This window comes from Gilliamella sp. ESL0250, assembly GCF_013345045.1.
In the GTDB taxonomy this organism is placed as follows: domain Bacteria; phylum Pseudomonadota; class Gammaproteobacteria; order Enterobacterales; family Orbaceae; genus Gilliamella; species Gilliamella apicola_H.
In genome coordinates, this window is record NZ_JAAEDV010000015.1 from 1 (window position 1) to 57671 (window position 57671).

General features: G+C 36.0%; 51 protein-coding genes (1 of these 51 running past the window's edge). 36 read left to right on the top strand and 15 right to left on the bottom strand.

What is annotated here, in order from left to right; translation table 11 throughout:
• Positions 1–214 precede the first annotated feature (214 nt).
• Positions 215–508 (bottom strand): hypothetical protein, encoded by a 294-nt coding sequence (locus tag GYY69_RS10940; protein WP_174797706.1) that lies wholly within the window; start codon positions 506–508, stop codon positions 215–217.
• 1054 nt (positions 509–1562) lie between these two features.
• Between GYY69_RS10940 and GYY69_RS10945 the strand changes: the two genes are divergently transcribed.
• The 20 genes from GYY69_RS10945 to GYY69_RS11040 all read left to right on the top strand — a co-directional run bounded on the left by GYY69_RS10945 (position 1563) and on the right by GYY69_RS11040 (position 18054).
• Positions 1563–2012, top strand: a complete 450-nt coding sequence (locus tag GYY69_RS10945; RefSeq protein ID WP_174797707.1) for an SMI1/KNR4 family protein — start codon at positions 1563–1565, stop codon at positions 2010–2012.
• 90 nt (positions 2013–2102) lie between these two features.
• The gene (locus GYY69_RS10950) at positions 2103–2408 is read left to right on the top strand and encodes a hypothetical protein (RefSeq protein ID WP_174797708.1); all 306 of its coding nucleotides are present in this window, start codon (positions 2103–2105) and stop codon (positions 2406–2408) included.
• Positions 2409–2867: 459 nt separating this feature from the next.
• Positions 2868–3248, top strand: coding sequence for a hypothetical protein (locus GYY69_RS10955; RefSeq protein ID WP_174797709.1), 381 nt, complete (start codon positions 2868–2870; stop codon positions 3246–3248).
• A 17-nt stretch (positions 3249–3265) separates the two neighbouring features.
• Positions 3266–3760 (top strand): hypothetical protein, encoded by a 495-nt coding sequence (locus tag GYY69_RS10960; protein ID WP_174797710.1) that lies wholly within the window; start codon positions 3266–3268, stop codon positions 3758–3760.
• Between the two features lie 184 nt (positions 3761–3944).
• Positions 3945–4274 carry a hypothetical protein gene (locus tag GYY69_RS10965; protein ID WP_174797711.1) on the top strand — a complete coding sequence of 110 codons (330 nt, stop codon included), beginning with the start codon at positions 3945–3947 and terminating at the stop codon, positions 4272–4274.
• A 33-nt stretch (positions 4275–4307) separates the two neighbouring features.
• A complete protein-coding gene (locus tag GYY69_RS10970; protein WP_174797712.1) occupies positions 4308–4535 on the top strand; it encodes a hypothetical protein in 228 nt (75 codons plus the stop codon).
• 147 nt (positions 4536–4682) lie between these two features.
• The gene (locus GYY69_RS10975; RefSeq protein WP_174797713.1) at positions 4683–5009 is read left to right on the top strand and encodes a DUF7716 domain-containing protein; all 327 of its coding nucleotides are present in this window, start codon (positions 4683–4685) and stop codon (positions 5007–5009) included.
• Positions 5010–5084: 75 nt separating this feature from the next.
• The gene (locus GYY69_RS10980) at positions 5085–5477 is read left to right on the top strand and encodes a hypothetical protein (RefSeq protein ID WP_174797714.1); all 393 of its coding nucleotides are present in this window, start codon (positions 5085–5087) and stop codon (positions 5475–5477) included.
• 42 nt (positions 5478–5519) lie between these two features.
• Entirely contained in the window at positions 5520–5789 is a 270-nt protein-coding gene (locus tag GYY69_RS10985) for a DUF7710 domain-containing protein (RefSeq protein ID WP_174797715.1), read from the top strand.
• Between the two features lie 203 nt (positions 5790–5992).
• A complete protein-coding gene (locus tag GYY69_RS10990) occupies positions 5993–6292 on the top strand; it encodes a hypothetical protein (RefSeq protein WP_174797716.1) in 300 nt (99 codons plus the stop codon).
• A gap of 86 nt (positions 6293–6378) precedes the next feature.
• Positions 6379–6699 carry a hypothetical protein gene (locus GYY69_RS10995; RefSeq protein WP_174797717.1) on the top strand — a complete coding sequence of 107 codons (321 nt, stop codon included), beginning with the start codon at positions 6379–6381 and terminating at the stop codon, positions 6697–6699.
• 3 nt (positions 6700–6702) lie between these two features.
• Complete coding sequence (locus GYY69_RS11000; RefSeq protein WP_174797718.1) at positions 6703–7251, top strand: hypothetical protein; 549 nt, start codon at positions 6703–6705, stop codon at positions 7249–7251.
• An 813-nt stretch (positions 7252–8064) separates the two neighbouring features.
• Positions 8065–11133, top strand: coding sequence for a formate dehydrogenase-N subunit alpha (gene fdnG / locus GYY69_RS11005; RefSeq protein WP_174797719.1), 3069 nt, complete (start codon positions 8065–8067; stop codon positions 11131–11133).
• 15 nt (positions 11134–11148) lie between these two features.
• Complete coding sequence (fdxH, locus tag GYY69_RS11010) at positions 11149–12123, top strand: formate dehydrogenase subunit beta (RefSeq protein ID WP_174797720.1); 975 nt, start codon at positions 11149–11151, stop codon at positions 12121–12123.
• Positions 12116–12808: a formate dehydrogenase subunit gamma gene (locus tag GYY69_RS11015; RefSeq protein WP_174797721.1), complete on the top strand. Its 693-nt coding sequence runs from the start codon at positions 12116–12118 to the stop codon at positions 12806–12808. Before fdxH ends, GYY69_RS11015 begins: the two co-directional genes overlap by 8 nt.
• Positions 12809–12918: 110 nt before the next feature.
• Complete coding sequence (gene fdhE, locus GYY69_RS11020; protein ID WP_174797722.1) at positions 12919–13827, top strand: formate dehydrogenase accessory protein FdhE; 909 nt, start codon at positions 12919–12921, stop codon at positions 13825–13827.
• 198 nt (positions 13828–14025) lie between these two features.
• The gene (locus GYY69_RS11025; RefSeq protein WP_174797723.1) at positions 14026–14985 is read left to right on the top strand and encodes an ABC transporter substrate-binding protein; all 960 of its coding nucleotides are present in this window, start codon (positions 14026–14028) and stop codon (positions 14983–14985) included.
• Between the two features lie 291 nt (positions 14986–15276).
• A complete protein-coding gene (locus GYY69_RS11030) occupies positions 15277–16254 on the top strand; it encodes an ABC transporter substrate-binding protein (protein ID WP_202985005.1) in 978 nt (325 codons plus the stop codon).
• Positions 16255–16312: 58 nt separating this feature from the next.
• The gene (locus GYY69_RS11035; RefSeq protein ID WP_174797724.1) at positions 16313–17257 is read left to right on the top strand and encodes an ABC transporter permease; all 945 of its coding nucleotides are present in this window, start codon (positions 16313–16315) and stop codon (positions 17255–17257) included.
• A gap of 2 nt (positions 17258–17259) precedes the next feature.
• Complete coding sequence (locus GYY69_RS11040) at positions 17260–18054, top strand: ABC transporter ATP-binding protein (RefSeq protein ID WP_174797725.1); 795 nt, start codon at positions 17260–17262, stop codon at positions 18052–18054.
• 251 nt (positions 18055–18305) lie between these two features.
• Here the strand turns inward: GYY69_RS11040 and GYY69_RS11045 are convergent, their stop codons facing one another.
• The 6 genes from GYY69_RS11045 to orn all read right to left on the bottom strand — a co-directional run bounded on the left by GYY69_RS11045 (position 18306) and on the right by orn (position 25293).
• The gene (locus GYY69_RS11045; RefSeq protein WP_174797726.1) at positions 18306–18854 is read right to left on the bottom strand and encodes an NADAR domain-containing protein; all 549 of its coding nucleotides are present in this window, start codon (positions 18852–18854) and stop codon (positions 18306–18308) included.
• A gap of 551 nt (positions 18855–19405) precedes the next feature.
• Positions 19406–20827, bottom strand: coding sequence for a cation:dicarboxylate symporter family transporter (locus GYY69_RS11050; RefSeq protein WP_174797727.1), 1422 nt, complete (start codon positions 20825–20827; stop codon positions 19406–19408).
• Positions 20828–20920: 93 nt separating this feature from the next.
• Positions 20921–22252 carry a CoA-disulfide reductase gene (locus tag GYY69_RS11055; protein WP_174797728.1) on the bottom strand — a complete coding sequence of 444 codons (1332 nt, stop codon included), beginning with the start codon at positions 22250–22252 and terminating at the stop codon, positions 20921–20923.
• A 195-nt stretch (positions 22253–22447) separates the two neighbouring features.
• Positions 22448–23443 carry a ferrochelatase gene (gene hemH / locus GYY69_RS11060; RefSeq protein WP_174797729.1) on the bottom strand — a complete coding sequence of 332 codons (996 nt, stop codon included), beginning with the start codon at positions 23441–23443 and terminating at the stop codon, positions 22448–22450.
• A gap of 9 nt (positions 23444–23452) precedes the next feature.
• The gene (gene waaA, locus GYY69_RS11065; RefSeq protein WP_174797730.1) at positions 23453–24724 is read right to left on the bottom strand and encodes a lipid IV(A) 3-deoxy-D-manno-octulosonic acid transferase; all 1272 of its coding nucleotides are present in this window, start codon (positions 24722–24724) and stop codon (positions 23453–23455) included.
• 5 nt (positions 24725–24729) lie between these two features.
• Positions 24730–25293 (bottom strand): oligoribonuclease, encoded by a 564-nt coding sequence (gene orn, locus GYY69_RS11070; protein ID WP_174797731.1) that lies wholly within the window; start codon positions 25291–25293, stop codon positions 24730–24732.
• A gap of 79 nt (positions 25294–25372) precedes the next feature.
• Between orn and rsgA the strand changes: the two genes are divergently transcribed.
• The gene (gene rsgA, locus GYY69_RS11075; protein WP_174797732.1) at positions 25373–26401 is read left to right on the top strand and encodes a small ribosomal subunit biogenesis GTPase RsgA; all 1029 of its coding nucleotides are present in this window, start codon (positions 25373–25375) and stop codon (positions 26399–26401) included.
• Positions 26402–26538: 137 nt separating this feature from the next.
• Here the strand turns inward: rsgA and GYY69_RS11080 are convergent, their stop codons facing one another.
• On the bottom strand, positions 26539–27084 hold the full coding sequence (locus GYY69_RS11080) for an HdeD family acid-resistance protein (protein ID WP_174797733.1): 546 nt from the start codon (positions 27082–27084) through the stop codon (positions 26539–26541).
• 192 nt (positions 27085–27276) lie between these two features.
• On the bottom strand, positions 27277–28950 hold the full coding sequence (dauA, locus tag GYY69_RS11085) for a C4-dicarboxylic acid transporter DauA (protein WP_174797734.1): 1674 nt from the start codon (positions 28948–28950) through the stop codon (positions 27277–27279).
• A gap of 435 nt (positions 28951–29385) precedes the next feature.
• Between dauA and plsB the strand changes: the two genes are divergently transcribed.
• The 4 genes from plsB (at position 29386) to GYY69_RS11105 (ending at position 33517) form a co-directional block, all read left to right on the top strand.
• The gene (gene plsB / locus GYY69_RS11090) at positions 29386–31803 is read left to right on the top strand and encodes a glycerol-3-phosphate 1-O-acyltransferase PlsB (RefSeq protein WP_174797735.1); all 2418 of its coding nucleotides are present in this window, start codon (positions 29386–29388) and stop codon (positions 31801–31803) included.
• Between the two features lie 95 nt (positions 31804–31898).
• Positions 31899–32423 (top strand): SMI1/KNR4 family protein, encoded by a 525-nt coding sequence (locus GYY69_RS11095; RefSeq protein ID WP_174797736.1) that lies wholly within the window; start codon positions 31899–31901, stop codon positions 32421–32423.
• An 89-nt stretch (positions 32424–32512) separates the two neighbouring features.
• Complete coding sequence (locus GYY69_RS11100) at positions 32513–32998, top strand: CPCC family cysteine-rich protein (RefSeq protein WP_174797737.1); 486 nt, start codon at positions 32513–32515, stop codon at positions 32996–32998.
• Positions 32999–33208: 210 nt separating this feature from the next.
• Positions 33209–33517 carry a hypothetical protein gene (locus GYY69_RS11105; protein ID WP_194240641.1) on the top strand — a complete coding sequence of 103 codons (309 nt, stop codon included), beginning with the start codon at positions 33209–33211 and terminating at the stop codon, positions 33515–33517.
• A 95-nt stretch (positions 33518–33612) separates the two neighbouring features.
• Here the strand turns inward: GYY69_RS11105 and ubiA are convergent, their stop codons facing one another.
• The 6 genes from ubiA to GYY69_RS11135 form a co-directional block, all read right to left on the bottom strand.
• Entirely contained in the window at positions 33613–34440 is an 828-nt protein-coding gene (ubiA, locus tag GYY69_RS11110; RefSeq protein WP_174797738.1) for a 4-hydroxybenzoate octaprenyltransferase, read from the bottom strand.
• A 155-nt stretch (positions 34441–34595) separates the two neighbouring features.
• A complete protein-coding gene (locus tag GYY69_RS11115) occupies positions 34596–35153 on the bottom strand; it encodes a TorD/DmsD family molecular chaperone (protein ID WP_174797739.1) in 558 nt (185 codons plus the stop codon).
• Positions 35154–35235: 82 nt separating this feature from the next.
• Positions 35236–35850, bottom strand: coding sequence for a DMSO/selenate family reductase complex B subunit (locus GYY69_RS11120; RefSeq protein ID WP_174797740.1), 615 nt, complete (start codon positions 35848–35850; stop codon positions 35236–35238).
• A gap of 16 nt (positions 35851–35866) precedes the next feature.
• Positions 35867–38308, bottom strand: a complete 2442-nt coding sequence (locus GYY69_RS11125; protein WP_174797741.1) for a DMSO/selenate family reductase complex A subunit — start codon at positions 38306–38308, stop codon at positions 35867–35869.
• Between the two features lie 360 nt (positions 38309–38668).
• On the bottom strand, positions 38669–40018 hold the full coding sequence (locus tag GYY69_RS11130; protein ID WP_174797742.1) for a hypothetical protein: 1350 nt from the start codon (positions 40016–40018) through the stop codon (positions 38669–38671).
• Positions 40019–40550: 532 nt separating this feature from the next.
• The gene (locus tag GYY69_RS11135; protein WP_174797743.1) at positions 40551–42053 is read right to left on the bottom strand and encodes a hypothetical protein; all 1503 of its coding nucleotides are present in this window, start codon (positions 42051–42053) and stop codon (positions 40551–40553) included.
• A 296-nt stretch (positions 42054–42349) separates the two neighbouring features.
• On the opposite strand from GYY69_RS11135, the gene parE reads away from it, so the two are divergent.
• From parE to GYY69_RS11190, 11 genes are all read left to right on the top strand, one after another.
• A complete protein-coding gene (gene parE / locus GYY69_RS11140; RefSeq protein WP_174797744.1) occupies positions 42350–44239 on the top strand; it encodes a DNA topoisomerase IV subunit B in 1890 nt (629 codons plus the stop codon).
• 27 nt (positions 44240–44266) lie between these two features.
• On the top strand, positions 44267–46495 hold the full coding sequence (gene parC / locus GYY69_RS11145) for a DNA topoisomerase IV subunit A (protein WP_174797745.1): 2229 nt from the start codon (positions 44267–44269) through the stop codon (positions 46493–46495).
• Position 46496: 1 nt separating this feature from the next.
• Positions 46497–47342, top strand: a complete 846-nt coding sequence (gene djlA / locus GYY69_RS11150) for a co-chaperone DjlA (RefSeq protein WP_174797746.1) — start codon at positions 46497–46499, stop codon at positions 47340–47342.
• Between the two features lie 11 nt (positions 47343–47353).
• On the top strand, positions 47354–48799 hold the full coding sequence (locus tag GYY69_RS11155; RefSeq protein WP_174797747.1) for a TrkH family potassium uptake protein: 1446 nt from the start codon (positions 47354–47356) through the stop codon (positions 48797–48799).
• A gap of 142 nt (positions 48800–48941) precedes the next feature.
• Positions 48942–50516: a TerC family protein gene (locus tag GYY69_RS11160; protein WP_174797748.1), complete on the top strand. Its 1575-nt coding sequence runs from the start codon at positions 48942–48944 to the stop codon at positions 50514–50516.
• 195 nt (positions 50517–50711) lie between these two features.
• A complete protein-coding gene (locus GYY69_RS11165) occupies positions 50712–52022 on the top strand; it encodes an NCS2 family permease (protein WP_174797749.1) in 1311 nt (436 codons plus the stop codon).
• A 308-nt stretch (positions 52023–52330) separates the two neighbouring features.
• Positions 52331–52705: a 30S ribosomal protein S12 gene (gene rpsL / locus GYY69_RS11170; RefSeq protein WP_034883792.1), complete on the top strand. Its 375-nt coding sequence runs from the start codon at positions 52331–52333 to the stop codon at positions 52703–52705.
• A 100-nt stretch (positions 52706–52805) separates the two neighbouring features.
• Positions 52806–53276, top strand: coding sequence for a 30S ribosomal protein S7 (gene rpsG, locus GYY69_RS11175; RefSeq protein WP_034915550.1), 471 nt, complete (start codon positions 52806–52808; stop codon positions 53274–53276).
• 114 nt (positions 53277–53390) lie between these two features.
• A complete protein-coding gene (fusA, locus tag GYY69_RS11180) occupies positions 53391–55493 on the top strand; it encodes an elongation factor G (protein WP_065638791.1) in 2103 nt (700 codons plus the stop codon).
• 68 nt (positions 55494–55561) lie between these two features.
• Positions 55562–56746 carry an elongation factor Tu gene (gene tuf, locus GYY69_RS11185; protein WP_065582082.1) on the top strand — a complete coding sequence of 395 codons (1185 nt, stop codon included), beginning with the start codon at positions 55562–55564 and terminating at the stop codon, positions 56744–56746.
• A 437-nt stretch (positions 56747–57183) separates the two neighbouring features.
• Positions 57184–57671: the 5' portion of an aldo/keto reductase gene (locus tag GYY69_RS11190; RefSeq protein ID WP_174797750.1), read on the top strand. Its footprint extends 475 nt past the window's final position; 488 of the gene's 963 nt are visible here — the first part of the coding sequence; it begins with the start codon at positions 57184–57186; its stop codon lies off the right edge, out of view.

Here is a 57671-nt window from a genome sequence, read left to right on the forward strand (position 1 = left end):
GAACTCAGAAGTGAAACGCCGTAGTGCCGATGGTAGTGTGGGTATTACCCATGTGAGAGTAGGGGGCCGCCAGACTTTTAAATTTGAGAGAGAGCCCAGCAGTGATGCTGGGCTTTTTTGCTTTTAACGGTTTATTTTTTATATCATTATTTTATTATATGTAAAAAAATATACCGAGTTGCTTTATCTGTAGTAGCTTGAACTTAACCTTAATCTATCTTATATTTTTATCTGTTACTGATGTGTATTTAGGTTTTTTTCTTAAATTATTGAGTAAGTTTTTATCATCATCTTTCCACCAATATTCTTTATATATAGTGGGTTGTTTAAACTCATAAATGCTAATTAAACCTAACAAACCTGATGGTGAATCTGCCATAAAATCCCAACCATTCTTTTCAGCACAGTACATTTTTAACCTTTCGTCATACCAAATTTGGTACCCTTTTTTATCTAATATATTGAGTGCAGTGTTTGATATGTTTGAATATTCAGATAATGCCGGCATAAAATCAATCCTATTTCATAATTTCAATCGTTTATTTGCGTGTTTTTTCTTTGTAAGGACTTTCAATTTCTCTTTTTATATTTTTCTATCATCAAAAAAATCTTTATAGTTTATAGCGAGCTGAATATTTTGATTTGCAATATATGGCTCGATTTTGAGTCACTTTTGTCATCCCTATTTTTACTATTATTTAAACTAAATATTACTGTCAGGTAATATGTCGATTTCTGAATGTGTTAAATCTAACTATGACTAATAGCAAAATTTTATTGACGAGTTTAAATTTTTGTCTGAATTAGATTTTCATTAACTGTGATTTATTTATTTTTAACACAGTACTTCATTTATTTATTCCCAACATTTTTCCCTAATATATTCTATTATTGTAGGAATTAATGGTGTTATTTACAATAATTTGAGAAATTACTGTAATGAGTATAGATAAAGAAAAATATTTGTCACCAATTTGGCTAAACGTTTAACCATTTATAACGAGCTAAAAGCCAGATTGAAGATGGTGTGTTAACCCAATGCTTTTAGCCACGGAATATATTTATTTGGATAAGGATGAGAATATTAAGGGTTAGGCGCCTATTAGTTAAAAAATGTAATAATCATTTTACAAATCAAAAAGTTATTTAATATACTTTTCTTCAATCGAATGGAAAAGTAGAAATCGTGACACGCACTTTAATGGTGATGTGTATAATCAGCAAATAGTTGTTATAAAATATAGAAAATGAAAAGGTTAAGTAGTTTATTAACGTTTATAATACGGTTAAACTACATAAAAGGATTTCGAGGAAAACGCCTTATGTTTTTTGGAAGATTATTTTAATCATGAAGTGTAAACAATCCAGTGTTTTTCTACATAGCGGCAACTGCGCTTAGTTATTTACTCAATAAGATGGCGATATTGGGCATTTTATTTATGTCGAAAAAATAAATCATAATGATAGTATTTGTAGTTTAGCTATAGGCGCTTTCGGTTGTTTTAAAATGCAACTGCAAGTTAAAGATATCTACCAGCTAGGGAAATAAAACTAAAATTAAAATGAATAAACCAGACTTTAATCATCAACTCAATGAATTAATTGCTATTTTGACATCCAAAGGGTTTGTGATAAAAGGCTGTAATGACCAACAATTGGCTCAACTTGAACGCCAATATGGTCAGCTTCCTGAATATTATAAAATTTTTCTGTCAAAACTGGGGGTTAATGCGGGTGATTTTATGCTCGGTACAGCTGTGTTATTTCATGAAATTGAAGATATAAATCAAGGCACTTTAGCCTTAATGGCTGAAAATAATATTTCTATTCCCAATAATCTCTACGCTTTTTTATTACATCAAGGTTATTCAAGTCTATTCTTTATTGATAGGCATGATGATCCTATGGTCTATTGTTATACAGAAGGTGACGTAATAAAAAATTTAAATTACAGGTTTAGCCAATGTATATTGGCTGAAATAGCATTGTATAAAACGCATCAGACTGAGTAAATGATGTTATTTTTATGCCTTAGCACCTATTAAAATGATGACAAACCTGTTAGGCTCTAAAATCATATTGAATAAAAAGATTATGATTATATGAAATATACTAAAGATGAATATATTCGATTAGGGCGAACATTACAAACAACAATTATCGATGATCTGCCCAATAATGCTTTGCAATTTACCACTATTGCAATAAATTTTAAAAATCAAAAGTATAGGGTTCTTTACAAAGTTATAAAATTAGTCGATGGTGTGGATTTTTTCGACGAACATGAAACGATTATTGATGAAATTCATGAATTTAATTTGTATCAACAAATGATAGACTATTTAGGCTCTATTGGTATTGATATAGATCAATTGAGGCCAGCAAAAGGATCAAAAATAATATTTTGATTTAGGAAAAGTGATAAAGATATTAAATTCATTTTTTATATAACATTATTTATTTTACGCAATTAGTAAATCAATATCATGCTATTACAAAGCAAAATAAATATAGAATAATACAACTGAATTTTAGTGATCTCATGGGTCTGAATGTTCTATCATTATCGCCTAATTATGCGATCACCTACTAGTTAAAATCAAACAAAATGGCATTAGTTTTGGTCATGAAGATAAGATTATTTATTGCCTAGTTATCTTACCATCACTGCTAATATGCAATAAGCTAAAATTTATTCTATTTAAAATAATACTATATAAATTATTATTTTGGCAGAATATATTTGCTTTGCAAACTAACGTGATAATATGGATATTTTTAGTATCAAATCCATATGAAGATGAGAAATAAATACGTAACTATTTTTACTATTCAACCAGTTCCTATACTAGAATCATGGAAAAACAATGAAATATTATGCAAAGCTAATTGCTATAGATCCATATATTGAGGAGCAGGCTACTTTTGATTTTGGTCAATATCAACTTTGCTGTTTTATCAATTCTTCCGCTTGTGTACTCAATCAGGACAATATTTATCTATTAGAACTTAATTTGTATTTTATTGACGAGATAAAGCCTGAACTATCTAGAGATAAGCATTTTTCTATTATGCAACAAGCTGATACTTTTGTTCATCATATTAATGGTTATCTATTTGAAAATAGAGTAGTACTATCGAATCTTGTGTTTCAAGATGATTTATTTTATGATTTTGCTTACTTAAGTGATGATTTTATTAAGTTTAGTGTAGATAGGCTTTCTATTGATATTTTAAATAACAAATAAGCTTTTTAGGATTAAGTATGATACAAATGATATCCAATGTTGTAGTAAAACCTTTACCTCTCAAGAAACCTGGCGAAATCTATTCACTTGTTGAAGTTGATGGTGTTTGCTGTAATGAAAAACTGAAAGGGGGCTATTTAGAAGCGGCTTTTAGTTATAATGATGATTATATCTTACTTTTTGTGTCGCAAAATGGTGACGCTTGGGAAGAGATTTTATCTATTTATTTACTTGATTTAAAAAGGAATAAAATTGTCGATCGAGCTAGAATTGGCGGTGGCTACTCTTCTTGGTTTGCTGGGAATGCTATTGATGATATTAAAATTTTATCCGATAATACGATAAGTTTTGAATTTATGTCGCTTAAGGATTCTGATGGTTGGTTGCTCGAACTTTTTAACAAACCTATAAAAACCTTTCCGTTTGCACTTAGATATCTACCTTACATCTCCCGTCCAATTTCTTCCCAACGCTATTTTTTGATTAAAAAGAATAAAATACCACTTAAATAGATAAAATACTAAAATCTTTGTATTGAAATACTAGATAGTTGTTAAGATGAAAAATTTTTTATAATGAATTATCTATATATTTTTTGAATATTGGTAATCAATATAGCGATGATCGTTGTTGCGAGTTAGGATTTATCTTTAAATAACAATTCTATTTACCTTACAATATTATTAAAGAGGCGAAATGGTAGCTAAAATCATTCTGCAAGATACGTTCAATGAGCAAGATTTTCTATGGTTTGCCGAAAAGTGGCAGCAAAATGCATCGATCATCATTGAATCAATATTACAACACAACGACGCAAAAAATCGTATTTTTAACTTTGCCTTAAATTATATTCCAGATTCATTTGCCGAAGCAGTGATTGATATTTTTCTGGAAGATAGTGATTTTATTATTAGTGATGAGGATCTGCTAAAATGTGTAAGGCAAGGCTCCATCGGTTTAAAACAGAGCATACGTTATCGAAAAAAGACACCTCAATATATTCTTAATTTATGTAACCAAGAATAATCAACGCATTACTAATATCAAGGAATATAAAAGATGCTAGATTTTTCCTACTTATCAGATCAAAAAGACAGTAAGCCATCTGTTGTTTTAAGTGATAAAAAAGAGCAATTACTTGAGCAAGCTTTTATCGATTTAAAGCGGAAAACTGGCATCATGATTGATGTCTATGGTCGAAACAGAATCTATCCCGATCATCAAAAAATATTAATTAACTTGTTACAAAAACATCACGACAACGAAATCCAAAAGCTAGTCATGTGACTTAAGCAAGCCGTGCATGAAGAAGAAGTTATTATTGCTGATGGTGATTAAATGAATACATTACTTATTGAGATATACTGACAATCATTTAATATGCCATTACACTGATATCTGCATACTGAAAACATCTTAATTTGGGGGGGAATGATGAATTTTATTACTATACGAGATATGCTTTCTAACATAGAAAACATGCCATACAGTTTTTTTTATCTTCCCGCTGATCACTCATCTTGGACACTTGATACCCAAGGAATTTTTAGTCTTGAGGATGAAGATATTTTAGATGATTGTGATTCAAACCTGCCTAAACAAGCTATACAAGAAGGTTGGATACCAACCCTAGAAAAAGCCGAGATTGAAGATATTATTAGTGTGGCTAACAATGAATTAGATAATCCAACATTAGAGGATTTATTTAGCTCTTTTGTCTTTTATTTTGAAAACGATGCTTTCTTACAATACGCTAATTAAGTTAGCTAAAAAATTATGTACTTTGTTTTTGGTCACCGATAGCGTAAATATGTTAATCTTTTATAGTATTCAAGTATGATGATTTTTAACAATAAAAAAACAGTTGATTTGCTATCACACTTATCGAATAGACTTAATCAAATAGGGATTTTTTTACAATCGAATATTGCTAGGCAGTTTAAATTAACGGATATGGCTAGTTATGTGCATGTTAATATCTTAAAACAGCGAATTTATCTGCGTTTCAAATTATCAATTAACAGTATGGAACTATTTGATAATGATATTGTTAATATTCGACTAACAAATGATAAGATACATGTAACTTGCTTTGTTTACTCAAATTATGGCATGGATAAAGTGATGGAATATCAAGATAATATTGATAATTTTGAGTCGACTATTGTCGACAACATTTCTCTTAAATTGTTGTCATGTATTAAATCACATATTAATTTTATTACATAATACTATGTTGCAATGAGAATCGAGCAGATAGGATAGCAAAAAATGAACGAAATATGGGTATTTAATGGTGCAGGTGCAAGCTTTCCTGCTGGTGTATTCACCTCGTTAACTGAAGCTAAAACTTGGATTGAAAAACATCAATTAACTGGTGTGTTAACCCGTTATCCAGTGAATACTGGGGTGTATGATTGGGCGATTGCTAATGATTTGTTTACTGCCAAACAAACGTGGCATACCAAGCCTGCTTTTATTGAATCTTTTACTTGTGCCTCAATGGAACACTACCATTTTGAAGCAGGACAGCAGCAATAGCGTTAAAACAAAAACAGTATCAATTACAAAATGGTGTCTCAGGGATGTGTAAAAAATTAGCTAAAAAACTGAATAAACCTTTTCATCTAACAGCCGATTAGCTGTTTGATAATTATGGTAAAACCCAAAATATTACCCAAACTATTTTGTAAATATATAAGATAATATCTTACTATTCACTGTCTAATAAGGTATTTAAATTTATGGCGCTAGATTTTATTATCGACTTTGACAATCAGCAATCGGCAAGATTTACCATGAGCGAAGATCTCCATGGAAAAATATTTAGTACATCAACCTGCTGGAAGAGTCTTAAACAATTAAAAAAAATTCGTGACTATTACACCGTTAATGTTGTGTTTAATGCTAGCAATTTGGCAATATTGATAACTGATTTAACGCAAATTATGCCACAAATTGAAAATTTTACTCCTGAACTGCAACGGATCATCATCACGCTCAAACAAAAAAATATTAAACAATTACGTGTTACTGGTGATTAACTATTTAGTTATTGAATAATGGATATCAAATACTTAGCCATACGTTTTAGTAATAAAACTTATTATGATGGGGATAACACCACTCAATGTCAGCCGAGTTTAGATTAGTGTTTATAAATCACACATGGTATCAGCAAAACGCCTGTGATATTGCCAATAAAATTTTATCATTACCCACTTATATTGCTAAAAATAGCGCATACTGTTTATCAGGCTCACCATATTGGGATAATGATAAGAGTAGATTGTTCGATGTCAGACTATTTTTGGAAGATACTCAAATTTTTATTGAAATAAGTGCTCATTCGCCTAGGATCGAAAAAGATTTAGCTCAGTTATTTACATGGATAAGAAGTCAGACTGAGATTAAAATATTAGATGACGATGGACAAATGTCAGGGTGGTAAGTCATGATTGCATTGAATGCTAACATTATTAGCTATAAATCAATAGGAAATATTCAAATAGGTGATAACATTCTCAGCTATATGGATGAAATGTATCAACGTTTTGACATTAAGTGTCAAGAATGTGAATTGTATTCTCCACCTAGTGAGCAAAATAGATGGTGCTTCTATTCGTTAAACGATGGCACATTGACAATCACTACCACATTTGACGGCAACATTATTGGAATAGGATGCAACCAAAATTATCAAGGCAAATATTTGAATAAATATCAAAATGAGTTATATGCTGGCATTACCATGGAAGAACTATGCTATCTTACTAAGTTTCGACACCTCTTACTTGGTATGTTGATTGTTGATGATGATTATGGTCTATCTTTTACACTACCTTCACCTTATGATGAAATCGCTGACAATTTAGAAGATATCCCCTATGATTTAAAACTTAATGAAATTTACGTCACGGATTATTCTCAATGGCAGCTCAAGCCACAGAAAAAGAAAACCCCGAAAAAACGCCGTATACCCAAACCTTATTCTTATTTTTAGTGTTAGTTTAAAAATGAGTTAATCAAACTAATATAATTATTCAATTGATAACATGCTAAAAAAGCCCTATTGAAGCTGTTCGTCGCCGTAACCCATAAAAAGGAATATTAAACCATCAATGATGGCATTAAACGTCTAGTTAAAGTTGAAAAATCCATTGCGTATAAAACATTCAGCATGATTTTATCCGCCAGTTTTGTACTCTTTATGGGGCACTTACACAACTGTTCACTAGTTAAATTATATTTTTTGTAAAAAATATTCAGGATTCTATACCGTTTCATGATTAATTAAGAAGTCACAGTCTCTATTTGGTAAAACGTATGATCATCATTGTATCAATAAACAATACCAGAAATTCGCCTGACCGCAAATGACTGGGAAATCTGAAAGCGATTGGGACTTTAATAAAGACGTAGTATTTACTTGTTAAATTATATTTTTGTAAAAAATATTCAGGATTCTATACCGTTTCATGATTAATTGAGAAGTCACAGTTTCTATTTGGTAAAACATATGATAATCAGCCTATCTTAGTTAATGTTTTAAATTGGCGATAATAAAATTGCGTTTTTATACTAAAATGCCGTGTTACCTGAAATTTTTTATATCAATATCATTTTTGAGTATATTCAACATAAATCAGGCTGTCATAAATTTATTTTTTTGATATATGTCAAACTTTATGAATTCATATCTGTTTTTCCCTTTATTTCCATGTCATTAAAGATTATCATTACAAATTATAGGGATGTTAATAGATTCCAATATAACAAATCAAATAATGTAATGTCAGCTTTTTAAGGAGTCCATATGCTATTTAACCGTAGACAGTTCTTTAAGATCTGCGCTGGTGGTATGGCAGGAACAACGGTTGCCACACTAGGACTAGCTCCTAATATGGCGCTCGCACAAACTCGCCAATTTAAATTACTCAAATCAAAAGAAACCCGTAATAACTGTACTTACTGTTCAGTTGGCTGTGGAATGCTACTTTATAGCCGTGGAGATGGTGCAAAAAATGCTGAATCATCCATATTCCACGTTGAAGGTGATCCAGATCATCCTGTTAGTCGAGGTTCGCTTTGTCCTAAAGGCGCTGGTGTACTTGACTATATCAAAAGTGAACAACGCGTCAAATACCCTGAATACCGCGCTCCAGGCTCTGATAAATGGCAAAAAATTAGTTGGGATGAAGCTGTTGACCGCATTGCTCGCTTAATGAAAGCTGACCGAGATAAAAACTTTATTGAAAAAAACGAACAAGGAACGACAGTTAATCGCTGGACAACAACAGGCTGGCTTGTTACCTCTGCTGCGAGTAATGAAACAGGTTGGCTGGCATTTAAAGTTGCACGTGCATTAGGCATGCTAAGCCTTGAAACCCAAGCAAGGGTTTGTCATAGTCCTTCTGTATCAAGTTTAGCCGCCACTTTTGGTCGCGGTGCTATGACTAACAATTGGAATGATATTAAAAATGCCAATGTTGTTATTGTAATGGGGGGGAATGCGGCCGAAGCTCATCCTGTTGGTTTTAAATGGGCCATAGAAGCAAAAATTAATAATGGTGCAGAACTGATTGCCATTGACCCACGTTTTCATCGAACGGCTTCGGTTGCCGATCACTATGTACCGATTCGCTCAGGATCTGATATTGCATTTTTGCTCGGTATTATTAATTATCTTATTACCAATAACGAAGTTAACTTTGACTATTTAGTGACCCATAGTAATGCAAGTTTAATTGTTCGTGATGATTTTAATTTTGATGCCAATAGTGGGTTATTTAGCGGTTATGATTCAGCTAATCGCCAATATGATCCAACCAGTTGGGCATATCAAAAAGATGAAAATGGTTATGCGCTTCGAGATAAAACACTCAGCCATCCTCGCTGCGTGTGGAATCTACTTAAAAACCATGTCAGTCGTTATACGCCTGAAATGGTAAATAAAGTGACAGGAAGCCCAATTGAAGGTTTTTTACATGTTTGTCGCTCACTTGCAAGTACCAAAACCCATGATAGAGCAGCCACCTTTTTATATGCATTAGGATGGACTCAGCATACTTATGGTTCACAAATTATTCGTACGGCTGCGATGATTCAGCTTATCTTAGGTAATATTGGCGTAATGGGTGGTGGAATTAATGCATTACGAGGCCATTCCAATATTCAAGGTTTAACTGATGTTGGTTTATTATCAAATCGCCTGCCCGCTTATCTTGATTTACCTAAAGATTCTCAAGTTTCACTCGAACAGTATTTAGAGGAAAAAACGCCCAAACCTCTAGGACCAGACGAAGTTAATTTTTGGGCTAATTACCCAAAATTCTTTGTCAGTTTTATGAAATCAATGTATGGTGATAAATCAACTCAAGATAACAATTGGGGATTTGACTGGTTACCAAAATGGGATAAAACCTATGATGTATTAAGATTCAGTAAAATGATGCGTGATGGTCAAGCCAATGGTCTTATTTGCCAAGGTTTCAATCCCCTTGCAGCGCTACCAGATAAAAATAGTATCCGTAACGGATTATCGAACTTGAAGTTTTTAGTGAGCATTGACCCTATGCCAACTGAAACGGCAGAGTTTTGGAAAAATCATGGTGAATCGAATGATGTCGATCCAAGCCAAATCCAGACAGAAGTTTTTAGGCTTCCTGTAAACTGTTTTGCTGAAGAAAATGGAACTATCGTTAACTCTTCGCGTTTACTGCAGTGGCACTGGGCTGCAGCAAGACCGCCTTATGAGTCATTATATGATCCAGAAATCATCGCTCGTATCTTTCTTAGAATGAAAGAGTTATATGCCGAAGAAGGGGGGGCATATCATGAGCCAATCAATAACTTAGTTTGGAATTATCAAAATCCAGAAGGCCCTGCTGCAGAAGAGCTAGCGCAAGATTATAATGGGCGAGCCCTTGCTGATCTCACCGATGCCAATGGCAATGTTATCCTTAAAAAAGGTCAGCTATTAAGTGGTTTTTCTCAATTAAAAGCAGATGGAACAACTTCATCAGGAATATGGATATTTTGCGGTTCATGGACAGAGCAAGGTAACCAAATGGCAAGGCGCGATCCTAGCGACCCGTCAGGTAAAGGTATTCATGCCGGATGGGCTTGGGCATGGCCGATGAATCGGCGTGTACTTTATAATCGTGCTTCAGCGGATGAAAACGGCCAGCCATGGGATCCCAAACGCGTACTGGTAAAATGGAATGGTTCAAGCTGGGACGGTAATGATGTTCCTGATTTTACCGCAACGTTATCACCAAGTGCTGGAGCGGGAGCTTTTATTATGAATAACGATGGTTTAGGCGGATTGTTTTGTTTAAATCGATTAGTCGATGGTCCGTTCCCTGAGCATTATGAACCGTTTGAAACACCAATTACCAATAATCCATTACATCCAAATCAAGTGAGCAGCCCTGTGGCGCGCGCATTTAAAGAGGATTTGGCTCGTTTAGGAAATGCCAGTGAATTTCCTTATGTTGGTACCACTTACAGTATCACTGAACATTTCCATTTTTGGACTCAACATGCCAGACTGGCTTCTATTACTCAGCCAGAACAGTTTATTGAGCTTAGCGAAAACTTAGCCAATAAAAAAGGCATAAAACTAGGCGATACCGTAAAAGTGACTTCATATCGCGGTTATATCAAAGCTAAAGCTGTTGTGACAAAGCGCCTTCCGACATTAACTGTTGATGGTAAAGAAATCGAGACTATTGGAATTCCTATTGTTTGGGGATTCACAGGTCAGACGAAGAAAGGATTTTTGGTGAATGAATTAACGCCACATTTAGGTGATGCCAATTCACAAACGCCAGAATATAAATCATTCTTAGTCAATATTGAAAAAGTGACCAGTGCGGCATAGGGAGGAAGATAAATTATGTCATTACAAACACAAGATATTATTCGCCGCTCGGGAACCAATTCGTTAACGCCAGCGCCACGAGCACGCGACTACCAACAAGAAGTGGCTAAATTAATTGATGTAACCACATGTATTGGCTGTAAGGCTTGTCAAGTTGCGTGTAGCGAATGGAATGATCTTCGTGCCGAAGTGGGTAATACTGTCGGCGTTTATGATAATCCGGCTGATTTAGAGCCGAAAGCATGGACAGTGATGCGGTATTCAGAAGTTGAGGTTAACGGCAAATTTGAATGGCTGATTCGTAAAGATGGCTGTATGCACTGTTCTGATCCTGGTTGTTTGAAAGCCTGCCCATCAGAAGGCGCTATTATTCAATACGCCAATGGTATTGTTGATTTTCAATCGGAACACTGTATTGGTTGTGGTTATTGTGTCGCAGGTTGCCCGTTCAATATTCCTCGAATTAGTAAAGAAGATAATCATTCTTACAAATGTACTTTATGTGTGGATCGCGTTGCGGTTGGGCAAGAGCCTGCTTGCGTTAAAACCTGTCCAACTGGTGCTATTCACTTTGGTACTAAACAAGATATGATTCGTCATGCTGAAAATCGAATTGTAGACTTGAAAAAACGCGGTTTTGAACATGCTGGTCTTTATGATCCACAAGGTGTTGGTGGTACTCACGTTATGTATGTTTTACACCATGCTGATCAACCAGAGCTGTATCACGGCCTACCAAAAGACCCTCACATTAGTGAAATCGTCAAATTTTGGAAAGGTATTTGGAAACCGTTATCCGCAGCTGCATTTGTTGCAACATTTGGAGGGTTGCTTTTTCATTACATGGGGGTTGGTGCAATTGAAGTGGATGAAGATGACATAGAACAAGAAGAACAAGCTGATAGGCAAGCGCGAAAACGTTTAGGATTACCCGTTTTTGGTCGCAAAAATAGTGCTAATTCATCACAACAGGAGAATCAACATGAATAAAAAAGGCATGATTTTAAGAACACCACTTATTGTTCGTTTTTGTCACTGGTGTATGGTGTGTCTATTTATTCTTACTGCACTATCGGGCTTATCCCTGTTTTTTCCATCAATTAAACTGTTTGGTTTATTCCTTGGTACACCACAATTAGTGAGGGCATTACACCCAATTATTGGTTGTGTTGTTTTTGTCTTACTGATGTTTATGTTTTTAAAGCTTGCTCGTCATAATATACCTAACAAACAAGATATTGTATGGTTAAAAAACTTTAAAAGCGTCATTATGGGCAAAGAAGAAGGTATTCCAATTGGCAAGTATAATGTCGGTCAGAAGTTTTTATTCTGGTGCATTATGAGCTTAATTTTTGTATTGTGTATTACTGGGCTAATCATGTGGCGCCGATATATTTCTGATTATTTTCCAGTACAGGTTGTACGTATTGCGATATTCTTCCACTCGTTTGCCGCTATTGCTTTAATTTTACTTGCTATTGGCCATGCTTATATGGCAATTTGGGTTAAAGGCTCTATTAAAGGGATGATAACAGGTTACGTATCACGTGCTTGGGCACGAAAAAATCATTCTACTTGGTATGAGGAAGAAATGGAAAAAGTTTATCAAAATGAACTAAATGCAAAGGCCAAATCTGAAGCTGAATCTACAGACGTTGAGCACAAACCAGCATAATCGTTCACCTCTATCTGTAATTGTATTTTCCGCTGATAGTCACTATCAGCGGAGTTATCTTAAAAGTAAAAATCAGTGATAAGTGAAATCACAATCAATGAGCATTTATAATGAGTATCAAAATCATCCCTCAAGATCAACTTGAACTACAAGCGACAAACTCAGTTATTAAACAAATTCCATTACTCTTTTATCCATCGCCTAAAACGCTGTATATTCGTCGAGCAGAGCGTTTAACGAGCCTTGCAAACAATAGTCCTATTAGTGATTATTTGAAATTTTGTGCAATAATCGCTGAAAAACAAGCGAATTTAATTAAAAATAAGCCTATAGATATTGATGTATCGTGTTTATTAAACAGCGATCACCCGCCACTTAGTTTAGCTAATTTACCACTTCAAAACACTTGGCAAGATTACTTAACTGCATTATTGAACTCATTTTCTGATACAACGCAGCAAATCACTTTAGTCATAGATCAGCTTAAAAAAAATAGTTCTCTAGAATTACAAGATAAAGCATTGCATTTACTTAAAGGAGAATTTGATCGAGTCGATGGCAATGAAACAATATTTATTTGGTCATCATTATCGGTTTATTATTGCCAACTTGCCAGCCAGATTAAAGGTAAAGCTATCGCAGAAAATACCGATAAACTTTGGTTGTGTCCTGTTTGTAATAGCATGCCAACAGCTAGCGTGATTCAATTAGGTAGCCACAATGGTTTGCGCTATTTGCACTGTAGTTTATGTGAAAGTGAATGGTATGTACCTAGAGTTAAATGTACTTGTTGCGATAACATGAAAGACATACAATATCTCTCACTAGAAAAGGAACTCTCAGCAACAAAAACTGAGTGTTGTGACGTTTGCCATAGTTATCTAAAAATACTTGATCAAGACAAAGACCCCCATATTGAAGTCATCGCTGATGATATTGCTTCATTGATATTAGATATCAAAACAGAAGAAGAAGGTTTTGCAAAAAGTGGTATAAACCCTTTTATATTTGCTAAATAAAAAACTTATATACTGATACCTATAAAAAATAAGTTTTATGGGGATCAGTATATAAGATTTATTCAAAATAATTAATCAGTTAAATTATATTGTGATGATGGTATTAGTTTATATAATAATTAATTAACAAATACAACTTAACTTTTTTGATTAATAAAGCTAGAATAGAACCATTGTACTAGTTTACGAGTTCGACTTATGAAACGCTTTATTTTATTAATCATAATTTTGTTTACACCTTTTTTGAGTTTCGCAAATACAATAAAAAATGTCGCTATTACGGCGATTGTTGAACATCCTTCATTAGATCAAATTCGTGATGGTGTTAAAGATGAATTGGCAGAAAACGGCTATAAGTTAAACGACAATTTAACGGTACAATATAAAAGTGCACAAGGAAGCAGTGCTACAGCAGCCCAAATAGCTAGACAATTTGTCGCCACTAAACCAGACGTCATTGTGGCAATTGCAACACCAAGCGCTCAAGCAACTGCCGCTGCAACCAAACAAATCCCAGTCGTATTTTCCGGCATTACCGACCCTATCGCGGCTAAATTAGTTAAAAACTGGCAACCAACAGGCACAAACATCACCGGTGTCTCTGATTATCAAGAGATGGGTCCACAAATCGACTTTATGAAGAAAATCGTCCCTAATGTCAAATCGGTAGGCTATATTTATAGCCCAAGCGAAATTAATTCAACTGTCGTGTTAAAAAATCTACAAAAGCTTTTATCTCAACAAAATATTGCTTTGTTTGCAGTGCCTGCCCAACGAACTGCGGATATTTCAACAGCTGTTAATACATTAAAAGGTAAAGTTGATTTAATCTATACAACAACCGATAACAATGTTGTTTCAGCTTATGAGTCTTTAGTCAAATTTGCGAATGAAAATAAAATCCCACTTTTAGCTTCGTTCCCTGATGCAATCGAACGCGGAGCTGTTGCAGCATATGGTATGAGTTACTATGATGTAGGACGTCAATCAGGTAAACTAGTTGTTCGAATATTAAAAGGTGAAAAGCCAGGAAGTATTACCCCAGAAATAGGGCAAGCCCTACGCCTTGTCATCAATATTGAAGCTGCTAAAAAACAAGGAATAACCTTGCCTTCTGACGTTATTCAATCCGCTTACAAAGTCATAGGCAATAATTAAGCCCAACTCCACTAGAATAAATCAAGAACTTTGCTCATTTAGTGAAGTGGGCAAAGGGAAAATGGTACAAATCCCCCCCTTTTAACCAATTAATATAACCTATAATTCTTGCCATCCAATAACTAGATTAGTATCACTTAACATAGTATGCCGATATGACAGCAAATTACTGATAAGTGTAATAAAATATTTACAGTTATAACGGTTTTTACGCTAGAAAATTATCTATTTTTGCTTTATAGTAGCTCAACATTTAGCTTGGTTGTAAAAAAAATATTACAGGAGTGCCTTATGCGTAATTCTATTATTAAACTTTTTATGCTACTTAGTTTATCGTTTGCAGCAGTCTACTCTTCAGCTGATCCTAAAACTGAACAAAAATTTGTTGCTATTACAGCAATCGTTGAACACCCAGCATTAGATAATGTACGCAAAGGTGTTGAAGATGAGTTAAAGGACAATGGTTACATTGCGGGAGAAAATTTAAAATTACAATTTTCAAGCGCACAAGGTAGTAGTGCCAATGCGGCCCAAATTGCGAAACAATTTGTAGCAAGTAAACCAGATGTTATCGTCGGAATAGCCACGCCAAGTTCACAAGCATTAGTTGCGACAACAAAACGCATTCCGATAGTTTTCACTGCCGTTACCGATCCAGTGGTAGCCAAATTAACACCAAGTTGGGATGCATCAAAAACAAATGTGACAGGTGTATCTGATGCCTTATCACTTGATGCTCAAATTGACCTGATGCTAAAAATTAAACCTGATGCTAAAAATGTTGGTTATGTTTATAGTCCAAGCGAAACTAATTCAACCCTCATACTAAAACAATTGCAGGTTGAACTAGAAAAACGAGGTATGAAAATTATTGCCGCTCCAGCCCAGCGCACTTCTGATATATCAACAGCAGCGAGAAGTTTAAAAGGTAAGGTAGATATGATTTATACTACTACTGATAATAACGTAGTTTCTGCTTATGAAGCTTTAGCTAAAGTGGCTAATGAAAGTAAAATCCCACTTATTGCTTCTAATCCTGAATCGGCAGAACGTGGCGCAATTGCCGCTTTAGGTATGAGTTATTATGATCTTGGTCGCCAAGCTGGTAAAATTGTTATCCGCATACTTAATGGTGAAAATCCAGGCGATATTGCACCACAAGTAGGCAATATCACTCAATTAACAATAAATAAAAAAGCGGCTGAACGGCAAGGTGTTATATTATCTGAAAATGTATTAAAATCAGCGACCAAAATTGTCGAAAAATAAATTTACTATTTTCTAACTCAATCGCCAACTTTGGCGATTAACTTTAATGGATTTTTTCATGTCTTTTGAATTTTTATTAGGCTCAATTGGAATAGGACTTATTTATGCACTAGTAAGTTTAGGTGTATTTATCTCCTTCCGTTTACTTGATTTTCCCGATCTTACCGCAGATGCTAGCTTCCCTCTTGGTGGCGCAGTATGTGGATTGTGCATTTATGTAGGCATCGATCCTTGGATCGCAACATTATTTGGTATGCTTGCTGGCTGTTTTGCTGGTGCCATGACAGGAATACTGTATGTGAAGCTCAATATTCTTCAATTATTATCAAGTATTATTGTTATGATAGGGCTCTATTCTATTAATTTAAGGATATTAGGTATAGGGCCTTATGTGATGGATGAAACAACTCGACTAGCTGGTTCACCTAATCTTTCTTTACTTGATGCCAAAACAATATTTTCACCATTTATTGCTGAAGACTACAGTAATCAATATTTTGTACAACCCCTTATGATATTAGGATTTGTGCTTGTATTTTGGATGTTACTAAATCTATTTTTAAGTACCCAAAAAGGACTAGCCTTAAGAGCAACAGGGACTAATCCTCGAATGGCAAAATCTCAAGGCATACCGACAGATAGCATAACCATTTTGGGTATGGCCATCTCAAATGGTTTAATTGCGTTAGGTGGATCCCTTTTTGTGCAAACGCAAGGTAGTGCTGATATTACCATTGGTGTTGGTACAATTGTAATTGGTCTTGCCTCGATTATTATTGGTGAAAGCCTATTCCCAGCTAAACGTATTTGGGCTGTGATGCTAGCCGTTATTTTCGGTTCTATTTTATATCGTTTATTCATTGCTTTTGCACTTAGTAATGAGTTTTTACAAGAAATCGGTGTCGGAACAGAAGATCTCAATCTAATCACAGCAATACTTGTTGTGCTAGCTCTAGTTGTGCCTAAGCAATTAAAAAAACACGCTAAGATAAGAGGGAAGTAAGCATGATTAAAGTAGAACAATTGCAATTAACCTTTAATCGAGGTACTCCTATTGAAAATCATGTCTTACGAGGGTTAAATCTCAATATTAGTCAGGGCGAATTTGTCACTATTATAGGCAGTAATGGAGCGGGGAAAAGTTCGTTGCTTAATGTGATTAGTGGCGATTTACTTGTTGACTCAGGCCATATTGTCATTAATGGTCAAAATGTAACTCGCTGGCCAGCATGGAAAAGAGCTGGTATGGTGGCTCGTGTATTCCAAGATCCTATGGTTGGAACTTGTGAAAATTTAACTATCGAAGAAAATCTTGCTATCGCTTATAATCGTGGACATCGTTTTAGGCTATCTTCAGCTCTTAATTACGAAATCAGATCAATATTTAAAGAAAAATTGGACACATTAAATTTAGGTCTTGAAAATCGGTTATCAGATATGATGGGATTACTTTCTGGTGGTCAAAGGCAAGCTATTAGTTTGTTAATGTCAACTTTACAGCCATCTAAAATATTATTGCTTGATGAACATACAGCAGCACTTGATCCCAAAACTGCACAGTTTGTTTTAGAACTCACCAATGAAATTGTTTCAAAAAATCAATTAACGGCCATGATGGTGACTCATTCAATGAAACAAGCATTAGAGTATGGCACTAGAACAGTGATGCTTCATCAAGGGCAAGTAGTGCTTGATGTATCTGGAGAACAACGAGCTAAATTAACTGTAACTGATTTATTAGATATGTTTGAAAAAACGCGCGGTGAAAAAGTTACTGATGATGTGTTACTTTTAGGTTAACGAAAAATCAAAAAGCAATATTTCTATCAAAAATATTGCTTTTTTATACTTATTGCTACAAATTTTATTCTGGTCACATCGTGTTATGCATCGAGCCATTATATTTACTTCTTATTACAAATTGTAATAAAACAACCGATGTTTGAGTATAAAACGTTTCATAATATCAAAGAAATAATATTAAATTATCAATCATTGAGTCTCAAAATCAATAAATCCAAAAATTCTAATTAGCTATTTTTAATAACCAATTAATATGATTTCAATTGTTGGCGAACCGCCATCAAGGCAAAGCCTAATAAATTTTTACCTTGCCATGTCAAAGGGTTATCTATATTAGGGGCATCTTGCGCTAAACCGATTCCCCAAATTTTATCTACGGGACTGGCTTCAACTAAAACTCTTTGTTGAGTTGATAATAAAAAATCAGCTAATTGTCGATTCTGAGAAAATTTAGCGAAGTTACCCTCTATAACAATAGATAAACATTGTTCATCCCATGTTTTATCAACAAATCCCCTGACTTGGCGTCCCAATGACTTAGCAAGGCCTGGGCTGTTAGCTTTAAGAATTTCTTGTAATATCTTTTTATCATCAAATAATCTTGCTTTCGCTGCCATCATATAATGTTCTGCTGTAGCATAATAAATATCATCAACAATAAATCCGCTAGGGTACCATTGGCTAAAGCAAGCTTTGGTAATTATAGAGGAAGGCTCTCTTTGGTTATGCCCCCAAAAATATACATATTTAAACCTTTCTCCTGCTCTATAACGTTGGCATAACTCATCAATATCCACAATCTCTCCTTATGTATAATAAATGATGTATTATCATTGTTATATTTATTAAAAAGTAATAAAAAACGCCCTCAATTGCATAAAAAAGGCTATATAAATAATATTATCATAATGAGTATAAATTTTTGTTTATAAAAATGGCAAGATTAGTTATTTGCTTCAAGCTGCGATGTTTTTCTCTTTTTCTATTGAATATGTTCGCTCAAAAGTTATTGCTATAGCTCGACATTAATCGCCCTTTGTCAGTATTAAACTAATCAATAAGATAAAAATGTAGGTATACGATTAAATGGTTTATTAAAGGTTCTTAATGAACTCATTTCGTTGCGTAAGGATAGGAATTATTCGTGTTATTTATTGTAATTTTTCAACTAATATTTTATCGCATCCAAAGGTTGATATTGCGATTAATCTAGCATCACAATATGCCGATAAATGAGTGAGGTTAATGAGGTAAACAGAGATGCAAGGCTATGCTTTGTTATAAACAAATCATAGCCGATGCGTTAAAACAGAGTGAATATTCCCTTTTTTTGAAATAGTTATTGCCGTCAAACTTCTGACGGCTCATTTTCAAGGGTGATATTGGGATCGTTATACACAGCCATATCCATAAGGCCAATTTCACGATCAGTTGCCACAGCCGCTGTCATGGCGCCAGATACATTGGCTAAAGTTCTTGCCATATCAATAATTGGATCCACGGCTAAAACCATCCCAATTAATGGGAAGTATTCAGCCATCCCCATACCAGATAAAACAACGGTTGCGGCAACGGTTGCTGTGCCGGGAATGCCAGCGATACCGATTGAACCAATAACTACCACAATGACAAGCATAATATAAAATTGGATATTCGTTTCAATGCCAACCATATGGGCTACCATCACGGCAAGTAAAGCAGGGAAAAAACCAGCACAACCGTTCATTCCCATAGTGCTGCCAAGTGAGCCGACTAAATTTGCCGTGCCGGTATTCACTCCCATTCGAACGGTTAACGTTGAGATAGTCATAGGTAGTGAGCCAACTGATGAGCGACTAGTAAAGGCTAATAACCATGTTCCTAATGCTTTTTTGATAAACATGATTGGTGAAATACCATGAATCGAGACAATGGCGACATGCACAATTAGCATAATCAATGTGGCAATATAGATAGCGGCAACAAAGCTTGAAACCTGAATAATAGCAGGTATTCCATTAGAAATAATAGTGCGAGCCAGTAACGCAATGACTGCGTAAGGCATATATTTAATGATTGTCATCGCAATGGACATTACGATTTTGTAAAGTGCTTCGATAAATGTTTTAAAAAGTGCAATAGGTTGTGGATTCTTCTTTTCCATTCTATTGGCGGCCAGCCCCATTAAAGCCGAGAAAATGACTAATCCAACAATGTTTTCATTTACCATTGATGCAATAATATTACTTGGAATTAGATTCACAAAGGTATCAATAATATTGGTGTATTGTTTTGCTTGGGCTTGATGTACAGGGCTTGAGCTTATTTCACCTAAAGCAAATAGATTCGCTAGCAAAATACCGATGATACAGGCAATGGCTGTTGTAAACAGTAACCAAAAAATCCCTCTAAATGCAATTTGAGGTAGATTTTTTTTGCCCGAAAAATCGATAATTACTTTAACAATCGATACAAAAATAAGTGGTATCACTAGCATTCGGATAAAGGCAATAAATGCTCGACCAAATAGCCCATACCATGTTGCGGTTTCCTGCATCCAAATGGTTGATGTATCAGGAAAGCCCGCTACAGCTTGAATGCCTAAGCCAAGCACAGCACCAAGGATTAAGCCAACTAACATACGAATTGAAAAATTGACTTTTTTATCTTGTAACGGTTTCATCACCGCAAAAAAACAGATGAGAAGTAGCCCAATACCAATGAGGGTTTGATAATGAGTTATTGATAGGAACTTTTCAAAAAAAGTTCCTTGAAAAATGGCATCTGACATAATTAGCCTCTCTTTTGATAATTCAATTATCTGGTTAACAATCTATATTTAATCACATGACTTGCTGTTTAACTATAAATACATTAATGCTGCTTATTTGGCTATAGAGCCGGCAATATTTAAAATATCCCAAGGTCTGGAAAAAGGTGGCGCATACAGAAAATCCATCATGGCCAATTCATCAATTTTCACATTCGCCCATATAGCCGTTGCTAATGTGTTCACTCTTAATACCGCGCCCTGCCCACCGGCTATTTGTCCACCTAAAATCACGCGCGTATCGGCATGATAAATAAGTTTTGCTGTTACACTTGTTTGTCCAGCAACATAATTACTGTGATTTTTATCTTTAACCATGACAGTTTTATAGGGGATTGCGGCTTTTTTGGCTTCGTTTTCGGTTAAACCAGTGCGTCCGGCTTCGATATCAAAAACTTTTAACGCTGAAGTGCCAATTGTGCCGGGATATTCGCAATGTCCGCCACCTAAATTTTCGCCTACAATTTTGCCAAGCTTGTTTGCTCCTGTGGCGAGCGGGATATATATCATTGAATGGCTAACTTTATGGTAAAGCGCGACGCAATCGCCAGCGGCATAAATATCGGCAATATTGGTTTGCCCTAAGCTGTTAGTGATTATGGCACCATTTTCAAGTGTGTTGATGCCAAGATCTTTATAGATATCACTATTTGGTTTTACTCCTGTTGCAATAATAACCATATCAGCGGGATATCGTCCTTTATCGGTAATCACATGCGTGACACTGTGTGAGCCTTCAAAGCCAAGTACTCGTTCTTGCAAGTGTAGGTCGCAATGTTGTTTAATATTTTCTTCAATAAGGTCGGTAATTTGTTCATCAAACGCATCGACAAGGATTCTGCCATCCAATTGGATCAATTTAACCTTTTTTTGTAAGGCGACCAACGATTCAGCGATTTCAAGACCAATATAGCCAGCACCGACAACAATAACATTTTGGGTGTTTTGGTCTGATAATATGTGTTTGATTGCTAATCCATCGCGCAGATCGCGTAATGTAAAAATGTTTTTTAGTTGACCATTTTTAAAAGCAGGCATAATAGGACTTGCGCCAACCGCCAGTAATAATTTATCGTAGTTGTCATCAAAGCAATCACCAGTATTGTGATCTTTAATGGTTAATTTTTTTTGATTAACATCAATCGCCATTACTTCATGTAACGTTTTAATTTCAATACCATCTTTTTGAAATTGTTCTGGTGTTCGAGATATCATTTCATTGGCATCAGTAAAGTGGTTACCAATGAAATAGGGTAAACCACAAGCGCCAAACGAGACAATATTCGATTTTTCATAAATACGGATGGTTGCCTCTGGGTTCATTCTTTTGGCTTTTGCGGCAGCACTTGCACCTGCGGCTTGAGCGCCAATGATGATGATTTTCACTTAATTTTCTCCTCAGTGCTCAGATATTTAATTATTAATAATATCCTATCATACGTCATAAATTATTGGGGAGATAGATAGCTATTTAGCATTAATATTTATTAATTCAAAATTTGAATCATTTGAACGTTAACAATTACCAACTTTGTATCATCTTTTTAAGTCAAATGGCTTTTGTCAAAAAATTTCAGGAAACTATGTGTTTGAGTATAAATTTTTAAATATAATTGGTTGAGTATGATTGATTAACGCTATGATTAAATTAATCTGTAAGTCGCTCTCATTTAATGCGGGAATATAATAAAACGTTTTTCCGTCTGCATTAAAAAACAGTTCTCGATTTTCTTCATCAATTTCATAAAGGGTTTCAATACAGTCTACCGAGAAACCTGGGCAGATGACGTGCACGTTTTTAACGCCACTTTGTGCCAATGCTTGTAGTGTGTCGCTGGTACTTGGCGTAACCCATTTACCTTTACCAAATTTTGATTGATACGCCATTTGGATTGGTCGATTTATACCATTTGCTCGACATTTTTCGATTAATAACTGCGTGGTCATTTCACAACGTTTAATGTAATCCTCTTTTCGTTTGTGAATATAACGCTCTGGGATACCATGGTAAGAAAGCACGAGCACTTCAGGCTCTCCTTGATCTTGAAAAGCTTGTTTAATTTGTAAATAAAGTGCATTGATATAGCTTGGATGATCAGCATAATCACGAATATAACAGATATTATCAATGATTTGATCAGAGGCAATAATGTGTTTGAGTTTATCAAGTACTGCAAGAGTTGTGGTTGTGGAATACTGCGGAAAGAGTGGTAATACGGTAATTTTTGAACATGATCGAAGGTTATTTAATGCCGATTGCATATCCGGTTCACCATAAGTCATGGCTAATTCACATTGTATATTCGGTAAATGACGTTGTAATTTATCACATAATAATCGGCTATAATGCAATAAAGGTGATGCGCCATTTATCCAAATTTTTTGGTAATGGTGAATAATATAAGGTACTCGTTTTGGTATCACAAAGTACTTTAAAATGGGATACCAAAACAGCTTTGGCAAATCAACGACATGCCGATCGAGCAAAAACTCGGTTAAATACTGCTTTATTGCATCTGGCGTTGCCGCACTTGGCGTGCCTAAATTAACCAATAATAGACCTTGTTTTTTTTCCACAAGCAATCCCTATTTTGCGCAAAGATAATGGTTGATAATGTTAAGCAGTCGATCTAGTGCCCCTTGATTTTGTTTTAATACTTGATATGCCTGTTCGCCAATTTGCTGACTATTACTTTTATTTTCCAAAAGCGTATTAACTGCGGAATAAAGAGCGTCTGCTGAGCTAGCACAAATGATCATCCCGTTAGCTGAAATGAGCTGTTCACAAATAACTTTAAAATTGAAAAAGTGCTCGCCACTAATGATTGGGATGTGGTGAAGTGCTGGCTCTAATGGGTTATGCCCACCATGCTTCACTAAACTACCTCCAACAAAGGCAATATTGGCAATGCCATAAAGTTCTATTAACTCTCCCATTGTATCGCCCAAAATGACTCGTGTTTGTTTAGTCGGAACTTGGTTGCTACTGCGGTTAATATAATTTAACCCGCGGTCATTAATTAATTTTTCGACGGTTTTAAAGCGTTCAGGGTGGCGGGGAACAACGATTAATAACAAATCAGGGCATGTTTTTAATAATCGTTCAAAGGCAGACAAGATGATTTCATCTTCGCCACTATGTGTACTTGCAGCAATAAAGACAGGGCGATTTAATTGCCATTGTTGTTTTAGCATTGCAATTTTTTGCTGCTGTTGAGCCGTTAAATCAATATCAAATTTAATACTGCCGGTTATGGCTAAATGATCACTCGGCAAACCCAGTGATACAAAACGCTCTCCGTCTTGCTTATTTTGTGCGGCAATGGCGCTGATTTTTGATAGTAAATGGCTAATCGCTCGTCCTAGTTTGCGATATCGGTTAGCTGATCGTTCTGATAATCTAGCGTTGGCAAGAACCAGCGGAATATTTCGTTTGTAACACTGACAAATAAAATTAGGCCAAAGCTCAGTTTCCATAATAATCACTAATTTTGGCTGAACTGTTTTTAAAAAACGATTTATTGCGCAAGGCAAATCATAAGGTAAATAAACATGATGAACATTATCACCGAGTAACGATTTCACTCGCTCTGAGCCTGTTGGCGTCATAGTTGTCACTGTGATAGGTAAATTAGGATATTGTTGTTGCAATGCTTTGATTAGTGGGATAGCGGCAATCGTTTCCCCCACTGATACGGCATGCAGCAAGATACCGTTAGATTCAACTTTATTTTGGCAAAAACCATAGCGTTCAAGCCAACGCTTACGGTAAGCAGGTGCTTTACAGCTACGCCAAAGTAGCCTTAGCCAAACAAAGGGTTGAATCAAATATAATAAAACAGTATATAAAATTTGCATGCTAATTATTTGGTTAGATCAAAAAAGTGCTCGCGGTAATAAACCAGTTCGGCAATCGAATCACGAATATCATCAAGCGCTTGGTGCGAGCTCTGTTTGCTAATCCCTTTTAACATTTCAGGCCTCCAGCGTTTAGCTAATTCTTTAATTGTACTAACATCTAAATAACGATAATGAAAATAACGTTCTAAATTAGGCATATAGTTAAATAAAAAACGACGATCTTGCCCAATAGTATTACCACAAATTGGTGAGCTGTTTTCAGGTACCCATTGTTTTAAAAATTCGATGGTTTGTTGTTCGGCTTGTTGTTCGCTAATAGTACTTGTACGAACGCGCTCAATAAGTCCTGATTTGCCGTGGGTATTTTGATTCCACTCATCCATTAATGCTAATTGCTCATCAGATTGATGAACGGCAATTACAGGTCCTTCAGCAAGGATATTTAAATTAGAATCGGTAACAATGGTTGCAATTTCAATAATGCGATCAGTGGTTGGATTAAGTCCTGTCATTTCAAGATCAATCCAAATAAGATTGCTACTGTTAATTTGTGGTTGTTTGCTCATAATTTGCGATAGACATTTTCTTTTTGATACTGAGTAGTGTAGCATAACTGACAATCTGTTTTAGTAAAAAATGAGTGCTATGGCAAAAAATCAACTCTCCCAAAATCAAAAAAGGCGCGTAGCGGCAAAACACCAGCAACGATTAGCTATAAAACAAGATGAAAGTCTATCAAATTTTTCATCCCCTCGTGATGGTGTTGTGATAAGTCGTTTTGGTAAATCGGCTGATGTCGAAGATGATGCAGGCCTGATTTATCGTTGTAGTATTCGGCGCACGTTACCGTCGTTAGTCACTGGCGATAAAGTTTTGTGGCGCGAAAGTTTAGAGCCGAACACCAATGGTATTATTGAAGCGGTTCATCCTCGGCATTCTGAACTTGTTCGGCCTGATTTTTATGATGGTGTTAAACCCGTTGCCGCAAATGTTGATCAAATCGTGATTATTTCGGCTGTCTTGCCAGAACTATCACTAAATATTATCGATCGCTATTTAGTGGCTTGTGAAAGTACTGATATACAACCCATTATTGTTTTAAACAAAATTGATTTACTCAATGATCAGCAACGCGCTAATGTTGAAAAACAATTGGCGATTTATACTCATATTGGTTATCAATTATTATATGTTTCATGCCAAAATCAACAAGGTATTGCGGTATTGCAAGATGCCTTGCAAGGTAAGGTTTCTATTTTAGTTGGGCAGTCAGGCGTAGGTAAATCAAGTATTATTAATTTACTGTTACCTCATCAATCACAATCAGCGATGACTGGAGGTATTTCAGAAATATCAGGTCTTGGTCAACATACAACCACATCCTCTCGGCTTTACCACTTACCAAATGGTGGCGATATTATTGACTCACCAGGGATCCGCGAATTTGGCTTATGGCATTTAGAGCCAGAACAGGTAATTAGGGGGTTTAAAGAATTTGACAATTATTTAGGTGGTTGCCACTTTCGTGATTGTAATCACCTTGATACGCCAGGTTGTTTGCTACAAAAAGCAATGCAAGACGGTCAAATTGCCCCATCAAGGCTTGATAACTATCATCGAATTTTACAGACAATGCAAGAAGTAAAGGCAAAAACGAATAAAAGCTATAAATAATATAAATAATGAGCTTTAAACAAAATTAAAAAATTTAATTTTAGTTGGTTTAGTAATGATAGGCTCGAATATTATTTGTTGCTACTCACAATTTGTGAAATTTAAATTGGGAGTAGCAAAATAAAAAATATTAGGTATTAACGATTTTTTAGTGCAAAGCCGATAACGACATATGCCCAACCTTGGAAAATAAGATCAATACCTAAAAACATACCTAATATCCAAAGACTGTCATACGGCCAACCTGCAATAATCATAAATCCTAAAATTAATGTAATAATCCCAGAGGTTAAAACCCATCCCCACCGAGGTAAATTGCGGTTATTTAGAGCCGCAAATATTTGGGTAAAGCCGCCCATAATTAACAAGAACGACATCACTAATGTTAAGGCAGATGAAACAGCAACGGGTTGGAAAAATGACATTAATCCAATAAAAATATATAAAATTCCCATTACTGCCCATAAGGCTGATTGACCAAAACTTTTGATGCTAAAAGAATGTAGTGCTTGGGCAATACCTGCAATGAGAATTAATGTACCAATAAAATAGATAGAAAAAACGGTTGCAATGAACTGATAACCTAATGCTAAGCACCCTAATACAATTAAAATAACACCGACTAAAATAAACCAGCTTGATTTTTCTTTAAGAGCGTGGAACTTGTGTTCGTTAGATATCATGTTATTTACCTATTTTTATGAGTTAATTTTGGATTTCAAATGCAAACCACTGCAAAGACCTTAGTCTGTTAACAGCGATGAGTAAATGAAAAGAAAGGTCATGAAGGTACAATTTATTGCACAGTAATGCGTTTTTATGCAAACTTTCACTGTGCATATAAATTAGTCAATATAATAAAACTAAATTGAGAATTAACTTTTATCTTTCAGTGCTTCGTCTAGCGTCGAATAGAACATGAGTTTATTAGAAATTGGAACAATTTTGGCGCGAGCTAATGTTTTTAATGGTTGAAATTGTAATTCACAAATTGATAAATCAACATGTTCAGGTAGTTCATCGATAAAATGTATTAAAGCATTAAGTCCACCAGCATCAAGAATAGGTACTGCATCCCATTGTAGCACTATGTGCTTATATCCATTAATCTTTTGATAGATCTCTAAAAATGTGCGTTCAGCAGCAGCAAAAAACAGTGGCCCATTAATACGTAACACTAAAGTTTTATCGTCACTGCGATTTAGCTCAACTAAGCGAGTCATTCGAGCAATACGGCGCATAAATAGAATTGATGCAAGCACAATCCCGAGTGTAATTGCAATCACCATATCAAATAGAACTGTGAGCGACATGCAAATAAGCATAATCAATATATCATCTTTTGGCGCACATTTAATAATATAAATGACGCGTTGAACCGCGCTCATATTCCATGCGACGATAAGTAACAATGCAGCCATTGCAGAAAGTGGGATAAACGATAATGCAGGTGCAAAGCAAATTAGTGCAAGTAACACAACGAGTGAATGCAAAACGGCAGCAATCGGCGATGTTGCACCGGCTTTGACATTTGCCGCCGACCGCGCGATAGCTGCTGTTGCTGAAATGCCACCAAAAAAGGGCGCAATAATATTTCCTAAACCTTGACCAATAAGTTCGCTATTTGAGTGATGTTTGGTATGCGTCATTTCATCTAATACGACAGCACACAATAGCGATTCAATTGCGCATAACATTGCCATGGTTAACGAAATCGGTAATAAGGCGGTCAGTGTTGACCAATCCCAATTAAATTCAGCATGCTGCCAAGGTAAAATAAATTCTGGTAATACAGAGGGTATGCCATGACCTATTGTATTATCGGCTAGCGTATAGGTAAATCGTGAACCAATGGTTTCAATTTGATAACCAAATTGATTAAAAATAAACATGACAGCAATGCCAGCAACCAGTGCCGGTAAGTGCCCCGATATTTTGACTTTAAGTTTTGGCCATACAATTAACACTATCAGTGTTACTGTTCCGACTATAGTGTCAGCAATATTTATGGTGGGTAGTGTTTTCGTTAACTCAATAACTTTTTCAATATAGCGCTCTGGCATATGCTCAAGCGTTAAGCCAAAGAAATCTTTAATTTGCATGGTTGCTATAGTTATGGCAATACCTGATGTGAAACCTAATACCACGGGTAATGGAATGTATTCGATTAATCGCCCTAGTCGAATCAATCCCATTAATACAAGAAATATGCCAGACAGTAATGTTGCAACGAGTAATCCAGATAATCCATATTGTAACGATACCGGGTATAAAATAACCACAAATGCTGCAGTAGGACCTGAAACGCTAAAACGTGATCCGCCCGTTAATGCGATCACAAAGCCCGCTATAATTGCGGTGTATAGACCATACTGTGGTGGTACGCCACTAGCAATTGCTAGCGCCATTGCTAGCGGTATAGCAATAATACCGACAGTTATTCCCGCTATTAAATCCTTGATAAAACGAGTTGTGTTATAAGGGGTGTTTATACATGCTGATATAAATGCACAGCTAATTTTGGTGCTAGAAAGGCCATATAATTTCATTGTTTTTAATCAATTAGAGGGAAGTTATCTTGGGTGTCTAATAAGATAATCTTTTTTACAAAAAATAAAAGAGTGTTATAAAAATAAACACCTTTTTGTAAAGATGTTTATGTAGGCAAGGATTAATCAACTCATTATCTAATCAATATTACAGGATTAATATTGAAGATAAAAGCCAAGTAGATTCGTGGCGTTGATAGCAATAAAACGTTATAATCTGTTTTTTATTTACCTAAAATTACATGGACTAAAGATTGTGCAAATTTGTTAACGGTCAAACGGTAACAAGTATATACTTAATTCATTGCTCTTTTTAATACATAAAAACACTATCTAGCTTTACAAGCAAAACTTTTATTTTTGTTTGGTTGATGGGTTAAATAATTAAAATTAGTTAGGTATATCAATAACGCAAAAGTATGAGGTTTATTTTTTATGTTTTCTTGGTGGACTAAAGTTTATTTTTTTCTTATCCAAATCTTGGTCAAACTTTTTGTTAAAAGTAAACCGATTCCTACCGATCCAATAACAGAATTAGACCTTGATACCGACAGACCAATTTTATATGTGTTACCTTATAACTCTCAAATTGATTTGATGGTCATTCGTTCTCTTTGTTTACAATATAATTTACCTGATCCATTAGTTGGCATTGATATCAATGGTAAAAACATTCCTGCTTATCTCTATATTGATAAAGGGCCAGGTATTTTTGCCTCTAATCAACAAAAAAACAAAGCGATTGAAATTTTAAGAGATTATATTTCGGCACATCAACAAAATCATGATCTTGATATCCAAATGTTACCTGTTTCGGTAATGTTTGGGCGTCGTCCCGATATTGAAGGGAAAAAAAAGTTATCACTACAAGTGCTTGGTGCAACCAGTAAGTTTTTTAAAATAATTACGCTAGGCAGAGACTGTTATACGCGATTTTCTCGCACGGTTTCATTTAAAGATATTCATGTGGATAAACAGCAAGATCTTCCTGTTTTAGCACATAAATTAGCACGTGTTGCACGGATTCATTTTGCAAAACAGCGCATGGCCTCAATTGGCCCTAAACTTCCTGTTCGTCAAGCAATGTTAAATAATTTACTCAAAAAACAAGTACTTTCTGAAGCTATACAAGAAGAAGCCAAAAGTAAAAATGTGAGTCTTGATAAAGCCCAAAAAAATGCATTAGTCATTTTAAATGAAATTGCGGCTAATTTTTCTTATCGTATGCTAAGAGTTACAGATTTTGTCCTCACTTGGGCGTGGAATAGGCTTTATCAAGGGTTAAAAGTGACAAATGCTGATCCTGTTCGTGAGTTAGCGCAAAATGGTCATGAAATTGTCTATGCCCCTTGTCACCGTAGCCATATGGACTACTTATTATTATCTTATGTACTTTATCGACAAGGGCTAGTCCCGCCCCATATTGCAGCTGGCATTAACTTGAACTTTTGGCCCGCAGGTCCTATTTTTAGGCGATTAGGTGCATTTTTTATTCGCCGCTCATTCAGAGGTAATAAACTCTATACTTCGGTTTTTAGAGAATATTTAGCTGAACTTTTTATCCGCGGTTATGCTGTTGAATATTTTGTTGAAGGTGGGCGATCACGTACCGGTCGGTTACTCGATCCTAAAACAGGCATGTTAATGATGACAATTCAAACATTATTACGTGGTGATGCAAGACCAATTACTGTTGTGCCCGTTTATATTGGTTATGAGCATGTACTAGAAGTTGCTACCTATGCTAATGAATTACGAGGAGCAAAAAAAGAAAAAGAGAGTTTATGGCGTACTATAAAAGCATTTTTAAAACTAAAAAAATTGGGGTTTGGTTATGTCAATTTTGGTCAACCGATACCGTTAAACCAATTTTTGAACCAACATATACCAGAATGGCGAGATGCTATCGAACCAACCGGCACCCAACGCCCACAATGGTTGACACCAACAACTAACTTACTTGCTAAGCAAATTATGGAGCATATTAATTCATCAGCGGCAATCAACGCGATGAATTTATGTTGTTCAATATTATTAGCGGCAGATCAACGAGCGCTAACTAAAGTTAGGTTAATTGAACAGATAGATCATTTGTTAAAATTATTAAAAAGTATTCCTTATTCAGATTTGATCACTATTCCAGATCAAACACCAGAAGAATTGTATGAACATGCCAAAGAAATGGGGAAATTTGTTATCACAACAGATGAAGCTGGCGAAATCGTCGGTCTTACTTCCGAACAAGCGGTTTTAATGACTTATTATCGAAATAATATTCAGCATTTGCTGATTATTCCTGCTATCGTGGCGAGAATTTTACTCAAACATAATCGAATTTCATCTACTGAAGTGCTAGAACAGGTAAAACTAATTTTTCCTTTAATCAAATCAGAACTATTTGTTTATCATAATGCAGAACAACTTACTGAATATGTGAATAAAATTATTAAAACGTATGCCGAATTAAACCTCATCAGCTATTCACCAGATAAATTAACATTGAATTATTTAAAAATGTCGGATTTACAGTTAATTGCGTCATCATCTAAAGATACATTGCAACGTTATGCCATTGCGTTTTCTTTATTGCAAAAAGATCCAACGATTAGCCGTGCGACACTAGAAAAAGAGGCGAGACTCATTGCTGAGAGGTTATCTGTTTTGCATGGTATTAATGCTCCGGAATTCTTCGACAAAGGTGTCTTTTCAACATTAGTTGCATCACTACGAGAGCAAGGTTATTTAGATGACCAGAATGATACCAACTTAGCAAAAATTGAAACCATGAATACAATACTTAAGCCTTTAATTACAGCACGAGTAATGCAAACTATCGATGAAATCAATTTATAACTCAAATAATAAAAAGTGCATGATGAAGCTATTAAATAAAAAAATAATAAGTCATGCTTTTTAGTTGATACGGTTTTGGTGAAAAGAAAAAACAGATGGTATTGAAACTAGAAGAAACACAACAGCAATTAACTGATGAAGAACTCAACGAATTTAGTCAATTAGTTGGGAATAAAATTCCCGATGATTTTATCAGCTTTTACCGCCAATTTAACGGAGGAACTTTTATACAAGTTGATAGTAAAATGAGTAATTATGTTGATGACAAGTTTTTGATTAATTTTTTTAGCATAAAATATGGCCTTACAATAGAAAATATTTATGCGCAGTTTAGGCGAGATTTTCCGCAGCTACAAGATATGCTACCTTTTGCTTCTGATCTAAACTTGAATTGTTACCTGCTTTCATTAAGGCCTCAAGATAATGGTTGTGTTTACTACTGGTCAGTCGTAGAGCAAGAATTAACATTGCAATTTGATTCATTTAACCGTTTTATTTTATTTTTGGATGAGGTATTACAGTCTCTTGACAAAAAATATAAGAAAAATCGCCAGCTAGATATTGTTATATGGAGTTGGGTTATAGTTTCAATTGTGCTTTACATTTATTTCAAAAAATGACCGTTTGTGGTAATTATATTCTTTCTAAATAGGTAATTAGCACTATAGCGTTCATTTAATTATGAGCTTAATAGAGACATAGCAGTATTATGTGTATATCTTTTTTGCGTGATGAGGTCATCAATTTTTTAAGTTATCATGCGTTATTTAGTTTAAGCTTACAAGCTAGAACAACGTATTTATTTGAAAATGGCATGATAAACCAGCAATCTTGCGAGCATGCTAAACAAGCAATATTTAATAATGATATTCTTGATAATTATAAACCCTCACCGTTATTCAAAAATCGTTATCTCGAAACAAAAATCGAGCAAATTACCGGTAATAAAATCAAGATTATTGATCATCCAGATAGTGAAATATCAGGGGTAGCTTGTGTTTGTTGCCAATTTATGGTGTTCGAAAGCGCTGAAGATGCTCTTTTTGAACTATGCCCTGTTTGCAATTGGCAGGTGGATAAATTGGATAAAAATGGTTATAGCAAATTAAACAAAAGTTACTTAACAGATTATAAAAATAATATCGTCACAAAAGAAATGATTGAGCAATTTAGTGATATATTTATAAGAAGGTAGACACCTACCACTTAAAATTGAAGCAAGTGTAATTTTCTATATAAATTTTCCTCTCACAATGGGAGTATGTAAGATCTGTCTTTTTTAAACACAAAAGAATCTTTATGGCTAAGTAAAATTTGATAATTTATTATTAAGAAGCCCTTTAAATAAATTGGTACACATATTGAAAAATAAAAGAATAACAAATAACTAAATAGGAATCTAAAAATGCAACGTTCGACAGTTAATGTCAAAATTTATTGGCGATCTATACAACAAGGTGGAAAACAAACGCTTCCCATAAATACAAAATACTATCCGATCACTGAACCGCTTAAAGATAAGCAGGGTGATATGACAAGTTGGTCATTGGTAATAAATGTTAAAAATAATGAGCACATTAATACTCACGAAAGAATAGGTTTTGGTGAAGCTCATTTTTTAATGGAAAATGCGCCCAGTTATTTACTCAATAAAGGGTTTAAAATAATTATTTATGAGGGACCTAAACAAGTGGCAACTGTTGAAGTGCTTTAATTATTTTTTTAAATAGCAAAGGGAGCCCTAAATAAAATTTTATCATGGCGATATTTAGACCAATCAATCTATAACCTCACAAAGACCTTTAATTTTTAAGCAAAAAACAGACCTAAAAACACGATAAAACCCACATAATTATTATTCATAAACGCGTTGAAACATCTGTTTCGAACTCGATTTTTTATTAGCCATTGTTGATAAATAAATAGTGCTGTAACTAGTAATAAAGCAATATAGAAGATCTGTGATAACTGATTAGTTAAACCAATAAATAATAAACCAATAACTGAAACTATCTGCAATAATCCAATGATTAATTTGTCATAACATCCAAATAAGATGGCGGTGGATTTGATGCCAATTTTTACATCATCATTGCGATCGACCATGGCATATTCAGTGTCATAAGCAATTGTCCAACATATATTAGTAAAGAAAAGCAACCAACAGGTTAACGGAAACTGCTCAATGGTTGCCGCATATACCATCGGAATGCTCCAACTAAATGCAATGCCTAATATGACTTGTGGTAAATGGGTATAACGCTTCATAAAAGGATAAATAAGTGCGGTTAATAATGCAAAACAGGCAATCAACCAAGAGAGTTTATTTAAAGTTAATAATAAACAAAGGGCGATAAATAATAATATAAATAAGGTCAATAATGCGTTTTTTTCGGTCAATGCACCACGGGCAAGGGGGCGATTTTTTGTGCGTTCAACGTGTGCATCAAAATGGCGATCGGCATAATCATTGACTACACAGCCAGCTGCACGCATAACAAATACACCTAAAATAAAAATGAGCGTGATATAAGTATAAGGTAAGCCAGTAAGCCAAATTGCCCAGAGTGTTGGCCAAAGTAGTAATAAGGTGCCAATTGGTTTGTCTAACCGCATTAATTGTATATAAGCTAACATCAATATTATTTACCTTAAAAATCAGAGGAGGCATTATACCGATTACGATAAAAGCTGCAATATTATGATATCGTAGGTTATCTCTTATAACGAAACAAAATGAATATTTGAATAAAATAACTAGCTTTTGATCAATGAGCATGCATATTATGTCATTAAAGCATCTGTAAATATTGATCAACAATCTCCGCTAAAGCTTGATAAAACGGGCTAACCCTGTTTTGCTTTAGCTTTTTTAGATAGGCAGAAGACCAAATCATCAAATGTTCATTGATTAATTTTTTTGCCACTACAGCGTTATTATTTTCAAGCAACATGGCATAGGCCATTAGCATTAATCCAAATTGATCTTCTGGCTCATTTATGCCTGTATTGAGTGTCAAACCATGTTGTTGCAAAAATTTACGATAGTATGCTTGTGATTCACTTAGCAATAGGTGTTCTTTATCGAGGTAAAATGAACCCCACGGCGGTGCCGGCATCGTTCCTTGACCTTCAAATAGTAATGAAAATTGATAGTTAAGTTCAGGATCATCCATATGATTAGCCAATATACTACACTGCTTATCAATAAAAGCAGGATCTGGCCACTTAACCAAATGGTTAATATGTAATAATGCCTGCATTAATGGCGTAGTAACGTTACTATTTGGTGGATAATAAAAAAAAGCACCAAGTAGCTTTGCTAATGTGATAGAAGCGATTTTATTCAAAGAAATATCTCCTCAAAACTATGTCATTAGTTAATTGTTCTAAAACCGTAAAAAAACACTAGTGGTAAGTTGCGCATATTACTTATAACTCCTCAGGATTGAGTACTTTACCTAAAGTATTGCCAGACGCCTTGGCTTGCGCATGGGGTTTTATCACTATATTGGGTTTAGTGAGTTGCGAACTTGGTAGTGGTGCAATATCACATTTATGACCATGATGCTGACGTAGTTTGTCAATTTCGTCAAAATCTAAGGCTCTTTGTGGACACGATTCAACGCAAACAGGTTTTAATCCCTCAGCAACACGTTCATAGCAGCCATCACATTTTGACATGACCTGTTTTTGATGATCAAATTGCGGTGCACCATAAGGGCAATGGATTTCACAATTTCGGCAACCGATGCAAATATCTTGATTAACAACAACTAAGCCATCTTGTGATCGTTTATGCATTGCACCTGTAGGGCAACCCTGTACACAAGCAGGCTCTTGGCAATGATTACATGAGATGGATAAATAGTAGGTAAAAGTATCGTTTTGCCACATACCATCAACTTGCTGCCAAGTACCTCCGCCATACTCGTAAACACGGCGAAAATGAACACCTAATGCATTATCTTTTTCGTCTTTACAACTGAGTTGGCAAGTTTTGCAACCGGTGCATTTTGAAGAATCAATATAAAATCCATATTGCATTTTTATTATCCGTTGTTTAATTTATGATGTTTAATAATGGTTTGACTTCAACCAAATTGGTATGCTGGGGATTCGCTTTTGCAAGTACTGTTGGACGCAATGATGTTAAGCGATTAATACAACCGCCAATATCAATCCCTACCTCATTGGTTTTTGCCCACATCCCTTGCGGAATAGCAATGACACCCGGTAATATCCTGGGTGTGACTTTAGCAGGAATAGAAAGCCGACCGCGGTTGTTATAAACCTCAACTAACTGGCCATGTTTTATTTGCCTTTGCTCAGCATCTAATGGATTAATCCAAAGACTATTAGCAACCGCTTCGCGCAGTTGCGGTAAATTACTGTAACTGGAATGGCATTGCCCTTTGGTATGAAAACCGATAAGTTGCAACGGATATTTTTTACGTTTGAGTTTATCTTCACTGCCTTCAATCGCTGGTAAATACGCCGGAATGGGGTAGAGTATATCGTCTGCATCAAGTTCCCATTCATTGGCTATGTTAGCTAGCGCTTCAGAATAGATCTCAATTTTTCCGGACGGCGTATTTAATGGATTTTTAATTGGATCATCTCTAAAGGCTTTTAATCCAATTTGAGTATCACTATCAGCAAGTTTACGATCAATTACTCCCATACCGTCAGTATCGGCAAAAGGGGGTAAATGAGGTTCACGTTTTCGTAACTGCTCATAACAATACGCTATCCACTCATCTTGACTACGGTTTTCTGTAAATTTATCTTTTACGCCCATTTTCTCGGACAGTTCGGTTAACACATCATACGCTGATCGGTTTTCCCAAAGTGGCTTAATTGCGCGTTGCATACGAATAAGATAGCTATACGCACCAGATGAATAAGAATTATTAATTAAATCAGTATTTTCAACTGATGAAACATCCGGTAACAATAAATCGGCATATTTGGCTGATGCGGTCATATGCGTATCCCAAACAACAATAAATTCACATTTAGACTCATCTTGTAAAATTTGATGGGTATAATTAAGATCTGAATGCTGATTTCCCATTACATTACCAGCGTAATTCCAAATAAATTTAATGCCAACATCCAGCTTATCTTTACCTTTTAGGTAAGCATTTTTAGCTGTCATGTTTGGGCCATCTGCAATTGCTTTCGTCCACAAAAAGAAAGGTATGCTAGTTTTTACTGGATTTGGCAAATTAAAGCTAGGTATCGGATAAACAATACTACCACCCCACGTGCCGATATTGGTACCCGGCTTACCAAATTGACCGGTTATAATGGGTAAAATCATAATAGCTCGAGCGGTATGTTCGCCATTTTGCCAACGCTGTACACCATAACCTTGCGAAATCCAAGCAGCCTTAGCATTGATAATCTCCATCGCTAATTTACGAATTTGTACAGCCGGAATACCGGTTTTTTTAGCGGCCCATTCTGGTGTTTTAGGCGTTCTGTCATAGCCTAATCCTAAAAGGTAAGATTTATAGTCACTATAAGGTGGCGCACTATCAGGTAAAGAATCGGCACTCCAACCAATACAATATTGATTAAGCATGTTTTCATCAATGCGATCTTGCTCAAGTAATGTATAGCCAATTGCGGCAACTAATGCGGCATCGGTACCGGGAATAATTGGGATCCACTCGGCATTATAAGCCACCACGCTTTCGCTATGACGCGGATCAATAATAATCACCCGTGCGTTGCTCTGTTCTAATGCATGAAAAAGCTCTGTAACTTGCCCTCCACCTGACATTCGAGTTTCGGCAATATTATGCCCAAACATCACAACTAAATCGGAATGCTTTATTTGATCAAGCAAAGAATCCTTAGCATTACCAAAAATATAAGGTCGAATAGCCGAAATTTGCCCACTGGAATAATCACCATGATAATTTAAAAAACCACCAATCGTACTTAAAAAACGCTGACATGCATTACGACCTGAAAGATTAGCACCGATTGTTCCTGAACCATATTGGTAATAAATCGCCTCGTTGCCATACCGATTAATAGTATATTTCAATTTATCTGCCAGTAAATTAATCGCCTCGCTCCATGAAATACGTTTAAATTTACCTTCACCACGTTGACCAATGCGTAGCATAGGATATTTTAAACGATCTGGATCATAAGTTCGCCAACGAACAGATCTACCGCGAAGGCAAGGGCGGATTTGATGTAAACCAAAAACGGCATCATTTACCCCATCTTCTGACGCTATTTTAGTAATAATATCGTTTTTAACATGGACTTTTAAAGGACAGCGACTACCGCAGTTAACTAAACACGCACTATAAACAATTTTTTCTTCATCGGTGGGATTTGAAATTGTACTATTAGCATTAGTACTTGGTTCAACGTAGGAAAAAGGTAATTGTATATTATTAGTCAGGGCAGCTACATCATCAATTGTTATCGGTTTTTGTAAAAAATCGCATTTGCTTGTTTTATTCTGTAATTTACTCACATCATTCCCTAATGTTGATATGAAATTATGTTGATAATAATACTAAAAGATGAATAAACAAACTAAAAACGAAAAGTGCTATTAAATTAATCAAAATTCAATGGAGCAATGATTAAGTAGATAGGTTAGCAATATATAATGTCAATATTTTATCCACCACATTATAAATATTTTGATATCAAATTTTTTAAAAAAGTAAAATACTATGCCATTTGTTATCTAAGAAGTCACTATCAAAAATTTAATATTATAGGGACTTCTTTTTTATCTTTATTAACAAGCATTTTTAAATTTGCTGTATAAATCCAAAGGAACAAAATTTATTCACATTATTCTTATGTAAATAAATTTATTAAGCGTTTACCAAGCAACACAAGCAACCCTATCACTAGAATTATTCCAGAAGTGAATATCTACATCACCCAATCGAGCGAAAACATTGTATCTTCTACCTTCTTGAGAGACATCTGTTACCCAATAGTCACCTGAATCCCAACCTGCATCACGATAATCATAAATAATTCCCCATTCACTAAACAACCCTCCAACCCATTGAGAATTATTCCAATAACTAATTCTACGTTGATACGTATTTCCTTGTCCTGGCACCCCTAAATTCCAATCATAACCATTTGCATTTGTATAATCTTGTGCTGCAGGGACAAAATACGTTTGTGGTGAGGAAAGATTTTTACAAAACGAAACCGCATTATCGTAATGCTGACCTGTATCTCCTGATTTTACGATAAACCAACGATCTATTTTAAATTGATATATCAAGTTTTTTGCCATATCACGATAAAGTTCAAATCTTGCTGGTTTAAACATTTTATTCATCGAGTCTTTTGTTGGTCCTTTTAAGGTCACCCGAACAACATTTTCGTCTAATGCATTATTTTCAGCAGTTAATGACAGAGTAATCCCCATACCTGATACTGGCCTTACTATACTGCCATTGATAGCAATCATTTGTCTTGCAGTCATACCTGCAAGTATTAATTTAAAATATAAATTATTTGCTCCAGTTGTAGGGAAATTCTTTGATGCATCGCTAAGGCTTTGTAATTTAAATCCATCATTTTCACTCCACTGTTCTTTTGGACCCGCATATACGCCCGTACCATTGTTTAAATTAGGTTGAGCATAGCACACTAAAGGTATATCAATCTTTGGTTTAATGTAATATGAGTGGCTAGATCCAGAAAAATGGCTCCCTTTTGGTATACCATACGGTGTCCATAACTCAGCATCAGTTGCTGTTAATGTTAGTTTATAAGGTGCATTACAAATATTTAATAGTTTATTTGGGTGTGCTTTAACCTCATCAGTAATATCTTCGCCTTTTTTATTTTGCCACTTAATCGTTAAGCTACCTGTTGCATTCACACGCCCATCACCATCATCGTCTTTCCCATAATTATATGGTTCTCCAACCAACTCAGCTAGGTTAATGCGTGGGTAGTTTGCCACAGGTACTATTGTTTGCACACTCTCAAACGTATCAGCTTTATTCGGTAACTCAATAGGGTTGATTTCGCTTGAAAAATCTATTATACCACTAGGATATAACCCATTGTTTATACCCTGTGGAATATAGCTTTTATTATTTGATAACGTTATGCTTAACAATTCTTCTAAACTCTCTGTTTTCGTAATTCCACCATCCAAAGTTAAATACGGTGCACTACCATGTATGACTTGATTTGTCATTGTCGACAAGGCTATCGCATTATTAGCAGATAGAAGAAGATAAATACAAATAAATAGAGTTAAATGTAAAGAGAAAAATTTTAGAAATGAAAGATGACACTTATATGAGGTATAAAATAACTTTTTCAGACAATTGAAAAAAAGTTTTAAATAATTAAAAAGCGGCGATATTTGAGAAATTGAATGTTTTGGTTGTTGAAGAGTGTTATTAGACGACATTATACCGTTACCTATTCTATTTTATATAGTTTATGATTTTTTTTATTTTAAAAATAAATAGTTAAATTATTTTCAACCATTTGCTAATAATGTTTTTGTGGTGCTAATGTTAAAAAATATCACTTTTGAGTAGTAATACTGTTCTAATTTTAAACAAAAAGCAATGTTGTTTAAAGAAAAACCGCTTTTTTTTTGGTTAAGATTTGTAAAGATCTATTTATAAGATACTACTCAGATAATCCCAATCTTTATTAAAAATTGAGATTATCTATATGCAACCCATTTAATAACGGGTAATCTAACACGCGTTATTTTAAGGCGTTACACATGCTGCCACGGCGTAGGTGTAGATATTATTATTTGAGGTGGTAATATCTCCATATGGAGAGACTATATATCCGTCAGATGCCCAATATTGGTCATCGCTCCAATCGTCATTTCTATGGCGATTATTGTAGGTAAATTCTCCCCATTCATTAAATAAACCGCCTATCCACTTGTCATCAATTTTGTAACTTAGTTGTCTTAGGCTTTCATTTCCTTGTCCCGGCTCGCCCCACTGCCAAGAAGAGTTATTCGCATTGGTATAGTCCCCAACACTAGGTATACGATAATCGTTACCTAAACTATTACAGAATATTTCAGCTTCAGCATAGGAACCATCATTAGAATCATCTGGATTGGCAATATACCAGCGTTCTATTTTAAAGCTATAAAGCAATTTATTGTGGCTACCATCGGCGTAAAGCTTAAATAAAGAGGGATTAAAACTTTTGTTACTCGAATCTTTATTTGGACCTTTTAATGTTATCTTTAATAGCTCTTGATTATAGCCATCCCATCCTTGACCTGTTTCTGCACTTAATAATAATGTCACAGATTGACCACCACTTACTGCTGACACTGTTGTACCATTCGCATCAATGATTTGCTTTGGTGTGATACCGCCTAACAGTAAACGGAAACTGAGTTCATTTGATCCCGTTGTCGGAAAGTTTTGCTTGGGGTCATCAATTTTTTTCACCTGAAAGCCAAGACCTCTGCTCCAGTTTGTACCTTCCATACCATACAGAGCCGGAGGTTGTGCATAACAAACACGTACTCCATTTGTCACTTTAAACCTGTACAGTTGCCAAGCATTCGGTAAGATCCTTGTCCTTGGTACGCCATATTGAGTTGATAGTTGAGGGTTGGTTAAGTAAAGTTCTAACTGATAGGGGGCCGAGCAGGGGTCAAAATTACTTGTAGTATCTGTAATATAGTTATCATTTACATCATACCAAGCAAGTTCTAGAAGACCTGTTATACTGACATTCCCATCGCCATCATCATCTGACCAATAGCCATTTTTACCTATTAAATCGTTTAAATTAATACTTGAATCAGATAGAGGCACTAGTGTTTGGATACTATCAAAAGTGTTTGCATTGCTTGGCAACTCAATTGGTTCATACCCATTTATGACTACTTCAGCATTTGGATATAGATTTGACTTCCCACCATCTGGCACATATTCACGCCCATCAGGGAGTCTGATGCCGAATAACGCTTTAATATCGCTTTTGGTTGCACCACCATCAAAAGTAAGATAAGGTGCATGACCGTGTATCACATCTGCTGTTGTGGCCGATAACGCACCTGCATAATGACTACGGAATGTCATGAAAAATAGAATCGGTATAATATAATGTAATACTGGTTTTGTTTTACAATAATACCAATAAAAAAGGCAAAATATCGAAACAAAAAATAAAACGACCAAATGCTTATAATTGTGGCTTACTTGCCACGACAGGTAAGTGACTATTTCTAACATTATTCATTTCCTTTCCATATGCGGATTTCATTATTTATGTTTGTTTTTTATTAAAAAATCAAAATAAAATCATTAAGTAAACGCTAATAAACAATCAATATCAGGGTGAATTATAAACGATTTTGTGTTTTTAGTAATAAATTTTTATCTTACCTCCTTAAAAAATCGTATTATTTAGCTTACCTAATTAATAGCGGATCTCATCACTTGTTAAAGTGCCTTTACCATTGACCTTGGTCTTATTGTTCAAAGGTTGGTATAATAGCCGCCATTTATTCGAGTAATATAGAAACATTATGTCGCAATCCACTTATAATGCCGTTGATATTGAAGTATTAAAAGGGCTAGATCCTGTTCGTCATCGTCCAGGAATGTATACTGACACAAGTCGCCCAAACCATCTAGGGCAGGAAGTCATTGATAACAGTGTCGACGAGGCCATCGCTGGCCATGCTCGTCAAATCAAGGTAACTCTTTATGAAGATAATTCACTAGAAGTCATTGATGATGGGCGAGGAATGCCTGTTGATATTCATCCGGAAGAAGGCGTGCCTGCAATTGAGCTATTACTTTGCCGTTTACATGCTGGTGGTAAATTTTCGAACAAGAATTACCAATTTTCGGGTGGTTTGCATGGTGTGGGTATTTCGGTGGTCAATGCGTTATCTAAACGCGTTGATGTGACCGTTCATCGTGATGGTCAAGTGTACGAAATAGCTTTTGAAAACGGCAATAAGGTTGAGGATCTGCATGTTACTGGTACGTGTGGGCGACGTAATACCGGTACCAAAGTGCATTTTTGGCCAGACGAAAAATATTTTGATTCTCCAAGATTTTCTGTCCTACGTTTGTCTCATCTTCTTAAAGCCAAAGCCGTTCTTTGCCCAGGTCTTGATATTATTTTTAAAGATAAAATCAACAAAACCGAACAACGCTGGTGTTATCAAGATGGCCTAAAAGACTATTTAATGGAATCTGTTAGTGGTTACCCACTATTACCACAAATCCCTTTTACTGGCAGCCATATTGGTGAAACAGAAGCCGTAGAGTGGGCACTAGTTTGGATGCCCGAAGGTGGAGAACTATTGACTGAAAGTTACGTTAACTTAATTCCAACGATACAAGGTGGTACGCATGTTAATGGTTTACGTCAAGGTTTGTTAGACGCAATGCGTGAGTTTTGTGAGTTTCGCAATTTGTTACCGCGAGGCTTAAAATTAACTGCCGATGATATTTGGGAACGCTGTGCTTATGTTATTTCGGTTAAAATGCAAGAACCTCAATTTGCAGGTCAAACTAAAGAGCGATTATCATCACGCCAGAGTGCGGCATTTGTGTCGGCAATTGTGAAAGATGCGTTTAGTCTTTGGTTAAATCAACATGTGCAAATAGCTGAATTATTAGCTGAAATGGTGATTTCCAGTGCGCAAAAACGCTTAAAAGCCTCAAAAAAAGTTATCCGCAAAAAGCTAACTAGTGGCCCTGCACTACCGGGTAAGCTGGCTGATTGTTCATCGCAAGATTTAAGCCGTACTGAACTTTTTTTAGTGGAAGGGGACTCGGCTGGCGGTTCAGCTAAACAGGCTCGAGACCGTGAATTTCAAGCCATTATGCCGCTTAAAGGTAAGATTTTAAATACTTGGGAAGTGTCATCCGACGAAGTATTAGGATCTCAAGAAATTCATGATATTTCAGTGGCAATAGGTATTGATCCAGATAGCAATGATTTGAGCCAATTACGTTATGGTAAAATTTGTATTTTAGCCGATGCTGACTCGGATGGATTACATATTGCCACCTTACTTTGTGCGTTATTTGTTCGTCATTTTCGTACCATGGTTGAGCATGGGCATGTTTTTGTTGCTATGCCTCCACTTTATCGTATCGATCTAGGAAAGGAAGTCCATTACGCCTTAGATGAAGAAGAAAAAGAAGGTATTTTAGAGCAGCTTAAACGTAAAAAAGGCAAACCAAATGTACAGCGTTTTAAAGGATTAGGGGAAATGAACCCTCTGCAACTACGTGAAACAACGATGGATCCCAATACACGCCGTTTAGTACAGCTATCGCTTGATGATAGTGAGCAAACGATGGCATTAATGGATATGCTACTTGCCAAAAAACGCGCAGAAGATCGCCGCGAATGGCTACAAGAAAAAGGCGATCAAGTTGAACTTGATGTCTAACAAACAGAATGATTTAGAGGAACAATAATGAGTGATATAACTCATGACGGAGTAGAAGTCCAGTCGCTACGTACCTTTACCGAAAGCGCTTATTTAAACTACTCAATGTATGTCATTATGGATCGCGCACTACCGTTTATTGGTGACGGTCTTAAACCCGTGCAACGACGTATTGTCTATGCCATGTCAGAACTAGGTTTAAATGCGCAAGCAAAATTTAAAAAATCAGCACGTACTGTAGGGGATGTGCTTGGTAAATATCATCCTCATGGTGATAGCGCCTGTTATGAAGCTATGGTCCTCATGGCACAACCATTTTCATATCGCTATCCATTAGTTGATGGACAAGGTAACTGGGGGGCACCAGATGATCCTAAATCATTTGCTGCTATGCGCTATACCGAATCACGCTTATCGAAATATGCTGAATTATTATTAGGTGAGTTAGGGCAAGGAACGGTTGATTATACGCCAAATTTTGATGGTACTTTACAAGAGCCGAAAATGTTACCAGCCAGACTACCGAATATTTTATTAAATGGTACAACGGGGATTGCGGTTGGTATGGCAACCGATATTCCTCCACATAATATTCGTGAGGTGGCGAATGCGGCAATTATGTTGGCAGACAATCCAAATGCAACTTTAAGCGAAGTAATGGCTCACATACAAGGGCCTGATTTTCCGACCGAAGCTGAGATTATTACGCCACCTGATGATATCGCGAAAATCTATAAAACAGGGCGTGGCTCAATTCGTATGCGTGCGGTTTGGAAAAAAGAAGATGGAGATATTGTGATTACAGATCTCCCTCATCAAGTGTCAGGCGCTAAAATCCTAGAACAAATTGCTTCTCAGATGCGAGCTAAAAAGCTACCTTTAATTGAAGATTTACGCGATGAGTCGGATCACGAAAATCCAACTCGTTTAGTGATTGTGCCACGTTCAAATCGAGTCGATTTAGAACAAGTGATGAATCATCTATTTGCAACCACCGATCTCGAAAAAAGTTATCGCGTTAATATGAATATGATTGGGCTTGATAATCGCCCGTCAGTCAAAGGTTTGGTTGAAATTCTCACTGAATGGCTTGAATATCGTAAAAACACTGTCACTCGTCGCCTAAATTATCGTTTAGATAAAATTTTAAAAAGACTACATATCCTTGATGGTTTATTGATTGCATTTTTAAATATTGATGAAGTGATCGAAATTATTCGCAACGAAGATGAACCGAAACAAGAATTAATTAGCCGTTTTGCATTAACCGATATTCAAGCCGAAGCGATTTTAGAGTTAAAACTCCGTCATTTAGCCAAACTTGAAGAAGTACGTATTAAAGGTGAACAAAGTGAGCTTGCAAAAGAGCGTGATCATCTGCAAGCTTTGTTAGCTTCACCTAAAAAACTGAGTAATTTAATTAAAAAAGAGTTACAAGAAGATGCAAAAAAATATGGTGATAAGCGTCGCTCACCGATTGTTGAGCGCAGTGAAGCTAAAGCTATTAGTGAACAAGAGTTAACACCATCCGAACCTGTTACTGTTATTTTGTCTGAAATGGGCTGGGTTAGAACCGCTAAAGGTCATGACATTGATGCTACAGGTTTAAGCTATAAAGCGGGTGATAGCTTTAAAGTCGCCGCGAAAGGAAAAAGCAATCAGCCAGTTATCTTTATCGACTCAACAGGTCGTAGTTATGCTATAGAGCCAAATACCTTACCATCTGCCCGAAGCCAAGGTGAACCATTAACTGGTAAACTAGCGCTACCTGCGGGCGCAACGGTTGAACATGTGCTGATGTGTCAAAATGATAATCAAAAATTTCTAATGGCATCCAGTGCAGGTTATGGTTTTATTTGTCAATTTAATGATTTAGTTGCCCGCAACCGCAACGGTAAGGCGGTTATCAATTTGCCAAATAATGCAAAAATACTCACACCTATGGAAATTCTATCTGAAGATAGTTTACTGCTGTCTATTACTCAAGCAGGTCGAATGCTCATCTTTCCAGTAAAAGATTTACCAGAACTTGCCAAAGGTAAAGGAAATAAAATTGTGTCGCTATCTGGCGCAGATGATAGTCTTTCTTATATGATATTCATTACCTCAGAGGCATCAGTGACTTTGTATGCAGGAAAACGTAAACTGACACTCAATCCTGCTGATTTACAAAAATTTAGAGCAGAACGAGCACGCAAAGGCACAGCGTTACCACGAGGTTTACAAAAGATAGATAAGATTGAGGTGAACGAATAATATGTCTTTTATCTGGGCGATGATTACTGGCTTTGTATTAAGTATTGTATTAAAAACGGGATGGGGGTTTTTATTTGGGTTATTTATTGGTCCAATGCTTTACCAAGCATTTTGCAATAAATTAACCGAACAAAAAACCAAAGCAAACCCAGAACTTTACTTAACGGTTGTTTTTGAAGTCCTTGGTCATTTAAGTAAAGCAAAAGGTGTTGTCACTCAAGATGATATTAATCTGGCTAGCCAATTCATGGACAGATTACAACTGGATCGAAATAGTCGAAAACTAGCACAAGACTCATTTAATCGAGGCAAAGCCAGTGACTATCCACTCAGGTCTCGTTTAGCTGAGCTATATGCACAATATCGTTACCGACGTAATGTGTTAAATATTTTTTGTGAGCAATTGATCCAAGCGGCATTAGTTGATGGAATTTTAGATGAAAAAGAGCAACAAATTCTTTTTATTGTAGCTGAAGAATTTAATATTCCACGTCAACAAATGGCAATATATATTCAAATGATGATGGGTAGTTACCATTTTCGTTATAATAGTTATAACAACCAACAAAATCAGCGGGATCAATATCAACGTAGTAATCATTATGGTGGTTATCAAGGCCGATCGACGCAATCAGATCTACAAAATGCTTACAGAATTTTGGGTATTGACTCATCTGCTGAAATCTCAGAAATCAAAAGAGCTTATCGTAAATTGATGAATGAACATCATCCAGATAAATTAGTATCTAAAGGTTTACCAAAAGAAATGTTGGAAGCTGCCAAAAAACGTGCACAAGAAATTCAAGCTGCTTATGATCTTATCAAAACAGCTCGTGGTTTTAAATAGAGACTATTATTATGCATTGGCGATCAATCCTTCGCATTATTGGGCTATTAATTGCCCTGTTATCGATATTTATGCTACTACCAGCTCTTATTGCTTTAATCTATCGTGACGGCGCTGGTGCAATCTTTGTTCGATCATTTTTTGCTGCATTGATATTAGGATGTTTATTATGGCTACCTAATCGCCACCATCGCCATGAACTGAGCACGCGTGAAGGCTTTTTTATCGTCGTACTATTTTGGGTTGTGCTTGGTACAATCGGTGCCTTTCCTTTTATTTTTGATACGCATATTAATTTAAATTTAACCAATGCTTTTTTTGAATCGTTCTCGAGCCTAACCACTACGGGCGCCACAACAATTGTTAAGTTAGATCATCTACCTAAAGCTCTACTTTTTTACCGCCAATTACTGCAATGGCTTGGTGGTATGGGGATTATTGTCTTGGCTGTCGCCATCTTACCATTGTTGGGTGTAGGGGGCATGCAACTTTATCGCGCTGAAATCCCCGGCCCACAAAAAGACAGTAAAATGCGTCCTCGCATTGCCGAAACCGCAAAAACACTTTGGTCAATTTATATTTTGCTGACAACACTTTGCGCTATTTGTCTTTGGCTGGCTGGCATGAATGTATTTGATGCTGTATCACATAGCTTTTCGACAATATCAATGGGAGGATTTTCAACTCACGACGATAACCTTGCTTACTTTAATAGCGCCACAATCAATTACATTGTTACTCTCTTTTTAATCTTATCGGGTTGTAACTTCGCGCTTCATTTTGCCGCATTAAGTGGATTTTCAATTAAAGTTTACTGGCGAGATCAAGAATTTAGAACTTTTGTTTTTATTTTAGCTGTTTTAATTGCAATCTGTGCGTTTGGCATTTATTTTTATCAACCAGAACGGAAATTAAGTATCGATAAAATAGTACTGCAAGTTGTATCGATAACGGCAACGGTTGGATTTACGGTTGATGATATTAATACATGGCCTTCATCATTACCGATTTTTTTACTGTGTGCTTCATTTATTGGTGGTTGTGCAGGTTCAACTGGCGGTGGCTTAAAAGTAGTTCGAGTTCTGCTGTTGTTTATGCAAGGGTCGCGTGAATTAAAGCGTTTAATTCATCCAAATGCTATCTATACTTTAAAATTAAATAATCGAGTAGTGCCTGAACGTATTATTGAAGCTGTTTGGGGATTCTTTTCGGCATATGCGTTAGTCTTTTTAGTTAGCTTATTTGCTATTATGGCAACCGGCATTGATACTACAGATTCTTTTTACATTGTTGCCTCATCACTGAATAATTTAGGGGTCGGCCTTGGTAGTGTGAGCGATAATTTTGCTAGTGTGAGCGATATAGTAAAGTGGGTAATGGTTGTCGATATGTTATTTGGGCGGTTGGAAATCTTTACACTATTGGTTTTATTTACGCCTACTTTTTGGCGAAGCTGATTTTATACTAAAACACATACTTTCCTGAAAGTTTTTGACAAAATACGTAATTTTTATAAATATTTTATTGATTATTTGCTCAATTACAGCCAGAATTACAACGCAGCATGTGCTGTATTTATTAGAGGTAATCACCTGACATATGGAATGGATCATGGATCCTACAATTTGGATTGGCTTATCCACTCTGGTTGTACTTGAAATCGTCCTTGGCATTGATAACATTGTTTTTATTGCCATTCTTGCCGAGAAACTTCCTCCCCAACAACGAGATAAAGCACGCGTTACTGGTCTCGCTTTCGCATTAATTACACGCGTTTTATTGTTAATGTTCACGGGATGGTTAGTTACGCTCACCACGCCGTTATTTTCAATATTCGGAATCAACTTTAATGCACGCCAACTGATTATGTTAATCGGCGGGGTATTTTTACTATTTAAAGCAACCATGGAACTCAATGAACGCCTAGAAGGCTCATCTCATGAAGATGGTAAACCGAAAAAAACGTCTCATTTCTGGACTGTTGTTGCGCAAATTGTGGTATTAGATGCCGTCTTCTCACTTGACTCAGTTATTACTGCTGTTGGTATGGTTGAGCATATTCCTGTGATGATTATTGCGGTATGTATTGCAATAGGTATTATGATGGTTGCGAGTAAACCTCTGGCTAATTTTGTCAACGCTCACCCAACTATTGTTATCCTCTGTTTGAGTTTTTTATTAATGATCGGTTTTAGTCTCGTTGCCGAAGGTTTTGATTTTATGATTCCGAAAGGTTATTTATATGCGGCTATCGGCTTTTCAATTATGATTGAGTTTTTCAATCAATTAGCTATTTTTAATCGTCGCAAAGCATTAAACAAAAAACCATTACGCGAACGCACAGCTGAAGCAATTTTACACCTATTAAAAGGGGATGCTGAAGAAGATCCAGATAGTCACACTACTGATGTGGCATCAGATACTCATAAAAAAGCTCCGGTGTTTAATCATCAAGAGCTGAGCATGGTTGAACGAGTTCTTGGACTGGCACAACGTTCAGTCAGTAGCATTATGACATCTCGACTTGACGTTGATATGGTTAATATTAATGACGATCGTGACGCTATTATAAAAGAAATTTTTGATAATCCTCATTCACGTTTAGTAGTCACCGATAATGATTCAATTGATGAGCCTTTAGGTATTATCCAAGTCAATGATCTTTTAAAAGATGTGCTGCAAAGTGAAGCACCAATTGATATTCACTCACTTATCAAACAACCTTTAATCTTTCCAGAAACGGTATCGTTACTGGTTGCACTAGAACAATTTAAAAAGGCTAAAACGCATTTTGCTTTCGTAGTTGATGAATTTGGTTCAATGCAAGGGGTTGTCTCGGTAACAGATATTATCGAAACCATTGCTGGTGATTTCCCGACCGAAGAAGAGGAAATTGATGCCAAACATGATATTCAATGCCTTGGTGATAATAGTTGGATGGCTAATGGTTACATTCCTGTTGAAGAACTAGTGCGTTTTGTGCCAATTGCCCTTGATGATAAGCGTGAATATCATACCTTGGCTGGGCTGTTAATGGAAAAAGCGCAGCATTTACTCAATGTTGGCGAAACATTACAAATCGGCGATTATTTATTTGAAGTCGCCGAAATAGAAAGCCACAGAATTCTTAAAGTAAAAATCACGTTAAACAAACTTGATTCTGTAACGTTATAGTATAGTGCAGCGAAATAACTAGAATAACGCTTGACCAAAATAAATAACTGGCAATAATAAAGCAGTAAAATTTCTGTTTATTTGAAGATGTGGGGCAACAGCTCTTCATCTTTTTTATTTTTACCTCTTGGTAAAAATAGATAGCACTCAATAAACTTTTATTCTTGCTTATCAATCTAAATTAGGCCTTAACTTATGAATTCAATATTTGAAAAAATATTTCAGCTGAAAGAGAAAAAAACAACTGTCGGTACCGAAATTATCGCTGGTTGTACCACTTTTTTAACAATGGTTTATATCATCTTCGTCAATCCATCCATCTTATCTGCAACTGGAATGGATACTTCTGCTGTTTTTGTATTAACCTGTGTGGTTACTGCCTTTGCGACGATTCTAATGGGTTTATTTGCCAATTTACCGATTGCATTAGCGCCTGCGATGGGACTTAATGTCTTTTTCGCCTATGGTATATGCGGTGCAATGGGCTACTCTTGGCAAGTCGGCATGGGCGCCATATTTTGGGGCTCTTTAGCCTTTTTTGCTTTGTCACTTTTTAAAGTCCGTCATTGGTTAATTGAGCATATTCCACAATGTTTACGCATAGGCATTAGTGCCGGTATTGGGCTATTTATTGCTTTTATGGGTTTTCAAAATATGGGGATTGTAGTTGCATCTCCTTCGACACTCTTAACAATGGGTAATATCTTATCGCTGAAAGTTTTATTGGGATCGCTTGGTTTCTTCATCATTGTTATTTTAGCAGCTCGTAACTTTCATGCAGCCGTATTAGTTTCGATTTTAGTCGTAACATTACTGGCATTATGGCTTGATCCTAATATTAGTTACCAAGGTATTGTGTCTATGCCACCAAGTGTGACTAGCGTTGTTGGTCATGTTGATCTAGCTGGCTCGCTTAATATCGGCATCATGGGTGTTATTTTTTCGATAATGATTGTCAGCCTATTTGATTCATCAGGCACTATTTTAGCATTAACTGATAAAGCTGGAATCAGTGACGAAAAAGGTCGATTCCCCAAAATGCGCCAAGCGCTATTGATCGATAGTTTTAGTTCATCTTTAGGAGGATTATTTGGCACATCATCAGTGTTAACCTATATCGAAAGTTCAGCTGGTATTTCAGTGGGGGGGCGAACAGGATTAACCGCGGTTGTAGTGGGTTTATTATTCTTAATCGTGACATTTTTATCGCCACTTGCTCATTTAGTACCAAGTTATGCAACATCTGGCGCACTTATCTTTGTTGGGATCTTAATGGTTTCAAGCTTAGTTAAAGTTAACTGGTCTGACTTAACTGAGGCGACGCCAGCCTTTATTACCGCAATCATGATGCCATTTGCCTTTGCCATTACTGAAGGTGTTGCACTTGGTTTTATCTCTTACGTGGTATTAAAAACCTTTACGGGTAAATTTAAGCAATTAAATCTGTGTGTGATTATATTTGCTGTACTATTCGCTTTAAAATTTATTTTTATCGATCACCACTAAAAAATAATACCCCATCGTTACTTACGGTGGGGTATATAGCAATTAGCAAAACAGCTAGTATATGTCTGGATATACTTATTACCCGTTTTAAAATTTACCGGTTTTTCTTCATTAAAATAGCGACCACCTTCTACAAATAATTAACGCCAAGATCAAGCACTTATTGATAGCAAAAACTTGACATTATCTCCTCTGGGGTCTAGAATCTTGCGACCCAAAACTTATATACATAGGTTTTGGTCTACAGTTATTAATTACGTATCTAAAAAGCAATTTTAAATTTATTTTAATTAATCAGGAGCTTATTAATGGCAACAATTAATCAGCTGGTACGCAAACCAAGAGCACTAAAGGAAGCGAAAAGTAACGTTCCTGCGCTTGAAGCATGCCCGCAAAAACGCGGTGTTTGTACTCGTGTTTACACAACTACACCGAAAAAACCAAACTCAGCATTACGTAAAGTATGTCGTGTACGTTTAACCAATGGTTTTGAAGTGACTTCTTATATCGGCGGTGAAGGTCATAACCTACAAGAACATAGCGTAATTTTAATCCGTGGTGGTCGTGTTAAAGACTTACCGGGTGTTCGTTATCACACTGTTCGCGGTGCACTAGACTGTGCAGGTGTTAAAGACCGTAAACAAAGCCGTTCTAAATACGGTGTTAAACGACCTAAAGCTTAATGGGACTCCGTTAAGTAAGGCCAAACTATATAATTCCATTTAACTCATTTGAGTTTTGGGTAAACCTGAAAAATTTATAACATATAAACGGAGTATTCCAATGCCACGTCGTCATGTTGTCGGTCAAAGAAAAATTCTTCCTGATCCGAAGTTCGGTTCAGAGTTACTGGCGAAATTTGTAAATATTTTAATGATAGATGGTAAAAAATCTATCGCAGAATCAATCGTATATTCAGCTCTTGATAAATTAGCTGAGCGTAGTGGAAAAGACCACTTAGCAGCTTTTGAAGTTGCACTAGATAACGTAAGACCAACTGTAGAAGTTAAGTCTCGTCGCGTTGGTGGTTCTACATACCAAGTTCCTGTTGAAGTGCGTCCAGTTCGTCGTAATGCACTTGCAATGCGTTGGATTGTAGATGCTGCACGTAAACGTGGCGATAAATCAATGGCTTTACGCCTAGCGAATGAACTGATGGATGCTTTTGAGAACAAAGGTACCGCTGTGAAAAAACGCGAAGATGTTCATCGTATGGCTGAAGCTAATAGAGCGTTTGCACACTATCGTTGGTAATATTCGCACTTGTATTTATATAAGTGACTTGAATTAGGACTGATAGCCCTTATTTGCTATCAGTCAACCAAAATGATGTTTTATTAAGCAAGCGATTCTAAACAGAGGATTAATATGGCTCGTACAACCCCTATAGCACGCTACCGTAATATCGGTATTAGTGCACATATTGACGCAGGTAAAACAACAACGACTGAACGTATTTTGTTTTATACTGGTGTAAGTCACAAAATTGGTGAAGTTCATGATGGTGCAGCTACCATGGACTGGATGGAACAAGAACAAGAACGTGGTATTACTATCACATCTGCTGCAACAACTGCATTCTGGTCTGGTATGGGCCAACAATTTGAACCACACCGTATCAACATCATCGACACCCCGGGACACGTTGACTTTACAATCGAAGTTGAACGTTCTATGCGTGTTCTTGATGGTGCAGTAATGGTTTACTGTGCAGTTGGTGGCGTGCAACCACAATCTGAAACTGTATGGCGTCAAGCAAACAAATATAAAGTTCCACGTATTGCATTTGTTAACAAAATGGACCGTATGGGTGCTAACTTCCTACGTGTTGTTGATCAAATCAAAACTCGTTTAGCAGCAGTACCTGTTCCTTTAGTTTTACCAATCGGTGCAGAAGAAGGATTTACTGGTGTTGTTGATTTACTTAAACGTAAAGCAATCAACTGGAATGATGCTGATCAAGGCGTAACATTCACTTATGAAGATGTACCAGCAGATATGGTTGAAGAAGTCGAAGAATGGCGTTCTTTCTTAATTGAAACTGCTGCTGAAGCAAGTGAAGAGTTAATGGAAAAATACCTTGGTGGTGAAGAGTTAACTGAAGAAGAAGTGAAAGCAGCATTACGTGAACGCGTACTTGCTAATGAAATCATCTTAGTCACTTGTGGTAGTGCCTTTAAAAATAAAGGTGTTCAATTCATGCTTGATGCGGTTATTGAATATTTACCAGCACCAACTGATGTACCAGCAATCAAAGGTGAATTACAAAACGGTGAAGCTGCAGAACGTCATTCAAGTGATGATGAACCATTCTCATCATTAGCATTCAAAATTGCAACAGACCCATTTGTTGGTAACTTAACATTCTTCCGTGTTTACTCTGGTGTGGTTAACTCTGGTGATACTGTTCTTAACTCTGTTAAAGATAAAAAAGAACGTTTTGGTCGTATCGTTCAGATGCACGCTAACAAACGTGAAGAAATTAAAGAAGTCCGCGCTGGTGACATCGCTGCTGCAATCGGTCTTAAAGATGTAACTACAGGTGATACACTTTGTGCGGAAAGCGCACCAATCATCCTTGAAAGAATGGAATTCCCTGAGCCAGTAATTTCGGTTGCTGTTGAACCAAAAACCAAAGCTGACCAAGAAAAAATGGGGCTTGCTTTAGGTCGACTAGCACAAGAAGACCCTTCATTCCGTGTTCACACAGATGAAGAATCAGGTCAAACCATTATTTCTGGTATGGGGGAGCTTCACTTGGAAATCATCGTTGACCGTATGAAACGTGAATTTAAAGTGGAAGCAAATGTAGGTAAACCACAAGTTGCTTACCGTGAAACAATTCGCAATGAAGTAGAACAAGAAGGTAAATTTGTTCGTCAGTCTGGTGGTCGTGGTCAATATGGTCATGTATGGTTAAAAATCAAACCATTAGAGGCGGGTGGCGAAGGCTACAAATTCAACAATGAAATTGTTGGTGGTGTGGTTCCTAAAGAATACATTCCTGCAGTTGATAAAGGTTGTCAAGAACAGATGAAAAACGGTGTTCTTGCTGGTTACCCAATTGTTGATGTTGAAGTCACTATCTTTGATGGTTCTTACCATGATGTTGACTCATCAGAAATGGCATTTAAAATTGCCGGTTCAATGGCATTTAAAGACGGCTTCATGAAAGCTAAACCTGTGCTTTTAGAACCGATTATGAAAGTAGAAGTTGAAACTCCAGAAGATTATATGGGTGATGTTATCGGTGACTTAAACCGTCGTCGCGGTATGATTGAAGGAATGGAAGATACTGCAACTGGTAAAACAGTTAAAGCACAAGTTCCACTTTCAGAAATGTTTGGTTATGCAACAGACCTTCGTTCACAAACTCAAGGTCGTGCTTCTTACTCAATGGAGTTCTTGAAGTACAATGAAGCACCAACAAATATTGCAACCGCAATTATTGAAGCTCGTAAAGCAAAATAATTTTATCTAAATAAAGTAACACTTCCCTTAATAGCATAGGGGAAGTGATTTAATAAAGGAACATTAAGATGTCTAAAGAAAAATTTGAACGTACAAAACCCCACGTTAACGTTGGTACAATCGGCCACGTTGACCATGGTAAAACAACTTTAACTGCGGCAATTACTTCTGTACTTGCTAAAAAATACGGCGGTCAAGCGCGTGCATTCGATCAAATCGATAACGCACCAGAAGAAAAAGCACGTGGTATCACCATCAACACTTCACACGTTGAATATGACACACCAACTCGTCACTACGCACACGTAGACTGCCCGGGCCATGCTGACTATGTTAAAAACATGATCACTGGTGCGGCACAAATGGACGGTGCTATCTTAGTCGTAGCTGCAACAGATGGTCCTATGCCACAAACTCGTGAGCACATTCTTTTAGGTCGTCAAGTAGGTGTTCCTTACATCATCGTATTTTTAAACAAATGTGATATGGTTGATGACGAAGAGTTATTAGAATTAGTTGAAATGGAAGTACGTGAACTTCTATCTCAATATGATTTCCCAGGTGATGATACACCAGTGATTCGTGGTTCAGCGTTAAAAGCGTTAGAAGGCGAAGCAGCATGGGAAGACAAAATTGTTGAATTAGCTGAAGCATTAGACAGCTATATCCCAGAGCCAGAGCGTGATATCGACAAACCATTCCTATTACCAATTGAAGATGTATTCTCAATTTCAGGTCGTGGTACAGTAGTAACAGGTCGTGTTGAACGAGGTGTTATCAAAGTTGGTGAAGAAGTTGAAATTGTGGGTATCAAACCGACAACTAAAACCACTTGTACTGGTGTTGAAATGTTCCGTAAATTACTTGACGAAGGTCGTGCGGGTGAAAACGTTGGTGTATTACTACGTGGTACAAAACGTGAAGAAATCGAACGTGGTCAAGTACTTGCAAAACCAGGTTCAATTACACCACATACTGATTTTGAATCAGAAGTGTATATCTTAAGCAAAGATGAAGGTGGTCGTCATACTCCATTCTTTAAAGGTTACCGTCCACAGTTCTACTTCCGTACAACTGACGTAACAGGTACTATCGAATTACCAGAAGGTGTAGAAATGGTAATGCCTGGTGATAACATCAAAATGACAGTATCATTAATTCACCCAATTGCGATGGCAGAAGGTTTACGTTTTGCGATTCGTGAAGGTGGTCGTACTGTTGGTGCTGGTGTTGTTGCTAAAGTTATTAAGTAATTTAACTTGCTACCATAAAGCGCAGCTATTGATGCGCTTTATCATCAGTAAAAAAGGTGCGCATTGTGCGCCTTTTTTATTTTCTCATCAATAATCTCATCTATTTTTAGACTAAATTAGCTAGCTGAATTATATTGCTTTGCTCAAGTACTGTGAAATGCTACATTTCAGGTCTATTACATTAAATATTTATTAATATGGTTCCTCCAGTATCTAATGCTTATATTTAGCGCGTTGATTGATAACCTAAAAGTAATTTTATAACTTAAAATTATGCATGAGCTTACTATTAATGAATTTAATTCAGGATACTATCAACTAATACCTTATTTATCTCAACGAATATAGCGTTTACAATAAACTCAGCAATAGAGGGTTATTGGCTTATTAGAAGTATAAAGTTTATTCGAATTCATTAATTAGCAAGAGAGGATTTTATGGAATATCTACAACTTGGCAATTCTAATATTCAAGTATCTCGTATTTGTTTAGGGTGTATGAGCTTTGGTGATCCAGCCAGTAAAATGCATCCATGGACACTTAATCCTGACCAGAGTGAAGTAATTATCAAACATGCGCTAGATTTAGGTATTAATTTTATTGATACAGCAAATACTTATTCAGCCGGTACAAGCGAAGAATATTTAGGGAGAGCAATTAAAAAAAACATAGCCCGCGAAAAAGTTATCCTTGCAACTAAAGTCTATTTTAATGAGGGACATCTTTCCAAAGCAGCGATTGAAAGAGAAATTAATGGTTCTCTTAAACGACTTGGTACTGACTATATAGATTTATATATCATTCATCGTTTTGATTATACAACACCAATAGAAGAAACAATGGAGGCATTACATAATCTTGTCAAAGCAGGTAAAGTGAGAGCATTAGGGGCTTCCGCCATGTATGGTTATCAATTTTATAACAT

Excerpts from the sequence above, each read along its gene's own strand:
- GYY69_RS10940 (WP_174797706.1), bottom strand. The coding sequence starts at position 508 with ATGCCGGCATTATCTGAATATTCAAACATATCAAACACTGCACTCAAT.
- GYY69_RS10945 (WP_174797707.1), top strand. The coding sequence starts at position 1,563 with ATGAATAAACCAGACTTTAATCATCAACTCAATGAATTAATTGCTATT.
- GYY69_RS10950 (WP_174797708.1), top strand. The coding sequence starts at position 2,103 with ATGAAATATACTAAAGATGAATATATTCGATTAGGGCGAACATTACAA.
- GYY69_RS10955 (WP_174797709.1), top strand. The coding sequence starts at position 2,868 with ATGAAATATTATGCAAAGCTAATTGCTATAGATCCATATATTGAGGAG.
- GYY69_RS10960 (WP_174797710.1), top strand. The coding sequence starts at position 3,266 with ATGATACAAATGATATCCAATGTTGTAGTAAAACCTTTACCTCTCAAG.
- GYY69_RS10965 (WP_174797711.1), top strand. The coding sequence starts at position 3,945 with ATGGTAGCTAAAATCATTCTGCAAGATACGTTCAATGAGCAAGATTTT.
- GYY69_RS10970 (WP_174797712.1), top strand. The coding sequence starts at position 4,308 with ATGCTAGATTTTTCCTACTTATCAGATCAAAAAGACAGTAAGCCATCT.
- GYY69_RS10975 (WP_174797713.1), top strand. The coding sequence starts at position 4,683 with ATGAATTTTATTACTATACGAGATATGCTTTCTAACATAGAAAACATG.
- GYY69_RS10980 (WP_174797714.1), top strand. The coding sequence starts at position 5,085 with ATGATGATTTTTAACAATAAAAAAACAGTTGATTTGCTATCACACTTA.
- GYY69_RS10985 (WP_174797715.1), top strand. The coding sequence starts at position 5,520 with ATGAACGAAATATGGGTATTTAATGGTGCAGGTGCAAGCTTTCCTGCT.
- GYY69_RS10990 (WP_174797716.1), top strand. The coding sequence starts at position 5,993 with ATGGCGCTAGATTTTATTATCGACTTTGACAATCAGCAATCGGCAAGA.
- GYY69_RS10995 (WP_174797717.1), top strand. The coding sequence starts at position 6,379 with ATGTCAGCCGAGTTTAGATTAGTGTTTATAAATCACACATGGTATCAG.
- GYY69_RS11000 (WP_174797718.1), top strand. The coding sequence starts at position 6,703 with ATGATTGCATTGAATGCTAACATTATTAGCTATAAATCAATAGGAAAT.
- fdnG (WP_174797719.1), top strand. The coding sequence starts at position 8,065 with ATGCTATTTAACCGTAGACAGTTCTTTAAGATCTGCGCTGGTGGTATG.
- fdxH (WP_174797720.1), top strand. The coding sequence starts at position 11,149 with ATGTCATTACAAACACAAGATATTATTCGCCGCTCGGGAACCAATTCG.
- GYY69_RS11015 (WP_174797721.1), top strand. The coding sequence starts at position 12,116 with ATGAATAAAAAAGGCATGATTTTAAGAACACCACTTATTGTTCGTTTT.
- fdhE (WP_174797722.1), top strand. The coding sequence starts at position 12,919 with ATGAGTATCAAAATCATCCCTCAAGATCAACTTGAACTACAAGCGACA.
- GYY69_RS11025 (WP_174797723.1), top strand. The coding sequence starts at position 14,026 with ATGAAACGCTTTATTTTATTAATCATAATTTTGTTTACACCTTTTTTG.
- GYY69_RS11030 (WP_202985005.1), top strand. The coding sequence starts at position 15,277 with ATGCGTAATTCTATTATTAAACTTTTTATGCTACTTAGTTTATCGTTT.
- GYY69_RS11035 (WP_174797724.1), top strand. The coding sequence starts at position 16,313 with ATGTCTTTTGAATTTTTATTAGGCTCAATTGGAATAGGACTTATTTAT.
- GYY69_RS11040 (WP_174797725.1), top strand. The coding sequence starts at position 17,260 with ATGATTAAAGTAGAACAATTGCAATTAACCTTTAATCGAGGTACTCCT.
- GYY69_RS11050 (WP_174797727.1), bottom strand. The coding sequence starts at position 20,827 with ATGTCAGATGCCATTTTTCAAGGAACTTTTTTTGAAAAGTTCCTATCA.
- waaA (WP_174797730.1), bottom strand. The coding sequence starts at position 24,724 with ATGCAAATTTTATATACTGTTTTATTATATTTGATTCAACCCTTTGTT.
- orn (WP_174797731.1), bottom strand. The coding sequence starts at position 25,293 with ATGAGCAAACAACCACAAATTAACAGTAGCAATCTTATTTGGATTGAT.
- rsgA (WP_174797732.1), top strand. The coding sequence starts at position 25,373 with ATGGCAAAAAATCAACTCTCCCAAAATCAAAAAAGGCGCGTAGCGGCA.
- GYY69_RS11080 (WP_174797733.1), bottom strand. The coding sequence starts at position 27,084 with ATGATATCTAACGAACACAAGTTCCACGCTCTTAAAGAAAAATCAAGC.
- dauA (WP_174797734.1), bottom strand. The coding sequence starts at position 28,950 with ATGAAATTATATGGCCTTTCTAGCACCAAAATTAGCTGTGCATTTATA.
- plsB (WP_174797735.1), top strand. The coding sequence starts at position 29,386 with ATGTTTTCTTGGTGGACTAAAGTTTATTTTTTTCTTATCCAAATCTTG.
- GYY69_RS11095 (WP_174797736.1), top strand. The coding sequence starts at position 31,899 with ATGGTATTGAAACTAGAAGAAACACAACAGCAATTAACTGATGAAGAA.
- GYY69_RS11100 (WP_174797737.1), top strand. The coding sequence starts at position 32,513 with ATGTGTATATCTTTTTTGCGTGATGAGGTCATCAATTTTTTAAGTTAT.
- GYY69_RS11105 (WP_194240641.1), top strand. The coding sequence starts at position 33,209 with ATGCAACGTTCGACAGTTAATGTCAAAATTTATTGGCGATCTATACAA.
- ubiA (WP_174797738.1), bottom strand. The coding sequence starts at position 34,440 with ATGTTAGCTTATATACAATTAATGCGGTTAGACAAACCAATTGGCACC.
- GYY69_RS11120 (WP_174797740.1), bottom strand. The coding sequence starts at position 35,850 with ATGCAATATGGATTTTATATTGATTCTTCAAAATGCACCGGTTGCAAA.
- GYY69_RS11130 (WP_174797742.1), bottom strand. The coding sequence starts at position 40,018 with ATGACAAATCAAGTCATACATGGTAGTGCACCGTATTTAACTTTGGAT.
- GYY69_RS11135 (WP_174797743.1), bottom strand. The coding sequence starts at position 42,053 with ATGTTAGAAATAGTCACTTACCTGTCGTGGCAAGTAAGCCACAATTAT.
- parE (WP_174797744.1), top strand. The coding sequence starts at position 42,350 with ATGTCGCAATCCACTTATAATGCCGTTGATATTGAAGTATTAAAAGGG.
- parC (WP_174797745.1), top strand. The coding sequence starts at position 44,267 with ATGAGTGATATAACTCATGACGGAGTAGAAGTCCAGTCGCTACGTACC.
- djlA (WP_174797746.1), top strand. The coding sequence starts at position 46,497 with ATGTCTTTTATCTGGGCGATGATTACTGGCTTTGTATTAAGTATTGTA.
- GYY69_RS11155 (WP_174797747.1), top strand. The coding sequence starts at position 47,354 with ATGCATTGGCGATCAATCCTTCGCATTATTGGGCTATTAATTGCCCTG.
- GYY69_RS11160 (WP_174797748.1), top strand. The coding sequence starts at position 48,942 with ATGGAATGGATCATGGATCCTACAATTTGGATTGGCTTATCCACTCTG.
- GYY69_RS11165 (WP_174797749.1), top strand. The coding sequence starts at position 50,712 with ATGAATTCAATATTTGAAAAAATATTTCAGCTGAAAGAGAAAAAAACA.
- rpsL (WP_034883792.1), top strand. The coding sequence starts at position 52,331 with ATGGCAACAATTAATCAGCTGGTACGCAAACCAAGAGCACTAAAGGAA.
- rpsG (WP_034915550.1), top strand. The coding sequence starts at position 52,806 with ATGCCACGTCGTCATGTTGTCGGTCAAAGAAAAATTCTTCCTGATCCG.
- fusA (WP_065638791.1), top strand. The coding sequence starts at position 53,391 with ATGGCTCGTACAACCCCTATAGCACGCTACCGTAATATCGGTATTAGT.
- tuf (WP_065582082.1), top strand. The coding sequence starts at position 55,562 with ATGTCTAAAGAAAAATTTGAACGTACAAAACCCCACGTTAACGTTGGT.